This window comes from [Pseudopropionibacterium] massiliense (genome assembly GCF_900607225.1).
GTDB classification, from domain to species: domain Bacteria; phylum Actinomycetota; class Actinomycetes; order Propionibacteriales; family Propionibacteriaceae; genus Arachnia; species Arachnia massiliensis.
The window spans coordinates 2187453-2243523 of sequence record NZ_LR027842.1 but is presented as its reverse complement, the minus strand read 5'-3'; the positions used below and the strand labels follow the sequence as shown (position 1 = coordinate 2243523).

Genomic DNA, 56071 nt, shown 5'->3' with positions numbered 1-56071 from the left:
CGCTGTCCGTGACCCCCTGCTGGGCGTACGGAACCGAGACCATCGACATGGACCGCACCATCCCGCACGCCATCTGGGGATTCAACGGTTCCGAACGCCCGGGCGCTGTCTACCTGGCCGCCGCGCTGGCCGGACACACCCAACTGGGCATTCCCGCCTTCGGCATCTACGGCGAACACGTGCAGGACGCCGACGACGAGACCATCCCCGACGAGGTGCGTCAGCGGCTGCTCGACTACGCCGTCTGCGGCCTCGCCGTCGCCCAGATGAAGGGACGCTCCTACCTGTCCATGGGTGCGGTCTCGATGGGCATCGCGGGTTCCGTCGTCAAGGACGAGTTCTGGACCAAGTACCTGGGCATGCGCAACGAGTACATCGACATGAGCGAGTTCGCCCGCCGCGTGAACGAGGAGATCTACGACGTCGAGGAGTACCAGAAGGCCCTCGCCTGGGTGAGGGAGAACTTCCGCCAGGGTGAGGACTTCAACCCGCCGCACAACCAGAAACCCGAACGGCACGACGACTGGTGGGCCTACTCGGTCAAGATGACCCTCATCGCCCGCGACCTCATGGCCGGCAATCCCAGGCTCGCGGAGAAGGGCTGGGGTGAGGAGGCGCTCGGTCGAGGCGCCATCGCCGCAGGTTTCCAGGGGCAGCGGCAGTGGACCGACGGGTTCCCCAACGGCGACCTGATGGAGACCATCCTCAACACCACCTTCGACTGGAACGGCACCCGCGCACCCCACATCCTGGCCACCGAGAACGACTCCCTCAACGGAGCCTCGATGCTCTTCAACCACCTGCTGACCAACACCTCCCAGCTGTTCAGCGACGTGCGCACCTACTGGAGCGCCGAATCCGTGGAACGCGTCACCGGGCACAGGCTCGAGGGCCGGGCCGCCGGCGGCGTCATCGACCTGCGCAACTCCGGGTCCACCACCCTCGACGGCACCTTCGCCGCGGTGCGTGACGGCCAGCACGTCATCAAACCCTGGTGGGAGGTCACCGAGGAGGACCAGAAGGCCATGCTGGAGGGCACCACCTTCCACCCGGCCACCTACGAGTACTTCCCCGGCGGCGGCATGTCCACCCACTTCCGTTCCGCCGGCGACGTGCCCGTCACGATGTGCCGCATCAACCTCGTGGACGGGCTCGGGCCCGTCCTCCAGATCGCCGAGGGCTGGACCGTGGAACTACCCGACGAGGTCGCAACCGCCATCGAGAACCGCACCGACCGCACCTGGCCCACCACCTGGTTCGTGCCGAACCTGACCGGCGAGGGCCCGTTCACCTCCGTCTACGACGTGATGAACGCCTGGGGGGCCAACCACGGTGCGATCAGCTACGGCCACATCGGGGCCCGCCTCATCACGCTGGCCTCCATGCTGCGCATCCCCGTCAACATGCACAACGTGCCCGCCGAGCAGGTCTTCCGGCCGAAGAACTGGCTCGGCTTCGGAACCGCCGACCCGGAGGGCGCGGATTACCGCGCCTGCGCCCAGTTCGGCCCTCTGTACGGCTGAACCTCTTCTCGTGCGGGAATCGCCACGAGTTCCCGGACTCGCGGCGATTCCCGCACGAGGATGCCGGCACAACGGCCACAGTTGTGTTGGCAACGCTAACGTTTGTCCAGAACCAGCTTTCAGGAGTCTCCCGTGACCGCCACAGCCCTAGCCGTCGACCTTGGTTCCTCCTCCGGGCGGGTGATCGCGGGAGTGCTGGCCAATGACCGCATCACCGAGACCGAGGTGCACCGTTTCCCGCACACCGCCGCGATGCGTGACGGCTACCTGTGCTGGGACCTCGACCTGATCCGGCAGGAGATGATCACAGGACTGCGACTGGCCGTCGAACGGTTCCCCGACGCGACCAGCGTCAGCATCGACACATGGGGCGTCGACTGGGTTGCTCTCGGCGCGGACGGCGCGCCCCTCACCCCGGGACGCTGTTACCGCGACGGACGCACCAACCGCACCCTCGCCGCCTTCCGGGAGAGACTGCCCGACGAGAGGGCCTGGGAGCTGACCGGGACGGCGCCCGCCACCATCAACTCTGCGAACCAGCTGTTCGCCTACCTCAGCGAGGAACCCGAATCGGCGGCGCGCACCGAGCAGATCCTGTTCCTGCCCGACTGGTTCACCCACCTGCTGACGGGCGTCCGCGGCTGGTCGCGTTCCATCGCATCCACCTCCGGTCTGTGCGCCCCCGGCGTGAACGACTGGGCCGGTGAGGTCTTCGACGCCCTCGGGATCCCGCGTTCCTGGGTGGGGGATCTGACCCCTGAGTACGGCGTCGCGGGTCCCTGCACCATCCCCGGGCTGGAGCAGCTGACCGTGGCGCGGGCCGGCGCCCACGACTCCGCCTGCGCGGTCGCCGCCCTGCAACGCGACGAGGGTGTCACCTGTTTCCTGTCGGCCGGGTCGTGGTCGGTGCTGGGGGTGCTGCGGGACGAACCGCTGCTCGGCGAACAGGCCCGCGCCCTGGGATTGACCAACGAGGCCCGCGCCGACGGTGGGGTGCGTCCCCTGTTCAACATCACCGGGCTGTGGATCCTCCAGGAGTGCCAGCGCGACTGGCAGGCGGCGGGGCAGGTCCACGACATCGCCGCCCTGGTCGAGGCCGCCCGCCGGGCCGATTCCCTGGGCGTGGTGATCGACCCGGATGATCCTCGGTACGCCCAACCCGGATCCATGGTGGAACGCGTCACCGAGGCCCTGCGGGTGGGGGGAGCCCCGGCGGGGATCAGCCAGGGGCAGCTCGTGAGGGCGTTGTGCGAATCCTTCGCCGAACGCTACGCCTGGGGGGTGAGGGATCTCGCGGCGCTCACCGGCCGGGCCCCGACGCAGCTGAACCTCGTCGGCGGCGGATCCCGCAACGCCCTGCTGTGCGACCTGACCGCGCGCTCCCTCGGCGTTCCCGTGCTGGCGGGACCCGCGGAGGCCTCCACCCTCGGGTCGCTGCTGGCGCAGTTCGAGATCACCGGGGAACTCGACTCGGCCCGCAGGAACGAGGTCATCGCCGCCACCGCCGAGACCAGGATCCACCGGCCATGAGGTTCAGTGCCCGCCGTGCCCGGCTCTCCGACGTCGCAAAGCTCGCCGGGGTCTCCAGCCAGACCGTTTCCCGGGTGGTGCGCGGCGCCAGCGTCGTGGCGCCGGAAACCCGGGAACGGGTGCTGGCCGCCGTCGAGGAACTCGGCTACCGCCCCAACCTGGCAGCCCGGTCGCTGTCGAACCGCCGCACCGGTGTGATCCACGTCGTCAACGCCACCCCGCTGTTCGGCGGGCACGCCCGCACCTTCCTGTCGATCGTCTCGGAGCTCGGGAGACTCGGCTATCAGACCTCGGTGGCGGGCAGCCCCAGGGACCAGAACCCCACCCTGGACCAGCTCGTGCCGCTCGGGGTGGACGGGATCGTGGTGTTGGGCGGCCACGCCCAGTCCGCGGATCTCGTCTCGGTGGTGCACGGGCGGATACCGGCGGTGTTCGTCGGGCAGCGGTTCGACCTCCCGGACGATGTCGCCAGCGTCGCCATCGACCAGGACGCGGCGGCCCGGAAGGCGACGAACCACCTGGTGGAGCTGGGACGTCGGCGGCTGCTGCACATCTGCGGTCCCTCCGACTGGTTCGACGCCCACGAACGCCGCGACGGCTTCAACGCGGCCTGCCTGGAAGCCGGCATCGAACCCGCGAAGGTCTCGGCCGATTCCTGGGAGGCCCGCAGCGGCTACGCCCTCGGGGACCGGTTCCCCGGCGGCATCGACGGGCTGTTCGCCAGCAACGATCACCTGGCGCTTGGGGCGCTGCGCTGGCTGGCGGAACACGACCGGAACGTGCCCGAGGACGTGGCGGTGGTCGGGGTCGACGACGTCGATGGGGCGGACAGTTTCCTGCCGCCCCTGACCACCATCCGGCAGCCACACCAGGAGGTGGGGGCCTGCGCGGTGGGGCACCTGGCCGAGCTGATTGCCGGGGGACCGGCGCGGCACACGCTCCTGGCGCCCGAACTGATCATCCGAGAATCCACGAGAGGACACTGACATGCTGTACGGACCCATGACCCACCCCGGGCTGCTGGCTGCGCTGGGGCGCAGCGGGCACAGCGGCAGGATCCTGATCACCGACGGCAACTACCCGGTCGCCAGCGGAGCCCCCGCGGCGGCGGAACGCATCTTCCTGAACCTCGCGCCCGGGCTGCTCGGCGTCACCCAGATCCTCGACGTGCTGAAACGCACCGTCCCCATCGAAAGAGCCGGATTGATGGTGCCCGCCGCGGACGCGGTGGGCATCGAGGCCCCGGACGTGATCCCCGCCCACGACGAATACCGGGCCGCCCTGCCCGGCGTCGCCTTCGACGAGATTCCCCGCTGGGACTTCTACGACGCCGCGAAGGCCGAGGACGTCACCGTCGTCATCGTCTCGGCGGACCAGCGGCTCTACGCCAACCTGCTGCTCACCATCGGGGTGCGCGCCCCCGGCGAGTGACGACACCTCGGGAGGGCGCATCCCTCCCGGATCTGGTTGGGTCGGCCTGCGAGCGGCAGCGAGCCGGTCGTGCCGGAACCACGTGGCGCGCCGCCCCTAGGGCGTTCGCGGATGACGGCATGGACGGGCGGCCGGGGGAGGGGATCCCCGGCCGCCCGCTGTAGCCGTGTCAGGAATTTGTGACCGAACCGCTCACCTCCCCCTCCACCTTGCCACCGTTGGTGGATGCGATGGTGATCGCCGAGCTGCTTCCCGCCGTCGCACCGCCGGTGATGGTGGTGCCGTCCAGGACCAGGTGCAGCGTGGCTCCGTTGCTCCCGGACTTGCCCCAGCGGTCCTCGTCGGCCTTGACGCCGACCGAGGCGCTGGAGGTGATCTCCACGTTCGTGAGGGTCGCGGAGGTGGTGGTGTTGGTGGCGTAGAGCACCGCGTCCGTGCCGTTCGCGGTGAGTTTCGTGTTGGTCATCGTGAACGTGGACCGGGTGGCGGTGGCGTCCTTGTCGTGCGCGTCGCCGCTGAAGGACTGGTAGAGCATCACGGCCTTCTTGCCGCTGGATGTGACCGTGGAATCGGTCAGGGTGGCGGAGTTCTTGCCCTCCACCACGACCACCTCGGAGTCCTTCGCCTCCCCAGTGACCCCGCTGGCCGAGATCTGGCCGGTGGAATACAGCAGGGGAGAGCCGTCCCCCTCGGTGTTCAGCTCGTTGGTGCCGGTGACCGTGACGGTACCGTTGCCGCGGTCGGTGGCCAGGGTGGCGGAGTGCGCTCCGCGCGTGTGGATGGCCACGTTCTCGCCGGTGATGGTGCCCTTGTAGGTGGCGTGCAGGCCACGCGAGGAGTTCGCGTGGGTCTCGATGGTGGTCTGCCGCACGGTGGCGGTGGCGCCGCCGGTGGCCACGACGCCGTTCGAACCGGACGACTGGGTGGTGATGGTCGTGTTCTCCACGGTCGCGCTGGATCCCTCGCCGGCCACCAGCACCGCGGAGTTGAATCCGTAGAAGTTCGACTGTTCCTCGTTGGACGTGTCCCCGGACTTGGTGATCTCGGCGTTCCTGATGGTCAGGCTGCCGCCGTTGACCACCAGGAAGACGGCCTGGTCGGCGGTGGTGGAGGAGTAGGTTCCGCCGTCGATCACCGCGTCGACGCCGTCGACGACGTAGGCCCCGGACAGGGTCGCGGACTTGCCGTCGATGGTCACGCTCACCTGGCCGGAGGTCAACTCGGTGTTCGTGCCGGCTGCGGTGCTCGCCGCCGAGGTGGCTCCGGCGCTGGGTGTGGTCGAGGCGGTCCCGGCGGAGGCGGTCGAGACGTTCGTGGCCGACGCGGCGCTGCTCACCGAGGCGGGTTCCTCGGCCTTCACATCGCTCGCGTTCACGCATCCGACGAGGGTCCCGGCCGCCAGCAGGGCCGCTGCGGCGAGCCCCGCGAACCTGGCCGCGATCTTCCTGAATCCCATTGCTGTTCCGCCTTTCGGTTTCGTCCCCTGGGAAGAATCCTGAAGCCGGCAACGATGGGTTTGCCCTGAGAAACCAGTGCGTTTCCTGTGAGCCTCAGGGCTTCACGATCTCCACCCGGGCGGCCTCGGTGCGCCCGTATACCCACATCAGCAGCTCACCGGGTTCGCCCGTGATCTGTTTGGTGACGGGACCGCGCCCGATCTTCCCGTGCCCGCCCTGCGGGGTGCGGAACTCCCAGGAGGCGAACGGGTGCAGCTGCCGGGAGGCCGTCCTGAGGCGCTTCCACAGGGCCTCGGCCAGGCCGGGGGAGATCTCCTGTCTGGGCAGCCGATTCGGGCGGCGCACGTCCTCGGTGTGGATGAAGTACTCGCCGAGGGAGTGCCGGTGCTCCTCCCGGGGATCGGTCGGCATGCACGCGAAGGACGCGGGGGCGGCGCACGTCCTCGGTGTGGATGAAGTACTCGCCGAGGGAGTGCCGGTGCTCCTCCCGGGGATCGGTCGGCATGCACGCGAAGGACGCGGGGCCGGTGCGGATCTCCTCGACCAGCCCGGCATAGGAGAACCGTTCCTTCGTCCGCTGGATCTCCCGGTCCGTGAGCCACGAGAGCGGCGGCAGCAGCATGCCCGCCCAGGCGCGGGGCCCGTGGTTCAGGATCCAGATGTGTGCGGCGAGGTCGAAGGCGGTCCAACCCGAACACAGCGTCGGGGCGTCCGGGGCCACCATGGACAGCACGCGACAGAACTCGTCGCGTTGGGCGTTACGCAACTCTGCGGTCATGGAAAGAGCCTACCCGGGAGGCGGAACCGAATGTTTGAACCGGTGCTGCCGGAATACGGGCAGGTAGCCTTTGTGTTTCCTGTTTCGGCAGCCAGCAAACGACTTGGAGAAGCAATGGATCCTGCACGCATCGTCGCCGACCACCTGATCTGGGAGTCCATCCGTGCCGAGTGCGCCGAGGCCGCCGCCAACGAGCCGCTGCTGGCCGGGTTCCTGTCGCACGTGGTGCTCAGCCAGCCCGACCTGGAAACCGCGCTGGCCTACATCCTCGCCGCGAAACTCGACAACGCCACCCTCCCGGCCCTCAGCCTCCGCGACATCATCCTCGACGTGCTGCGTGATGAGAAGTGCATCCAGAACGCCATCCGAGCCGACCTGCAGGCCGTGGTCCACCGCGATCCCGCCGCCGCCGGGTACGCCAATCCACTGCTCTACTTCAAGGGATTCCACTCCATCCAGGCCTACCGGGTGGCGCATTCCTACTGGGAACGCGACCGCCACTCCCTGGCCCTGTACCTGCAGTCTCGGATCTCGGAGGTGTTCGCCGTCGACATCCACCCGGCCGCGCGGATCGGCAAGGGCATCATGTTCGACCACGCCACCAGCGTGGTGATCGGCGAGACCGCGGTGGTGGAGGACGACTTCTCCATGCTCCACGAGGTCACCCTCGGCGGCTCCGGCAAGGAGGGGGGCGATCGCCACCCCAAGATCGGGCGCGGCGTCATGATCGGAGCCGGAGCCAAGGTGCTCGGCAACATCCGGGTCGGGGAGGGCGCCAAGATAGGCGCGGGTTCCGTGGTGCTGAAGGACGTCTCCCCGCACACCACGGTCGCGGGAATCCCCGCGAAGGTCGTCAGTGTGCCCAGCGCCGCCCTGCCCGCCCTCGACATGGACCAGTTCCTGCCATCGGCGCAGTAGCGATCGGAGCTACTCCGGGTCGACGATCTCGCAGAGAACATCGCCCGCGTTGACGGGCTGTCCGGGGGCGATGGCTAGCCTCACCACCTGGCCGGGCCGGTGGGCGTGCAGCGGTTGTTCCATCTTCATGGCCTCGATGACCGCCACCACCTGGCCCTCCTCGATGACCTCGCCCTCCTGGACGGAGAGTTTCACCACGGTGCCCTGCATGGGGCAGATCAGCCCGTTTCCGTTCGGGGCGGAGACCTTGGCGCCACCCCGGTCGCGGCGGGTGGGGCGCTTCGGGGTCTTGCTGCGGGCCTCGGGACGGGTCCCGAAACCGGCGGGCAGTTTCACCTCCATGCGACGCCCGTTGACCTCCACCGCGATCACCTCGGGTTCGCCCAGGTCCTCGGGCTCACCCAGCACTCCCGTGTAGGCGGGAATCTCGTTGGTGAACTCGGTCTCGATCCAGCGGGTGTGGACCTTGAACCCGCCGCCGGCGGCCACGAAGTCGGGTTCCTCCAGCAGAACCTGGTGGAACGGGACGACCGTCGGCATCCCCTCGACCTGCAGCTCCCCCAGGGCGCGGCGCGCCCGGGCCAGGGCCTGGGTGCGGTTCGCGCCGGTGACGATGAGTTTCGCCACGAGCGAGTCGAAGGCTCCCGGCACGGTCATGCCCGCGTGATAGCCCTCGTCGATGCGGATCCCGGGGCCGGTGGGGGCGTGCCACTTGACCAGGGTGCCGGGGGCGGGCATGAAACCACGCCCGGCGTCCTCGGCGTTGATGCGGAACTCGATCGAGTGGCCGTGGACCTCGGGGTCGTCGTAGCCCAGCTCCTCGCCCTCGGCGATGCGGAACATCTCCCGCACCAGATCCAGCCCCGTGACCTCCTCGGAAACCGGGTGCTCCACCTGGAGGCGGGTGTTGACCTCCAGGAAGGAGATGGTTCCGTCGAGACCGACGAGAAACTCGCAGGTTCCCGCGCCGACGTACCCGGCCTCCTTCAGGATGGCCTTCGACGAGCTGCGCAGCAGCTCTTCCTGCTCCGGGCTGAGGAACGGCGCCGGTGCCTCCTCGACGAGCTTCTGGTGACGGCGCTGCAGCGAACAGTCGCGGGTGGAGACCACCACCACGTTGCCGTGTGCGTCGGCCAGGCACTGGGTCTCCACGTGCCGGGGTTTGTCCAGGTAGCGTTCCACGAAGCATTCGCCCCGCCCGAAGGCGGTGACGGCCTCCCGGGTGGCGGAGTCGAACAGCTCGGGGATCTCCTCGAGGGCGCGGGCCACCTTGAGCCCGCGACCGCCACCACCGAAGGCCGCCTTGATGGCCACCGGCAGGCCGTGCCGCTCCGCGAAACGCACCACCTCCGCGGCGTCGGCGACGGGATCGGGGGTGCCCGGCACCTGCGGGGCACCCACCTTCTGGGCGATGTGGCGGGCCCTGACCTTGTCACCCAGGCTCTCGATGGCCTCGGGGGGGGGGCCTATCCACGTCAGGCCCGAGTCCATGACGGCGCGGGCGAAACCGGCGTTCTCGGCCAGGAAACCGTAACCCGGGTGCACTGCATCGGCGCCGGAACGGCGTGCCACGTCGAGGAGTTTCTCCACGCTCAGGTAGGTGTCAGCGGGAGTCGCCCCGCCCAGGGCGAAGGCCTCGTCCGCGAGCGTCACGAACAGGGAGCCCGCGTCGGAGTCGGCATACACGGCGACCGAGGCGATGCCCGCGTCGCGCGCGGCCCGGATCACCCTGACGGCGATCTCCCCGCGGTTGGCGATCAGAACCTTCGAGATGGCCCCGCTGTTCACCTTCTGCCTCCTCCGCTAGACCCTCTTCGGCGGAGTCTAGTGGCAACCACGAACCTGCGCTTCGTCCGCCTGCCGCATCGTCTCCCGAGGATTTTCATCCGTTGCCCAGCGTGTAACAGGGCGGCCCTTCGTCGGGCCCCTAGGGTTGGAGCCATGCCGACACCTGGGTTCATCCTCGAGCTGCGCCGCCACATCGGGAACGAGACGCTGTGGTTGAGCGGGGCCACCCTCGTGGTGCTGCGGGAGGAAGCGACCGGGCCCGAGGTGCTGCTCGGCCGTCGCGCCGACGACGGCAACTGGGCCGCGATCTCCGGGATCGTGGAACCGGGGGAGAACCCTGCCGACACGGTTGTGCGGGAGGCCTTGGAGGAGGCCTGCGTCGAGGTTGAGGTGGAGCGGATGCTGTGGCTGGACGTCATGGACGAGGTCACCTTCCCCAACGGCGACCGCTGTCGGTTCCTGGATCATGGGTTCCGGGGTCGTCTGGTGGGCGGCCGGCCCGGAATCGGCGACGGCGAGATCAGCGACTTCGGCTGGTTCCCGGCGGGCCGGCTCCCGAGCCCGCGGCAGGAACGACTGGCTGAGCAGGTCCGCATCTGCCTGGAGGACCCCCGCGATGTCGTGCTCGGATTGAAACGCCGATGAGGAGAACTGCGGCAGGGCTGCTGGCGCTCCTGGCGCTCGCCGGCTGCACCACCCCGCCGCCACAGCCGGCCACCCCGGAGGTCACATGGACCGCCGATGCCCCCACCGATGGCGTCACCCTGACCCAACTCGGGTTCCGCAACGGTCCCGCCGAGTTCTGGCTTCCCTCCGGGCTGGTGATCCGTGACCGCATCGACCTGGAATCCAACATCACCGTGACCATCACATCCCCCGGCGGGGCGGAGCTCGCAGCCTGGCTGAGACGGAACCTGCCCGCCGCCGGATTCGAGATCACGGCTGACGGGCAGGATTCGTTGTTGTTCCGACGCGGTCAGTGGCAGGGAGCCTTCACCGTCACCGCTGAACTCTCGGCGCTTTCCCTGCGAACCGACCGCGAGCAGTGACGGAGCCCGGTCACCTGGCCTTGGCGCCCGTTCTGGGCGAGGCGTTCTTCTTCGTGGCAGCCTCCTCGGCGGCCACGTCACCCGGGCTGGTCGGGCTGGCGGCAGGTGCCAGGTTCATCGACAGCGCGCTACCTCCCAAGGTGGACAGCATCTGGCGGACATTCGCGAGCTGCTCGGTGATGGAGTCGCGACGGGCAGCCAGGGCACTCAACTCGCGCTCCGACTCTCGCTTGACCCTCTCGGCGGCGATCCGTGCGTTCTCCAGACGCGATTTCGCCTCGGATGCGGCACGCTCCCGTTCCTCCTCCGCGGAGGCATGAGCCTCTTCGAGGACGCGAGCCGCCTCGGTCTGTGCCTCCGTCAACTTGTCATTGGCCACGGCGAGGGCGCGTTCATGGTTGGCCATCTGGGTGGCGAACTCGGCGGTCGCGCGCTCCCGGCGTTCCGCGAGCGTCGCCTCGAACTCAGCTGCTGCTGCGCCAGCCGCCGCGCGTTGTTGCTCGAAGACGGCCTCGGCCTCGCGGCGACGCGCGGAGGCCTCGCGGTCGGCGTGATCCAACAGCTCATCGGCCTCACGGTTGGCCTGCTCGATGATCCGGGCGGCATCTGCCTCGGCCTTGGTACGGGTCTCGGAGGCATAACCATCCGCGGCGGCACGAGCATGCTCCACCTCGTGCGCCACCTGGATCTCCATCGCTTCCGCGTCCTCCTGGGCGCGCAATCGAATGTCATCCGCTTCTTCCTGCGCAAGGTTCAGCATCTGGACGATCCGCTCCCCGAGGGAGGAGAAGTCGGTGCCCTGGCCGCTCGAGCCGTGTGCCTGGGCCTGATTCACCTGCTCCTGGAGTTCGCTCACCTGCTGCTGCAGCCCGGTGACGCGGCCCTGGGAAGCCTCAAGCGCCTGATTGAGTTTGTTGATTTCAACCGTCTGGGTGGCTGCCTCCTGCAGAGCAGCGGCGTGTGTCTGGCGCATCCGGCGCAAAACGGAATCCACTTGGGTTGGATCGTAGCCTCGGCGCACCGTTGCGAATGTTTCGTCGGTCATCGGTCTCCTCATTCATTGTCGCCGGGTGCGGCCAAAGCCTCAATGACCCCGGACAGTTTACTCAACTGGGATGTGATCTCGTCGCGCTGTTTGGAGAGTGCCTTCACCTCTTCGCGTGCATCCCTCAGCCTGCGACGTGCGTCTGCGCGGGCGTGCTCCGCTTCTGCGCGGGCCTGCTCGACCTCGCGTTTGGCGGTTTCGCGATCGGTTCGTAGTTTCGTGTAGTGCTCCGAGTGGAGCTTCTCCAGCTCGGTCATCGTCTGCTCCCGCAACGTCTGGGCCTCGTCCTTGGCGACGGCGAGGATCCGGTTGGCCCTTTCGACCAGCTCTCGTGATTCCTCGGCTGCGGTGCGACGACGAGCGTCGGCTTCCTGCTCGGCGGTGCGACGAGTTCGTTCGGCTTCCTCCTGGGCCGCCGAGAGCAGACTCCCGACCCTTTCGTTCGCTTCCCGCACCGCAGCGATGGTGGCGGCCTCCGCAACCGCCAGTTCGTGGCGGCGGGAGACGATGAAGGCGTCGAGGTCGTCCTTCTGGGTCTGTTTCCAGAGCTCGAGCTCTTCCGCTGCCTCGGCCCGTTTCGCCTCCACCTCGGCCTCGACGCTGCTGCGCAGATCGGCCACGGTTTGTTTGGTCCAGCTCAGCTGTGACGATGCTTCCTTGAGCAGCTGCTGGGATTCTTTCTGGGCCGAGGCGAGCAGGTCATCACGCTGTTTCTCGGCGGTGACCACCGTTGCTTCCGCCGCGGCGACGTATTCCTCGCGCCACGCGGTGGTCGACCTCCTGATTCGCTCAGCTTCCGCGCGGGCCTTCTCCACGATCTCCCGGGCCTCCGTGCGGGCCGATGTCAGGGACTGCCTGATCTCCGTCTCGGCCTCCGCCCTGCGCGCGGCGATCTTCTTCTCGCACGCTCGTTCCCGCTCGCTCCAGGTGGCTTGCAGCTTTTCCTGTTCGGTGCGCTGTAGCGTTGCGACCTCTTCGGCTGCCTTCCTGGCCTCTGCCAGGATCCGCTCCGCCTCATCGCGGCTGCGCTGGACTATCTGTTTCGCCTCCGATGTGGCGTCGGCGCGCAGCTGGTCGCAGGTCTGTTCTGCCCCGGCCACCAGTCGGGCTGCTCTGGAGGAGGCCTCACGCATGGTGGAGCGCGCTTCCTCGTCGGCCTTGGCCATGCGCTGACGCGCCTGATCACGGGTGTCGGCCAGTTCCTGCCGGGCCTGTGTGTTTGCTGCCGCGAGGTCCTCGGCCGCGGTGCGCTCCGCCTCGTGGCGTCGCAGGATCTCCAGGACCTCCGCCCGGGTTTCGGCCCTCAACTGGTCGGCCATCGCCTGGGCCTGGTCCAGAATCCTGGCAGCCTTCGCCCCGACGTCTGTCAGGGGGGAACGGGCAGGCAGCGACATGCCCCAATTCTGCTGCTCGCCCAAGCCGTCCTTCAAGTCCCCGCTGGGACTGGTCAACCGGCGATAACACTTTGAGAAAATTGAAAATAAAATTACCTTGGTTCTGGAAGGGGTTGGTTTTCCCTCGAGCACTGGGCCGAAAATGTGGAAGCATTGCTTCATGGCCGTGACTCTCGCTGATGCCCTGACCGACTTCGCCCTGCTGGCCGTGGAGGGGCAGCAGGCCCTGCTCGACGAGGCCGGCTCCACCCAGTGGGAGGTCGATCTGGACCAGCGCAGGCTGTGGTTGGGGGAGCGGACCTATGACATAGCGATGGTCGGTACCTCCTCCGAGATCTCGAACACGTGGATGTGGTCCTGGGCGAACCCCGGGTACGGCGCCTCGCATCCCGTGGTGTCGGCAATCCTGCCGGGGTGCGCGAAGGGGCGCGAGGCGGGTATCCCGGAGTTCACCGTGGAATCGTTCTCCCTGGAAGGTGTGACGGACTACGGGATGAGACCGGGATCCGCCGTCGCCTTCCTCGCCGCACGGCTGTCGGGCGCGCCGGCCATCTATGCGGCCCCGTACGGCAGCGGCGTGGCCTATCTCGCCATTTTCAACCTCGAACTGCCCGTCCCCACGCCGGAAGCGCTGCCGCGAATGATGTCGGCCTGTCTCGAGTACTCGAGGAACCATCGCCAGACGATCGGTAACTTCGGTGCTCAACGAGGTCTCAGGCCGGTACGGACCAACGACGGTGGCATCGTCCTGACCTACCCGAACGGGACACGCGTGCACTGCGCGTTCGACGACTGGAGCCGGGTCACCCGGGTGAGGCTGGAGCAACGCCCTCAGGAGTGAGGTCAGGTCTGGACGTCACCACGCCACAGACTCGGCCAGGTGACGCCCAGATCGAGCAGGATCTGTCTCAGCAGGGGAAGGGACAGGCCGACCACGTTGTGGGGATCTCCCTCGACGCCCGTGACGAATGCGCCACCCAGTCCGTCGATGGTGAAGGCGCCTGCAACCCAGCGAGGTTCGCCGTGCGCGACGTAGGCGGCGATCTCCTCATCCGTGACATCGGCGAACTTCACCACGGTGCTCGCGGTGCGCAACGCCTGCCGGGCATCGCCGTTGCGGCGGACCAACACGAAATGTCCCGTGTGCAGCACTCCCTGGCGGCCTCGCATCCGCTGCCACTGCGTGGTTGCGGCTTCGACGGTGCGGGGTTTTCCGTGCGCGCGTCCCTCGAACTCCAGCACGGAATCACAGGCGACGAAGATCGCATCGCCTGCCACCCGCCCGGCCACCGATTCCCCCTTCGCAGCCGCGAGCCGCAGTGCGAGTCGTACGGGTTGGGGGTCGGTGACCAGTGATTCATCGACGTCGCTGGCGTGGACCTCGGGATCCAGACCGGCTCGACGCAACAGTTCCAATCGGGAGGGGGACTTGGAAGCAAGTATGAAACGCATCGTCAGAACCTGATGTAGGTGCGCCATGCGTCACGTCCGTAGACGAGCTGCTGGCGCACGGTACGGTAATAGGATTTCCAGCCGCCCGCGAGCGGCCGGTCGTCGGCCGCCTTGAGCCTGTCGTCCGCCATGTCGAGGGCCTGGAGGACCACCACCAGGGCGGCGACCTCCTCCTCCGTCGCCCCGGCCGCTCGAATGCCGTAGCGCCCGGTCACAGCGGAATGTTCCCGTGCTTCTTGGGCGGCAATTGCTCGCGTTTCGTGCGCAGCAGCCGCAGCACCCGGATGATCTGGGCGCGGGTCTCGTGCGGGTAGATCACCTGGTCGATGTAGCCCCGCTCCGCGGCGATGTAGGGGTTCGCGAGCTCCTGGTCGTACTCGTCGATCAACTCCTGGCGACGCCGGTCGGGTTCCTCGGCCTCCGCGAGGGTCCTGCGGTGCAGGATGTTGACCGCACCCTGCGCGCCCATCACCGCGATCTGCGCCGTCGGCCATGCGAAGTTCACATCGGCTCCCAGATGTTTCGAGCCCATCACGATGTACGCCCCGCCGTAGGCCTTGCGGGTGATGACCGTGATGGTGGGCACGGTCGCCTCGGCGTAGGCGAAGATGAGCTTTGCTCCGCGCCGAATGATGCCCTGGTGCTCCTGGTCTACGCCGGGGAGGAAACCTGGCACGTCGACGAAGGTCAGCACCGGGATGTTGAAGGCGTCGCAGGTGCGAACGAAACGTGCGGCCTTCTCGGAGGCGTCGATGTCGAGGCAGCCGGCGAACACGGTCGGTTGGCTGGCGACGATGCCGATGGGACGGCCCTCGATCCGCCCGAACCCCGTGATCACATTGCCTGCGAACAGCTCCATGACCTCGAGGAATTCTTCGTCGTCCAGTACGTTGTGGATGATCTCGCGCATGTCGTAGGGCTGATTCGCGGAATCCGGGATGAGCTGGTCGAGCTGCCTGTCGTGGTCGGTGATGGTCAGGTCCACCTCGGCGTCGTCGTAGACCGGGGGATCCTCGAGATTGTTCTGCGGCAGGTAGCTGATCAGGTCGCGAACGTATTCCAGGGCGTCGTTCTCGTCCGCCGCCAGATAGTGTGAATTCCCCGATCTGCTGGAGTGGGTACGACCACCGCCCAGATCCTCCATGGACACGTCCTCGCCCGTGACCGTCTTGATCACCTCCGGGCCGGTGATGAACATCTGCGAGGTCTTGTCCACCATCACCACGAAGTCCGTCAGGGCGGGGGAGTAGACGTGACCGCCCGCCGCCGCTCCCATGATCAGCGAGATCTGCGGGATCACCCCGGAGGCCCGGGTGTTTTGACGGAAGATCTCCCCGTACAGTGCCAGGGAGACCACGCCCTCCTGGATACGCGCACCGCCACCCTCGTTGATCCCGATCAAGGGGCATCCGGTCTTCAGGGCGAAGTCGATGATCTTGACGATCTTCTCTCCGTAGACCTCGCCCAGAGCCCCGCCGAAGATCGTCACATCCTGACTGAAGACACAGACGGGACGGCCGTGGATGGCGCCGGTCCCGGTGATCACGCCATCCCCGTAGGGGCGACGGACATCCATCCCGAAGTTCTTGGAGCGGTGCCGGGCGAACTCATCCAGCTCCGCGAAACTGCCCTCGTCCAGGAGAGCCAGCACCCTCTCGCGAGCTGTCATCTTGCCCTTGGCGTGCTGTTTCTCGACGGCTGTGGCGGAACCTGCATGGACGGCCGCGTCGATGCGACGCCCCAGATCCGCCAATTTGCCGGCAGTGGTGTGGATGTCTATGTCCATGCATGGAACCTTAGCGTCCGGACGAAGCAGGCGCGGCGGGACCGAGCGTGACCGCCTGCCGCGAATCCAACGAAGGTACTGGACCGGGAGATCGATATTCTGTTGTGTCATGGCAATCAGGCTGCAAGAGATTCCTTTGTCAACCCCAGTCGATCTGTTGCCGAAGAACATCCTGCTGCAGTTCGACAACGCCATGTGCCTGGCGGAGTGTGATCGGAGCCCCGGGAAGGTCGATGGAAGGATCGTGGTCCGGTTCTTTCATGAAAACGAATCGGGGCCGTCGGAATTTCTTGTGCTGAAAACCCGGGTGCTCAAGGATTTCGTGATGCAGACGGGGAGGGGGGCGCCGATTCGCGCTTTTTCATTACCTCGGGGGCAGGTGGGTGAGATCCGGGGAAAAAAGATTTCCGGTGCCATCAGGTTCGGGGGAGCGGCGCTTGCGGTTATTGTTTGGATCATGTTCTGGCGGCTCTGGCTCGATGGGGGCTGGGGAGCGGGCTTCACCGGGCGAATGGTCCTGTTGCTGGGGATTCTCGTGGTGCCCTCCCTGTTCCTGCTCCTCCTGGCCCCGGGAAAGCTGCTGACCATGGGAATCAGAAAAGTTGTGTACACAATGGATGGTCAGGCCCACTCCCTGAAGGACTTCGAGCTCCCGAGGGATCGTTCAACGGACGCCGACGAGCGGGTGAACGCGGTGAAGGAGGAATACGGTCGCCTGTTGAGTGACATCGCCTATCGCGTCGAGTTTCCGGCCCTGTTCGATGCTGGTGACCCCTGCGGTGAGAAACTGGCCTTGGTGTTGTTCGAGTGGGATTCCGCTTCGGCCCGCTTGGAGGCCGACGAAAAAATGGAGATGGCCGCCGCCATTGAGACGGCTTTCCGAGTCGCCAAGGAGCATGCCGAGCGCGTTGGGATGAAGCATTTCCCGCCGGAGGCCCGCGGGCGCGCAGAAAAAGTGCTGCGCGCCATTCGGATCGCTCGGGATACTGCCGCCACATCTGCCGAGCGGAGAGCTGCCATGAAAGTTGCCGTCGATATCTTGGAAGACCTGGCTCTTTACTATCTTCCCGGCCCCGACGAGGCTCGACTGTCGCTGGAGGGGCGCAGGGTCAAGCAGCTGTTGCCCGGCAGGAGGGAATCGTGAGTGGGGTCCACTGGCAGCTTGCCGGGGCGGATGTTCGGCTGGCGGACCATGAGCCCTGCGTGCTGCTGGTTTTCGACGACACCCGAAGCCGGATTCTGAAAATCGCCGGAAACGTGGGCGACCGGCAGTTGCGTGTAACCTCCCCCATGGCCCGACTACCTCTTGCCGAAACAGAATTCGCTGAGAATGATTTTCGACTTTCTTATTCCGCGACGATGGGAGAGCTGGCGAGGAGAGCTCTTGGTCCGAGGGCCCGAGTCATGTTCCTGCCTCCTCTGCTGCGATGTGGATCACTCAACTTCGTTGTGGGTGTCTGCCTGGGGGTCCTGCTCGTCCTGGTGACCGTCTTTCTTCTGAACAGCGGGAGAATCCTAGGGGTCGGCGGAATGGGCGTGTTGCTCCTTCCCCTGACTACGCTGCTCGAAATTTATGTGGTCGTTCCTGTCGTTGTGGATTCTTTCATCAAAAGATACCGCATTCTTGGTCAGGAGAGGCTTGGTGTTACTCCCGGGAATGTTCATGAGTATGCGTTGGCTGTTGAGCGTGGAGAGTTGTGGCGGGGTGCCCTGCCTGCGGGCGCTGCTGTTCCTCCGCGGCTTCAGGTGGAACGGATTCGGAGTGAGTACGGTGGGCTTCGTGGTGATGTGGTGTATAGGGTTGAATGTCCTGCTCTTTTTGATCCGGTGGTGCCGAGGACGGCGGCGTTCGAGAGGGCGTTGGTTGAGTTTGACGATGATCCTTCGCCGGAGCGGGCGGATCGGGTTGAACTTGCTTTTGCTCTTGCGAGGCAGCATGCGGAACGGGTGGGGATTCGTCATGCTGCGCCTGAGTTCCGGGATGGTTTGCGTCGTGCTGCCAAGGCTGCGAGGCTTGCCGTTGGTGCGGGGACGGTGGGGGAGCGTGATGCGGCTCTCGGTCAGGTGCAGAGGATTTTGGATTCGTTGGCTCTCTATTATCTGCCCGAGCGGGTGTTCCGGCGGGCTTTGACCGATGGCGTCAGCGACCCGGAAGAACGCTGAACGACTCGCATCCGGTGACGCCCTGCCATCGCTTCCCCGGCCTGGGGTTGGCAAGTTGGAAGCTGTCCACTTCAGCGGTTGTGGCGGCACGCTGAACGGCGTCGTTGTCTCCGGTGGAGCGCCGCTTACACCCCGGCCGGGAAGGCTCTAAGGTGGCGGTCATGTCCGTGAACATGTGGCGTGAGGTGCGTTGGCTGGATCACACCGGTTCCACCAATTCAGATGTGGCGGAGGAAGCCCGGCGGGGTGGGGCGGAGGGACTCGTGGTGGCGACCCTGGAACAGCGGGCCGGTCGTGGGCGCATGGATCGCACCTGGGTGGCTCCCCCGGGCACCTCGCTCGCCTTCTCCATGCTGCTGGAACCGAGAGCGGAACTGCCTCAGTGGGGGTGGCTGTCGCTGCTGGCGGGCATGGCCGTGCATGCGGCCGTCGAGGACCTGGCCGCCGAACCGGAACGGGTTCAGCTCAAGTGGCCCAACGACGTACTCATCGACGGACGCAAGGTGTGCGGGATCCTCAACCAACGCGTCGAGCACCCGACGGGGGCCCGCGCCGTGATCGGGATCGGTGTCAACCTTTCGATCGGTGAGGATCAGCTCCCGGTGCCCACCGCGACCTCCCTCAGGATCGCGGGGCTGCGCGAGGACCCGAGAGAACTCCTGACATCGATCCTGGGTCACTTTCAACCGTTCTACGAGCATTGGCAGGGCGCAGGAGAGACGGGAGAGATTCGGGACGAGTACCAACGGCGCTGCGCATCCGTCGGGACCTCGTTGCGGATCGTCGTCGATGAGCGACGAACCATCGAGGGAATCGGGTGCGGGGTGGACGAGCACGGGCGGCTCCGGGTGGCGACCGCATCCGGGACCGAAACCTTCGCGGTCGGCGACGTCATCCACGCCCGGCTTGCCCGGTGAACGTGAGAGACTTGTGTCATGGCGCTTAGGAAGGACATGCTGGCCCGCGACGAGCAGGTGGTTTTGCACCTGCGTACCCACCTCAAATCGTTCATGGGGGCGATCCTGGTTCTGTTCCTGGCCAGCGCGTTGCTGACCATCTCCCTGGTGTGGCTTCCCGAACAGGTCAAACCGTGGGGCAGCTGGGTTCTGGTAGTCATCTTCGTGGTCGTGATCGTGTGGCTGGTCATCAGGCCCTGGCTGCTGTGGCTGACCTCCACCTACACCGTCACGAACCGCAGGATCATCACCCGCAAGGGAATCCTCAACAAGACGGGCCACGACTTCCCGCTGCGCAGCATCAACAACGTCAACACCGAGAGCTCGTTGCTGGACCGGATGTTCGGTTGCGGCACCTTGATCCTGGAAACGGCCGCGGAGAAGCCGCTCACCCTGCCGGACGTCCCGAACGTGGAAAAGGTTCACGTTGTGATCGCCGATCTGATCTTCGACGGGGAACCCGAGGTCGAATAGTAGGCTGCTGCCCCGTGGATCGTCGTTATCGGGTCGGAATCGTCGGGGGTGGGCAGCTGGCCCGGATGATGCAGCAGGCATCCATCGGGCTGGGTATCGAGACCCACCTCTTGGCCGAGGGGGCCGATACATCTGCCGCTCAGGTGATTCCGCTGACCACCGTCGGAGACTACACGGATCTTGGGACACTCGCCGCTTTCGCGCGGGAATGTGACGTCATCACCTTCGACCACGAACACGTCCCCACCGGACACCTGCGTGCTCTCGAGAACCGGGTCGCCGTGAAACCCGGGCCGGATGCCCTCGAATACGCCCAGGACAAGGCCCGGATGCGGGAACGGCTGTCGGATCTGGGTGTGTCGTGCCCGCGTTTCGCGATCTGCCGGACGGTCCAGGAACTCGTTGGCTTCGGGCAGGAACAGGGATGGCCCATCATCGCCAAGACCTCCCGTGGAGGTTATGACGGGAAGGGCGTGTGGAAACTTCACGGGCCGTCGGAGGCCATGGGGCCCTTCGAGGAAAAGGCCGACGTCTCCGCTGGCGAGGAGGTTGTGATCGTCGCCGAGGAGTTCATCGACTTCGAACGCGAACTCTCCGTGATCGCTGTTCGCTCGAGCTGCCAGGCCGTGGTCTACCCCGTCTCCGAGACCACCCAGTGCGACGGGATCTGCGTGGAGACGATCACCCCGGCTCCGACGCTTCCAGAACCCGTGGCGACGGCGCTGCAGGAACTGGCGTTGCACATCGCGGGCGAGCTGGGGGTCATCGGTGTGCTCGCCGTTGAGCTCATGCAGGCCCGCGATGGCCGCACAGTCGTCAACGAACTGGCCATGCGGCCCCACAACACCGGTCACTGGAGCATCGACGGGGCCCGGACCAGCCAGTTCGCCAACCACATCCGCGCGGTCCTGGATCTTCCGCTCGGCAGTCCACGGATGACCAGCCCAGTTGTCGTGATGCGGAACGTGCTGGGAGGAGAAGAGGAGGACCTCACCGAGGCTCTCAGGCACGTGTTCGCAAGAGACCGGGAATTGGCCGTTCACCTGTACGGGAAGCAGGTGCGTCCCGGACGCAAGGTGGGCCATGTCACCGCCTGCGACACCGACCTCCAGGCGGCACTCCGACGTGCCCGGCATGCCGCCCGCTACCTGATGGGAGAAACCGATGAGTGATGTCGCGATCCTGATGGGTTCAGACTCGGACTGGCCGACGATGCGGGCCGCCGCCGAGGCCCTCGAGGAGTTCGGGGTCAGCCACCGGGCCGACGTGGTGAGCGCCCACCGGATGCCGGAGGAGATGGTGGCCTTCGGGCGTTCCGCCCACGAGCAGGGCTTCAAGGTGATCATTGCCGGGGCCGGGGGAGCGGCACACCTGCCCGGGATGTTGGCGGCACTGACACCGCTTCCGGTGATCGGGGTGCCCGTGCCGCTCAAGTACCTCGACGGTATGGATTCGCTGCTGTCGATCGTTCAGATGCCCACCGGCGTTCCCGTGGCCACGGTCGCCGTCGGCAACGCCCGCAACGCTGGTTTGCTGGCTGTCCGTATTCTCGCGGCCAGCGACGAGAAACTTCGGGCACAGCTGGTGCAATTCCAGACGAGCCTGCGCGACACCGCCCGTGCCAAGGGCGAGGTGGTGCGCAGAGGAGACTCGGGTGACCAGGACGAGAAATGAGGGTGTCCCGGTGGGAAGTCCACCGGGACACCCTCATCCCAGGTTCGGGCTACTTGGTGCCGACCCGAACCCATGAGTCGAAGTAGTGGTCATCGACCTGGCCGGAGACCATGCCGATGCCGCTGATCGGCTCGAGGTTCTCCTTCACCGACGTTGGCAGGCCACTGCCCCTGGCGTCCATGAATTTGACGACCTGCGGGATGTTCACCCATGCCGAGGACTGCGGATTGTCGATTCCTTTGGTCAGTTTCTCATGCTCGCTGTTTCCGCTGAGCCTGTCACCGGGGTTCGAGAACGAATCGCTGCTGGCGCCGAAAGTGGTGACGACGGTGTCGCCGTCAACAGTGGTCCTGGCATCCGGCAGGGTTCCGTTCCTGGTGATCTTCTCCATGATGCTCTTGTGCTTTTCCGGGTCCTTCGTGCGCACCTTGATGCCAACCTGAAGCTGTTGCGAATCGCCCGTGACGGCGAAGGAGAACTGCGTGCCGAAGAGCGCACGCAGATCATCCGCCGAGGAGATCCCGAAATCCTTCAGTTGACGTTGACTCGAGGACGGCAGGGAATCGAGATTCTCCCAGACCTTGTCCACAAGTTCCGATGGTGGGGAGAAGGTGAGCGAACCGAGCCAGTCGGCTGGCATGCTACCGGCAAGGTCCTTGACATTCTCGCCGCGGTCCTTGATCTCATCCTTCTGCCAGGTGATGGTGCGCAGGGCGATGGCTCCGTCCTGTACCTTGAGGCCTGCCGCGAAGCGTGATTCGAGGATAGCGGCGGCGCTGCTTTCTGAGGGGCTGACCTGTTTGATGAAGTCCGAGGAGACCCACGCAGTGGCGAGGAAACCGTCCCCCAGCTTGCCCATGTCCGCCTTGTAGGACTCGACGGAGGTGATGTTGTTCTTCAGGGAGGACTCGCTGATGTCGCCTTCCTCGTCATTGGTGACCACCATCAGGTCGTCGACGAAGACGATTTTCTGATCCTTGAAGTGCTTCTCGGCAAAAGACCTGGCGGAGTCCTTGTTGGTGACCTGGACCGAAAGGACATAGGGAACGGATCTGAAACCGCTTCTGGCTTCCTTCTTGGGCAGGGCCGCGATGGCGACGGAGTCACCGAGCCATGGTTTCACCTCGGAATCGTAGTCGGGGGCCTCCTTGCCGAGCTTGGCCGCCACCGACCAGACAGCCTTCTTGTAGTCATCCCCGGCGTTATCGGCCTGATCCTTCAGGAAGGGGAACTTCGCTGCGAGTTCCTTGACCGCCAACTTGTCACCCGCGGACGGGTTCAGGTTCACCTCGAACACGGCCAGGGCGTTGGACGGGATGCCCTTGGCCGCGGCGGGCGCAGCTCCCCGCAGCAGCGACCATGCGAGGAATCCCCCTCCGGCCAGCAGCGTGAGAGCGAGGATGCTGGCGATGACCATCGTCCTCTTCGGCCGTCGCGTGGTGGGAGCGACAACACCGCCCTGAGGCGGAAGAGGAGCTCCTGGGGGAGGGGCTCCCTGTTGCCAGCCCTGCGGTGGCGGTCCCTGTCGTTGGGGACCCTGCTGCCGAGGATCCAGCGGGTAATTCCCTTGCTGGGGAGGTCCCTGATGGTTCTGGCTCACTGTTCTGTTCCTCCGGGTCGGGAATGTCATTTCTTCAACCAGAGTAACCGTGTTCCGGGTCCACCCGGAACACGGGTGGGTGCGAAGGAACGATCGGGCCCGGGAAACCGAGGAGCTCGTCAGGTGGGGCGTGATGAGGAACGTCGTGATGGCGGGGGACAGCGCGAGGGGCATCGCGCCCGGGATACCGGGTCGGTCCCCTGCATGCCCGGACGGCTGCGGTGATCACATCCTGCTGACTGACGCGATCCCTCAGTGGGAGTACTTCGCCAGAGGCTCGGTGTTGCCCGCGATCACGGTGGCGAAAACCTCCTGGCTGGCTTCCTTGTCCCAGAGCATCACGCTCTGACCACCGCGGTTGGCGTTCGCGTCGGCGACCGGAACGCTGAGGGAGTACCCGGAACCCGTGGCGGAACTGAGGAACACCCCAACCCCGCCCAACACTTCACCGAAACCGGTTTCGGAGCCTCTACCCAGGGTGTGGGCCGCAGCCATGTTCAGTTTCCAGTAGGAGACGGGATTGAGCAGGGTCAACGGGTTCAGGGCCTTCTTGGCGACCTTCCCGATCACCTCGCGTTGGCGCATCATGCGGCCGATGTCACCGGTCTGGTCGGATTTGCGCATCCGGACATAACCGAGGGCGGTTTTTCCGTTGATGTTCTGGCAGCCCGCCGGCAGCTCCAGATGGGCGTCCCGGTCACTGATGGCCTTCTCCGGGCAGATCTCGATGCCACCCACCGCGTCCACGGCCTCGACCACACCCAGGAAACCAACCTCGAGATAGCCGTCGATCCGGATCCCGGTGTTGGATTCGATGGTGCGGATCAGCAGAGGCGCGCCACCCCAGGAATAAGCGGCGTTCAGCTTCGCCTTGCCCTGCCCGGGTACATCGACCCAGGAATCGCGGGGAAGCGAGATCATGGCCGACTTCCCGGAGGGGGGTTTGTACAGCAGCATCATGCTGTCCGTGCGTTGTCCTTCGGTGTCCCCGGTGCCGAGTTCGCGGCGCTGCTGTTCCGTCAGTTTTTCGCGTCCGTCCGAGCCCACCAGCAGCACGGCGGTGCCGGGCTGCTCGGCGGGTCGGTCGCCCCCGGGGGCGGTCTCCATCTTGGTGCCGATGGTCCAGGCGTAGATGGGGGTTCCGATCATGAAAACCACCCACGCGAGAAGCAGGACCAGAACCAGACGTCTGATCGGATGCCGGCGCCTCGGCCCACGTACCTTGGGTGGGCGGGCGTTCGGCGGGGACTGGGCGAACCCCGGCGACGGTTGCGGTGCCGCATACCCGGGAGGCACTGGATTTCCGGGGCCCTGGGTCGCTGCGGAGCGTGAGTAGGACGGCTCCTGCCAGGGTTGCGGTTGCTGGGGAGGGTAGGGCGGCGGCTCCTGCCCCTGCCGGGATGATGACCGGTAGGGAGGGTGGTACGGTTCCTGCTCGGGCTGCGGGTAGGGCGATGGTTCGGGTCGGGGCGACGACGGGTACACGCGGGTTCGATCCGGCTCCTGGTCGCGGCGGTACAACCAGTCGAGATCGGAATCGTGATTGTGGTCGCTCATGGTACGAAAGGTTACCCTTCGAGCGGATTTATCAGCTCGGCGGCGTGCCTGCCCGCGAGACGGTCACCAACGGTTCACCCTTGTACAAGGTCCCACGGACGGGGGGGCACTCACGGTGCGAATGTCCGGGGCACACCGGTTGCGTCATTCTCGCTCGTCGGATGCGTGATCCGGCTGCGTTCCTTGTCGTTCGCCCTGCCGGTTCGTTCCCGCAACGGCCACATTCGTTCGTGGTGCCCCTGGAAATCCTCGTCGTCTGCCCGTGGAGCCGCCATGACCGTTCCTGATGCCGCAGTGCGGAACAGACGCGCAATCGGGCTCATCCTGCTGACGGTTCTCCTTCCCGGAGCCGCCCAGTACGTGGCGGGAAACCGCAGGGTGGGTCGGGTGGCGCTGTCGGTCTGGGGAGTGCTCGCCGCGTGTGCCCTGCTCGTCGGACTGGGGTTGGCGTTCTGGCGGGGGCCCACCGTCGGGTTCCTGCTCAACGGAACGGTCACCGTGGTCATGAGGATCCTGGTGTGGTTGGTTTTCCTGGGTTGGCTGGTCTTGTTGTTCGACGCCTGGCGCCTGTCGCGGCCCCCGGACCTGAAACGCCGCGCCCGCCTGCTTCTGACCGGGGCCTGCGTCGTCCTGGCCGTGGCGGCCGGCCTGGGCGCCAGCCTGCTCGCCAGCGCCTTCACCGCCGCCGGGTACGTCTCCGATGTCTTCGCCGGCGGTGGGGACACCCAGGCCAAACGGGGCCGTTACAACATTCTGCTGCTCGGGGTCGATGCGGCCGCCGACAGGGAGGGGATCCGTCCCGACTCGATCAACGTTGCCTCCATAGACGCCGAGACGGGACGCACGGTCGTGTTCGGGCTGCCCCGGAACCTCGTCGGCGTCCCCTTCCCGCCATCGTCACCGCTGGCGAAGCTCTACCCCGACGGGTTCCGCTGCGGGGAGGAGTGCATGCTGAACGGCGTCTACACCCTGGGGCAGGAGCACGCCGACCTCTACCCGGGCAGGGATGCAGGCCTGGCCGCCATGAAGGAAGCGGTCTCGGAGACCCTCGGATTGGAACTCAACCATTACGCCATGGTTGATCTCGCCGGGTTCCAGAAGCTCGTCGACGCCATGGGGGGAATCACGCTCGACATTGGGAAACGAGTGCCCATCGGAGGCGTCGGGTCTGAGATCTACGGCTGGATCGAACCGGGGGCGAACATCCGCCTCGACGGCTATCACGCGCTGTGGTTCGCCCGTTCCCGGGCCGATTCCGACGACTACGAGCGCATGACGCGGCAGAAGTGTGTGATGGCTGCCATGGCCAAACAACTCGATCCCGGTACCGCCTCGGCCAGGTTCGTCGACCTCGCCGATGCGGGCAGCGACACAGTGCGTACCGATGTTGGAGCCGGACAACTGCCGGAGCTGGTGGACCTGGCGATCAGGGGCAAGGCCCTGCCGATCGAATCCGTCAACTTCGCCCCGCCCCTGATCCGCACGTCCTCCCCGGACTTCCCCCTGATCCGCAGGACCGTGACCGAGACCATCGCGGCCTCGGAGGCCAACGACACACCCGCTGCCCCCACGGGCAGCAGTGTTCCTTCCCCCCCGGGCGCATCCCCGGCCCCCACGGAGAGGACCACTTCCCGGGAATCGGGGACCAACAGCAGGACGACTAGCGGAACCAACCCGTCACCGGGCACGACGCCAAGTGCTGACACACCCGTTTGCCGGGTAAGTTGATCGCGTGATTCCCGAACCCGTGAGTGTCGTCATGCCCGTCCGCAACGAGGAACCGCACCTGGAGGCCGCCGTCGGGCGTGTCCTGGCCCAGGGATACGCGGGCGAACTGGAGGTGGTGATCGCGGTGGGGCCGAGCAGCGACCGCACCCGGGAGATCGCCGATTCCTTGGCGGCAACCGATGAGCGGATCGTCGTGGTGGACAACCCGACGGGCTTCACCCCGGCCGGCCTCAACCTGGCCATCGAGGCGGCCAGCCACGAGATCATCGTCCGCGTCGACGGCCACGCCGAGCTGTGCCCGGGATACATCACCACCGCGGTGGAAACCCTCCGGGCGACGGGGGCCGCGAACGTCGGCGGCCTGATGGACGCCCAGGGCCGCACGCCCTTCGAACAGGCCGTCGCGGCGGCATACAACTCACACCTGGGCCTCGGGGGTGGGGGATTCCACCTGGCCGCCACCCCGGCGGGGCCTGCGGACACCGTCTTCCTGGGCGTTTTCCGCCGAGACGCCCTGAAGGAGGTCGGTGGTTTCGACGAATCCCTGCACCGCGCCCAGGACTGGGAGCTCAACTACCGGCTCCGTCGCGCTGGCCACCTGGTGTGGTTCACCCCGGAGCTGAGGGTCGTCTACCGTCCCCGTTCCAGCCTGCGGGCCCTGGCGAAACAGTTCCACCTGACGGGACGGTGGCGACGGGAGGTCATCAGGCGACACCCCGAGACCGCGAGCCGCCGCTACCTCGCCCCACCCGCCGCCGCCCTGGGCACGGGCGTCGGTCTGGGAGCCGGAATGACCGGGGTGTGGCTGCGGCGGCCCTGGCTGGCCGCCATGCTCGCCTTCCCGATGCTGTACCTGGGTTTCCTCGTGTTCGCGACCCTGACCATGCGCGGCGTGCCGGCGGCGGCGCGGCTCCGGTTGCCCATGGTGCTGGCAACCATGCACCTGGCCTGGGGAATCGGGTTCCTCAGGGGGCTTCCCCGACGCGGGTGAGAAGGGCCTTCTCCTCGGAGGCGATCCGGGAGATGCGCTCGGGTGGGGCGCCTGTCACCACGACCGTCGAGCCGCCTCCCAGCACCGGGGAGACCAGCAACATCCGCACGCTCTCCCAGCCCGGGGGTGGATCAGTGAACAGGAGCCGCCGATCCGATCCCGGGAGCCGCTCCACCCCCGCGCAGGTGATGTCCGGCAGCCACGCCGGGGCATCCGGGGGAACGGGTTCCTCCCAGTGCGTGTCCGGTTCCGCCAGCACATCCGCGTAGTCCGTGCAGTCCGCGGGAAGATCCGGGAGATCCAGCCCGAGGGGATGCAGCGAGCACATCACGGTGACAGGACCCCTGATCCCGCTCGCCGGGCCGACCACCGCGAGTGCCGCGTCACAGTCGTCCCGTTCCGCCACGGGGCAACCGCGTTGCCAGATCGCGGCCACCCATACCGCGGTCACCCAGTGCCCCGGGTCGGTGTTCACCAGGTCCAGATGAACGGGTTCCCCGGCCTCCACCCCGAGATCGTCCAGCATGTTGACGGTCTTGTCCACCCAGTTCGCGAAGGTCGTCCCGGACAACTCCACCCGGGAACCGGATGTCTCGTCGTAATGGGTGAACAGCGGCGATGCCCCGGGGCGCCCGCGCAGTTTCTCGATGAACATGGTTCGATGCTAGAGGCGTACGTCGGGCGTGTCGCCGTGCGCCGGTGAAAACCACTCAGGATGGTCGCGCCGGTCAACGGGCACGAGACCCGAGCAGACCGTCCTCCACGTGGAACGACCTCATAGTTTTTCGTTTTCCCCATGGGGAGGCTGCATCCCACTAAAGTCCTGTCATGCGCTACGTGGTGATAATGGCGGGCGGTTCGGGTACGAGGTTGTGGCCTCTCTCGAGACAGGGAACGCCCAAGCAACTTCTGGAACTCTTCGACGGGCGGAGCCTGCTACGGCTTGCTTATGAGCGGGTGGCTGGCCTGTTGCCCGATGATCGGATTCTCGTGTGCACATCCCGCGCCTATGTGGATGTCGTCGCCCGGCAGCTTCCTGAGCTACCGGAGGAGAACCTGCTCGGGGAACCTGTCGGTCGTGATTCACTGAGTGCCGTCGCATGGTCCGCTGCGGTCCTCGAACGGCGTGACCCGGAAGCCGTCGTTGCCATGCTGAGCGCTGATCACATCATCACCCCGGTCGAAGGGTTTCGCACCACGCTGGAACGTGCCTTCGGTGTGGCGGAGACCAGGCCCGAGGCCCTCGTGACGATGGGGGTCGTTCCGACCGAGGCCCACACGGGATTCGGATACCTGCACCGTGGCAGGTGCATCGACGAGGAACTGGACGCCTGGCGGGTCTCGGAGTTCAAGGAGAAGCCGGAACCTCATGTGGCCGAGCGCTACCTGGCGTCGGGGGAGTACTGGTGGAACGCGGGGATGTTCGTATGGCGCGTCAAGACGTTGCTGGAGCAGCTGGAGGTCCTGGTACCGGACACCGCCGAGAAAGTGCGCAGAATCGCTGCGCACAATGAACTCCTGGACGAGCTGTTCCCCACCCTCCTCAAGACCTCCGTCGACTACGCGGTGATGCAGCCGGTCTCCCGCGGCAAGGGCAACGCAGAGGTGCTCGCAATCGGGCTGGACGTTTCCTGGAGGGACGTCGGCAGCTATCAGAATCTCGCCGAACAGTTCCTGCTGGACGAACACGGAAACCGGACCGACGGGCGCAGCATGAGCCTGGACTCGTCGGGGTGCGTGATCATCAACGCCGCTGGTGAGAAGCATGTCGTGGCGACCCTGGGACTCCGCGACATGCTCGTCGTCCACACCTCGGTGGCCACTCTCGTGGCTCCTCTGGCGGAGGTGGGGAGGATCCGTGAGCTGGTGGAGCTGGTGCGTGAAGGACACGGGGCCGAATACGCCTGATGAGTGGTTCCGGAACAAGCGGTGCACGGACAAGAATCGGGCATGAACATGCCGAAGGAGCGCAGGACGCGGGCACTTGGCCAAACGGAGGACAGGGGGGAGCCCGGATCTGGGTCTTTCGCCCATCTGGCGCGGGTAGGATTGGGTCATATCTTCAACCTTCAACTTAATCTGCCGTCGAGGGTTTTGGCTCCATGACGGTGATGGCCCATCAAAGCGGAGGATGTTTCGGCCGTGACGGCCCGTGATGATCTTGGCTGTGAGAACGGAGCAGGTGGTTCCTCCTTGGGGTTCCACCTCCGGCGGGTGGAGAACGGTTGGGGAGCTGAAGTGGATGTGTCCGCCCGGCCTTGGTGCAAACCGACTCGCCGGACGGGCTTGACGCGAAGGAACCGCACGTGTGTAATTTGGGCCAGAGAGGGGGCAAAATGGACGACATCTGGACGTTGGGGGTGAACGCTGAGGATGAATTCGCCTGGCACCAGCATGCATTGTGTGCACAGACGGATCCTGAGGCATTTTTCCCGGAGAAGGGGGGGTCAACCCGTGAGGCTAAGCGTGTGTGCTCAAGTTGCACAGTCCGCGCTGAATGCTTGGAGTACGCGTTGGCCAATGATGAACGTTTCGGGATTTGGGGTGGACTGTCGGAACGTGAGCGGCGAAAGCTGAAGCGCCAGGCCATCTGAACAGTTGCCTGACTCGTCAACCCGCCGGTTGGGCTATCGTCAGGGGTGTGCCCCTCGATGATCGGGGGCCTGCTGACAGGAGGAACCGGCTTGACGAGTCAGGCAATGGCAGACAATCCCTGGGCCTGGATCGACGAGGAGCCGGAGCCCGAGCCGATCGAGACGATAGATCCCCGCATGGTGGCCGCGGTGATGGTGGTGCACAACGCGGAGGAATGGTTGCCACGCCAGCTGCGGGCTCTTGCAGCACTGAATCCCCGTCCGGCGATGCTGATCGCGGTGGACAACGGATCAACTGATTCGTCACGGCAGCTGCTCGAACAGGCCCGCGCGGCGGGAGTCATAAGTGGCGTTCTGGGTGGCGGGCAGGGCCTCGGTTTCGGAGAGGCGGTTGCCGCTGCACTGCCCCCTGACGCGCCGTGGATCTGGCTTTTGCACGATGATTCGGCACCCCGACCCGACGCGCTGGGCCAGCTGCTGCAGGGCGCGGCCAGGACGGGAGCGGCCGTTCTGTACCCGAAGCTGCTCCAACCGCGCCGCCGCAACTATCCCGAGACCTTGGCCGAGATCGGGCAGTCGATCACCCCGACGGGGCGGCGTGTGGGCATCGTCGACAACGGAGACATCGATCAGGGGCAGGAGATCTCGGAACCGGTGCTTGGCGGGTCGACTGCAGGAATGCTGATCCGTGGTGACGTATGGCGCCAGCTCGGTGGCCTGGCGCCGGAACTACCGCTGCACCGTGACGGGGTGGACTTCGGGTGGCGCGCCAACGAGGCCGGACACAAGGTCGTGACCTGGCCGGATGCCGCCCTGACACATCGCCAGTCAGGCAGGACGGGGGAACGGCGCGGGGCGTTCGCCAAGGAATCGCACGAGATCGATCGTCTCGCCGCTCTCCGCGTGGTGGCCGCCCGCGGCACGAAACCGGTTTCGACCGCCCGGCTGGTGATCGGAAGCTGGTTCCGGGCCATCGGCTTCCTCCTGGCCAAATCTCCTCGGCTCGCGGGCGCCGAACTGCGGGCCATCCGTAGATTCACATCCACCCGCAACCAGGTGAAAAGCCTGGCTGCCAGGTCGGTGGGCAACATGGATGTCTCCCGGTTGCTGCCCAGACGTTACTGGTCCGTGCGCAATGCGCTCGACCGGTTGGGAGCGGATCTGGCCGAACGGTACCGGGACTTCACCAATCAGGAATCCGGGTTCAGCATCGACGAGATGACCGGGGACGACTTCGCAGGGGGGCCCTCCCAACGCCGGTTCATGGCTCCGCTGACGGTCCTGACGCTGCTGCTGCTCGTGGCAGGGGCGGTGTCACTGCGGAACCTGTTCGGGTTCGGGGACGTGTTCGGCGGTGGCCTGCTGCCGGTCCCCGACAACATCGGGAAGGCCTGGGAGGTCGCGCTGAGTCCGACCGTCGGCCTTGCGGGTTCCGATGCACCCTGGCTCCTGATCGGGGCCCTGCTGTCCACCCTGTCGTTCGGCAGCCCGCAGCTACTGATCTTCCTGGCTCTGGGGCTGGCGCCCCTGCTGGCAGGTCTTTCCGCGCACGCCTTCCTGCGTCGCTTCGAGGTGTCCCGCACCACGTCGGCGATCGCCGCCGGGACCTGGGCCGGGGCAGTGATCCTGCTCGGCCTGGTGACGGCAGGCGACGCGGCGGGAATGATGCTCGCCATCGTCCTGCCGCAGTTCGCCTCCGCCGTCCACCGGATGGCCATCGACGACAGCCTCGGGGCCGAACGGCTCCGGGCACCCGCCAGCGCCGCCGCGTGGCTGCTGATAGGGGCCGCGGCATGGCCGGTGTTCCTGGGTCTGGCGGCGATCGGCGGGATCATCTGGGTGATCCGGGACCGTTTCGTCTGGTTGCCGGTGCTGATCGCGATCGTTCTCCCTGCAGCCTTCCTGGCCCCGTGGGCACCGTCGCTGATTGCCCATCCGAGCCGCATCCTCACAGGGCCCGATCCGCTGGCCTGGCCCGCGTGGACACCGGCCTCGCTGGCCACCCTGTTCGGGCGGATCCTGCCATCCGGGTTGCCGCTGTGGGCGAACATAGCCTTCTTCGCGATCCTGGGAGTGACGGCGGGCTACGCCATCTGCACGATCCGGAGCACGCGCATCCGCCTGCTCTCCATCACGGGGATCGGGCTCCCGCTCATCGCAGGGGTGGTGCTCTCCCGGATCGCGTTGCCGGTGAACGGCGGAGAGGCGCGGGCCCTGCTCTCGGGCTGGGCCCTGTTGACGGTGGCCGGGCTGCTCGCCCCGATCGTCGCCATGAGGCTCCGGGACGAGAAGGCCGGAGCGGATCTGCGGGTCCTGCTCGCGTGCCTCTCCGTGGTCTCGCTGTTGGCGGCCGGGGTCTGGGCAGTTGTCGGTTTCGCAGGCCCTGTCTCCAACCATCCCTCCGAGCTCGGCTTCGCCCGCGGCGTGGTGGTCTCGGAGCGCCAGACCCGGGTCCTGATGATCGAGACCAAGCCCGACGGGGGACTGAGATGGAACGTGGTCGATTCCTCCCAGCCCGGCTGGGGCACGGCCGAACGCAACCCGGCGGGTGCCTTCCACGACGACTTCGCGGCCCTCGTGCAGCTGCTCGGCGGGGGGGACGCACCGGAGAACCTGGCCGATCGTCTGCAGGATCTCGGCGTCAGCCACGTGTGGATGAGAGGATTCGGCACCGAGCAACTGGCGGCCGTCGGGAACGCCGCAGGCCTGACGCGCTCCCCGATGGACGGGGATACCGTCATCTGGACGGTGGTGGAGCTTCCCTCCCGCGTGCACATCGTCGACCAGAACGGCAGCAGGGCCGTCCTGGACGGGAACGTCACGGCCGCCGACACCGAACGCCGCCTGGTGCTCGCCGAACCCCCGGACGAGCGGTGGCGGGTCCGCATCGACGGACAGGAACTCGCCCCACTCTCCGAGGGCGGGAAGGCGACCTTCACCGTTCCCGCCGGGCTCGGGGGGAAAGTGACCTGGGCGATGTCCCCGGCGTGGTGGATGTTCGGCCTGCAGGTCGGTGTGGTCGTGCTGATCATCGGACTGGCCGCTCCCACGATCGGAGGCTCCTCGGGGGCCCGGCGCGGACTGGAGGACTGAAGATGCGACGCGTGCTCGAGACACTACTGGGTTTTGCGGTTCTGACCGGCGTGGTCGTCGGGATAACCACCCTGACACCGGCCGAGCTGCCGAGGGTCACCACGGTCGAGGCGATTCGCTCCACGAAGGTGGTGTGTGTACCCGCGGCCCCGGGGGCGACGGTGATGGTGGACAACGCCACGACGGTCACCCCGCTGGGTGGGTCCGCGACCGAGACGAAACGCGCGGTGCTCACGGGACAGGAAACCTCCGTGGTCGCAGAGGGCACGGAGGGTCCGATGGGCGGGGCGATCTCCGGATCCGGTGCCGTGCGGACCCTCACCCAGTGCGTCAAACCCGTCTCCCAGGGGGTGATCGCGCTTCCGGCAACGGCGGACACGCAACTCAAAATCGTCAACCCGGATGCATCCGAGGCCGCGATCGATCTGACTCTCTACGGAGCGGAGGGGGAGATCCAGTCGCTGGGGGCACGAGGAATCACGCTCGCAGCCCATCAGGAGCGCACCATTGCCCTGTCCGTCCTGACCGAGAAGGCGACCCCGGTGGGGGTTTCCTTCCAGGCCAGTCGGGGCCGCGCCGCGGTGATGGCGATCACCCAGACCCAGAACAGTGGGACGGCGGCCGGGCCTTCCCAGTTGGGCACATCCCACCTGCTTCCTGGGATCCCGGCCGGGGCGACCAGCTCCGTCGTCGTGCTCGCCAACCCCAGCGAGACGCGGATCACCGCCAATCTGACGGCCTACGGGACCACACCCGCCTACCATCCCCAAGGAGGCGAGAACATCAGCATCCCGCCGCACGCGAGCGTCTCGGTGTCCCTCGAGAATGCGCTGCTGGGCGAGGCATCGGCCCTTCAGGTCAGCTCTGACGCGCCAGTGATGGCCGGTATGGCGTTCACCCTGGGGGATTCCGCGCAGGTGGCCCCGGTCAGTGCGGGAACATCCCTGGGTACCTTCACCTCGCCCGGCGGGACACTGCAGTTGACGAACCCGGGAGATGGCGACGCGCAGGCCACGGTCACGGTCACCGGCAGCGGGGCAACCGAGGAGACGACAACGATTACGGTGGGTTCCGGACAAACCGTCGTCCACACACTCCCAGCGACCACGGAGCAGGGGCAGCGAGTCGTGGTCGGTTCCGATCGACCCTTGTTCGGGGCCGTCGTCTCCTCCGGAGAAGCGGGGTCCTGGGCGGCCCCCCTGGAATCGATGACCGAAGGAGAAACCCCGCCGTTGGCGGCCGAACTCGATCCCGAGCTGCACTGAGAAGGTTCCCTGACCCTCAATCGTCCCAGTCGGTGGGTTCGTACCCCAGCAGGTCACTGACAGGACGGCCCGTCAGGGCGCTCAGCTGTTCCACGATCGTGCGGTGGACCAAGGAACGCAGAGCCGCGCGATTGTTGGCGCGATGCTCCAGCGGTCGCTCATAAATCACGATCTGGGCGGGGCGGCCCTTCGATGGTTCCAGCGCGGCCGACATCGGAACCCGGTCACCGGACCAAGCCGTTTTGAGCAGGGGAACGTCCTCGACCCCCACGACCATGCCGTCGAGGACGTGCGGGTCGACCTCGGCGATGGTGGCAAGCGCCTGCTTGACGCACTGGTTGAAGTACTCGACCCGTGTCAGGGCGTGCAATGGCACGGTTTTGCGATTGCTGGAATCCGGCAGGGCGACAGGTCCATGCATTCCTCGGTCATGACGGTCGCGGTTGCGTGGCATGCGGCAACTCTAGCCGCGGAAAGCGGTAGGCTTCGATGGTGCGTCGTTGTTCCCGGACCGCCTGTGGTCTACCCGCCGTGGCCACGCTCACGTATGTGTACGCGGACTCGATGGCAGTACTGGGGCCACTTTCCGATGTCGTGGTCCCCGGAGCTTTTGATCTGTGCGCCGAGCACGCCTCACGCATGTCTGTCCCGATGGGGTGGGAGGTGATCCGACTCCCGTTGGACCGCAGACGCAACGAACCAGAAGCCGACGACGAGCTTGTGGCCCTCGCCAATGCCGTTCGGGAGATCGGACTGCGCGATGAGGAGGACGTCCCGACCACTCCGGTGGACCGTACCCCGGCCCCGAGACCGAAACCTCACACCACCGGTCGGCGAAAAGGCGGGCATCTACGCCTGCTCCCCACCGTGGAATGACCCACGGGCCGGGCGACGAACGGTAAGCTCGGGGTGTGCTTAAGGAGCAGATCTTCAAGGCCAATGACATTCGCGGTGTCGTGACGGGGGCGGATCCGGAACTGGATCTTGACGGAGCTCGTCGACTGGGTGCCGCTTTCGTGGAGTTGCTCGGCCTTTCCGGCGAGACCTTCGTGGTGGGTCGTGACATGCGACAGCTCGGGGAGGAGCTGGCCATGGCCTTCACGGATGGTGCGCGTAGAGCAGGAGCATCGATCATCAACCTTGGTCTCACGTCCACGGATCAGCTCTGGTTCGGCTCCGGACATCTCGGGCTGCCCGGGGTGCAGTTCACCGCGAGCCACAACCCGGCACGGTACAACGGCATGAAATTCTGTCTGGCCGGTGCCGCTCCCGTGCGTTCCGGTTTCACCGCTGAACTGCGGGAACTGGCTGCAACGGTGAACATCGGGGAAGACGTCGTGGGTGGCTATCAGGAACGTGACCTGACCGCGGATTTCGTGGCACACCTCGACCGGCTGGTGCCGGTTTCCGGGGAACGACGGCTCAAGGTTGTCGTGGATGCCGGGAACGGGATGGGTGGGCTCATCGTTCCTGCGGTCCTGGCCGATCGTGATGTGGAACTGATCGGTCTGTACATGGAACCGGACGGCACTTTCCCGAACCACCCTGCGAACCCGCTGGAACCGGAAAATCTGGTGGATGCGTGCTCCGCGGTGCGCGAGCACTCCGCTGATCTCGGCCTGGTCTTCGACGGCGACGCCGACCGGTGTTTCCTGATCGATGAGCGCGGTGATGTGGTCGATCCATCGGTGATCACCGCGATGATCGCGGTTGCTGAGCTCTCCAAGGAAACCGACGGCGTGGTCGTTGTCAACGCGATCACGTCACAGGCGGTGGCCGACGCGGTGACCGGGCATGGGCGTGTCGAGGTCTCGCGTGTGGGACACACCTTCGTCAAGGCGCTCATGGCCAGCGAGAACGCCGTTTTCGGCGGTGAGCACTCCGCACACTATTACTTCCGCGACTTCTGGGGTGCTGACACGGGTGTGCTCGCCGCCCTTCACGTCCTGGAACAACTGCGGTCCTCGACTGAACCCCTGTCGGTGCTCGCCGCCCGGTTCGACGGCTACCAACGCTCTGGTGAGATCAATTCCACCGTCACCGATCATCGAGTCGCGATGGAACGTGTCGCCGAGGCGTTCGAAGGACGAGGTGGTGTCGAGTACTGGGACGGCCTGACGATCCGCGATGAGCAGGCCGGATGGTGGATCAATCTTCGCCCTTCCAACACGGAGCCACTGCTTCGACTCAACGTCGAGGCCCGGGACGCCGACACCATGACCCGGTTGCGCGATGAGGTGTTGGCGCTCGTCCGTACGGATGAAGGAGAAGCCGATGAATGAAACCGCCACGGAACTGTCCACGGAATTCTTGTCCATCGCGGCATGCCCTGCGTGTCACGCCAAGTTTGCCGTTGACTACGAGCGCTCGGAGCTGGTCTGTACGTCCGCGACCTGCGGGTTGGCCTACCCCGTGGAGGATCGTATCCCGGTCCTGCTGATCGACCAGGCGCGGAACACCCAGTGAGGTTCTCGGATGTCCCGCACGTGGTTTGATGATTCCCGCTTGGAAGCCGATGATCTGGCCGACGACGAGTCACTGTGGTGGCTCGCATCTGCCGGTGCCCGGATCAGGCGTGCCGCACTGAGCCGACCCGCCGGCCGGCTTGCACGAGCGGATCGGCCTCGCGGGGTGCTCGTGCTGGGTGCGGAGGCGAGACTGGTGCGGGCCGTCCTGGAACCTGCCTGCCCCGTGCCCTTCATGGCGTGGCCCGGCCCGGGTCTGCCCGCGTGGGTCGGGCCGCTCGACCTGGTGGTAGCGCTCGGTTCCCACGACGCCCCGGCCTGGGAGGTCCGCTGCCTGACCGAGGCCGTTCGCAGAGGAGCCACCGCCATAGTTGCCGCCCCGGAGGGATCTGCGTTGGCCGTGGCGGGTGCAGGTCCGCTGACCACTCACCTCCCCACGCCACACGACGATCCCATGGCCGCGGCCATCGCGGTGCTCGCGTTGCTGGGGCAACTGGAACTGGGGCCCACGGTGGATGTGGAACTCGCCGCGTCCGCCGCGGACACGGTCGCGGTTCGCTGCTCACCTGCGCGTCCCCTCGGCGACAACCCGGGCAAGGACCTGGCCGTCGGTCTGGCCGACTCGTTCCCGTTGGTGTGGGGAGGGACGACGTTGGCGGGGCGCGCATCCCGGCGGATCGCTGAGACGCTTCGACGAGCCAGTGGCCGGCTCGCCTTGGCAGCGGATGCCGAGGAACTGGAGGCGGTACTGCTCGGTACGCCTCAGCGAGACGTGTTCACCGATCCCTTCGAACAGGACGCCGAGATCGGCCCCGCGTTGTTGTTGCTCGATGCGGATCAGGTGCCGGAGCCGATGACGGAGACGCCCCGGAGGCTGACGCGCCTGGCCGATGACATCGGGGTGCGGGTGTGTCACATCAGCTCCGGCATGGCAGAACTGGGAGCCTCTGACGTGGAACGCTACGTCACCCTGCTGCTTCAAGGGCGCTACGCCGCCACCTACCTGGGGATAGGCCTGGGCGCGGATCAGGACTGAAGGAGAAACGGATGCGCAGGGTTTTCGTCTTGAACGGTCCGAATCTCGGAAGGCTGGGAAAACGTCAACCCGAGATCTATGGCCGTCTCACCCACGTTGATCTGGTGACCCGGCTCGTTGAGCATGGTCGTGGGCTCGGGTTGGATGTGGATGTACGGCAGACCGACTACGAAGGCCGCTACATCGAGTGGCTCCATGAGGCGGCTGACGACGGGATTCCCTGCGTTCTCAATGCGGGGGCATGGACCCACTACAGCCATGCCGTGGCGGATGCTGCGGCGCTGGTCACCTACGTCGAGGTCCACATCTCCAATGTCCACGCCCGTGAGGAGTTCCGCCGTCACAGTGTCCTGTCGGCGAAGGCGGCCGGCATCATCATCGGCTGCGGCCCGGCGGGCTATGACCTGGCTTTGTCGTACCTCGCAGGGACCGAAGCCATGGGCGTAAACTCCGGGGCGTGACATTCGACTTCCGTGTAGCAGATCTGTCCCTGGCCGATTTCGGCCGTGAGGAGATCACCCTCGCTGAACACGAGATGCCCGGTCTGATGGCCATGCGTGAACGACACGCGGCCTCGAAGCCACTGGCGGGCGCTCGCATCGCGGGATCCATCCACATGACCGTCCAGACCGCGGTGCTGATCGAGACCCTCGTGGCGCTCGGCGCGGAGGTGAGGTGGGCGTCCTGCAACATCTTCTCCACCCAGGACCACGCGGCGGCCGCCGTCGTCGTCGGCCCGGACGGCACCCCCGAGGACCCGAGGGGCGTGCCCGTTTTCGCGTGGAAGGGTGAAACGCTCCAGGAGTACTGGTGGTGCACCCGCCAGATCCTCGACTGGCCCGGCGGGACGAGCCCCAATCTGATCCTCGACGACGGCGGCGACGCCACCCTGTTCGTCCACGAGGGCGTCGCGGCCCAGCGCGCAGGGGCCGTGCCCGCCGACGACCCGGCTGATCCGGAGGAGGCCCTCGTCGTCAAGGCCGCTCTGCGGGAGGCGTTGGGGCAGTTGGACTTCGAGGCCCTCGCGGCGGGCATCCTCGGGGTCACCGAGGAAACCACCACCGGTGTCCATCGCCTCTACGAGATGCACCGCAACGGCACCCTGCTGTTCGGGGCCATCAACGTCAACGACTCGGTCACCAAGTCCAAGTTCGACAACAGGTACGGCTGCCGCCACTCCCTGGTCGACGGCATCAACCGCGCCACCGACGTCCTGATCGGCGGCAAGGTTGCCGTGGTCTGCGGCTACGGCGACGTGGGCAAGGGGTGCGCCGAGTCGCTGCGCGGCCAGGGCGCACGGGTCATCGTCACCGAGGTGGACCCGATCTGCGCCCTGCAGGCGGCCATGGACGGTTTCCAGGTGTCGAGGCTCGAATCGGTGGTGGAGGTCGGCGACATCTTCGTCACCGCCACCGGGTGCCGCGACGTCATCCTCGAGGAACACATGGCCCGGATGAAACACCAGGCCATCGTCGGAAACATCGGGCACTTCGACAACGAGATCGACATGGCCGGACTCGCCGCCCGGAAGGATGTGACGAAGGTCGAGATCAAACCGCAGGTTGCCAAGTGGGTCTACCCGGACGGCCACGCGGTGATCGTGCTGAGCGAGGGCCGGTTGCTGAACCTCGGCAACGCGACCGGACATCCGTCGTTCGTGATGAGCAACTCGTTCACCAACCAGGTGCTGGCCCAGATGGAGCTGTTCCTCAGGCCCGAGGCCTACCCGCCCGGGGTGTACCTGCTCCCGAAACACCTGGACGAGGAGGTCGCACGCCTTCACCTGCCATCACTGGGGGTGGAGCTGAGCACCCTGACCCAGGCCCAGGCCGACTACCTCGGGGTTCCTGTGGCAGGCCCGTTCAAGTCCGAACACTACCGTTACTGATCCATCGGTTGCGGCCCGGATCGCCGGGCCGCAACCGATGGACGCGGTCACTTCCCGGGATCGCCGGGCTTCATGGACTGCCAGATCTCCTTGCACTCCGGGCACACCGGGTACTTGTCCGGGTTCCGGGAGGGCACCCAGACCTTTCCGCACAGAGCCACGACGGGTGTGCCGGTCAACCTGGCCTTCTCCAGTTTCTTCGCCGGCACGTAGTGGCTGAATCGTTCGTGGTCGTCGGAGTCCCGCAGTTCGGTGCGTTCGTCCAGAACCGTCTGGGAACCGGGGGCAAGCTCACTCATGGATCAATCCTAGACGTTGGAGAACATCGTGAACACCGGATATCGTCGAGGGGGTACCGCGGGTCTGCTGGTGGGGCTGCTGCTGGCGGTGTTCGCGGTCGCCTTCCAGATGATCGGGGTTGCGGCGGCCCTGCCCGAGGCGATGCGTTCCCTCGACGCCGCCGCCCTCTATCCCTGGGCCTTCTCCATGCCCGTGATGGGGATGCTGGCATCGATCCTGGTGGCCGGCAGGCACTGCGACCGGCACGGTCCGTTGGTCTCCATGGGTCTGGGTTTCGGCGTGATGTTCCTCGGCCTGATCGCCGGCTCGTTCGCCACGGATGTCTGGTTGCTGCTGGCGGCACGTCTCGTGCAGGGCCTGGGTGCCGGTGCCCTCAACCTCAGCCTGTTCGTGGTCATCGCGCTCGCCTTCCCCGCCGGGCGGCGCCCGGCGGTGCTCGCGATGCTCAGTTTCTGCTGGGTGCTTCCCGCCTTCCTGGGGCCGCCGGTCTCGGCCGCCCTGGTGGCGGTGAACTGGCGCCTCAACTTCGCAGCGACGATGCCCCTGCTGCTGGTCGCCGCCGCCCTGACCTGGCCGCATCTGAAAGCCCTTCAGGAGCGCAGCGAACCGGATCCTGATGCACCCGGGATCGCCCCGTGGGCGGTGGCCGCGGTGGCCGGCGCCCCGGCCCTGCTGCAGCTCGCAGGGCAGGGATTCGGGCAGTGGAGCCTGCTGGCGGGATTCGCAGGGGTGTCCGCCCTGGGTCTGGGGCTGCCGAAGGTGCTGCCGCCCCGCGTCAGGAGTCTGAGTGCCGGGCTCGGTCCCATAGTCGCCAGCCGTGCGCTTCAGGCCGGTGCTTTCTTCGCGGGAGAGGCCTTCCTGCTGCTCGGCCTGCAGAACCTGAAAGGCCTCGACACCTTCCAGGCGGGCCTGGCCCTGACCATAGGAAGCCTCGGATGGAGTCTCGGTTCCTGGCTCCAATCCCGGATGAGACTGCGCCGCGACCGCATCATCACGTTCGGCACCTGCCTCGTCGCATCCGGAACGGCGGGGATCGCGATGTTCCTGACCTGGGTGGAGGTGCCCCTGTGGGTCGGCGTGACGGCCTGGACACTGGCCGGGTGCGGGATGGGCCTGACGATGTCCAGTACCGCCGTGGCGACCATGGCGCTGTCAGGTCCGCAGGAACAGGGCCGCAATTCCAGTGCCCTGCAGGTGGCTGAATCCCTCGGGAACTCGGTCATGACCGCGCTCACGGGGGCCTGTTACGCGATGCTGCTCGCGGAGGGAGTGCCTGCTTTCGGATGGATCTTCCTCATGCTGTTGGCGGCATCGGTGCTTGCCATCGCCGCTTCGCTGCTGATCGGGCCGGTTCATGACGTTGCGGGGTGAGGACACGGCCGCCGGCCTCGGTGGTTTCCGGCGGTTCGGGATGGCATCCTTGTGGCCATGCACTACTCCGCCCCGCAACCATCCGCTGGGTGGTACCCCGACCCGGCCGGCTCCGGAGATGAGCGTTACTGGGACGGCACCAGCTGGTCCGACGTCACCCGGCCCGACAGCCGGTCGGCGAACCCCGTCGGCCACGGCGGTGGCGGGCTCTACAGCACGATCACGCGATCATGGGCAGGAGCCAGATATGCGAGCTGGGGGTCGCGGGTGGCTGCCCGTGTCCTCGACGGGCTGATCCTGGTCATTCCCTCCTACCTGCTCATCGAGCTGCTGGTCCCGGGACTCTACGAACGCTTCGAGGCCTGGATGAACGGGCTGGTCAGGGCCGCTCAGGCCGGGGAGCGTTACCCGGGCGAGGTGCCCACGGAACTCGTCAGCTCCCTGACGACCGCGGGGATTGCCGTCACGGTGCTGGGTATTCTTTACCGGGTTCTTCTGATCGCCGGTTTCGGAGCCACCCTGGGCAAAATGGCCATGCGCATCCGCGTGGCCCGCGCCGATGAACCCTCCGCGCGAACCCCCGGGTTCGTGAGGGCCCTGAGACGGACCCTGGTGGAGGAACTCATTGGCTACTTCGGTGCCGCCTTGGTTTTCCTGCCGGTGCTCGTCAATTATCTGATGCCGTTGTTCACCGAGAAAAAGCAAACCTTTCATGACATGATGGCCGGCACCATCGTTGTGAAGAACTGATCCTTGCCCAGCCAGGAGGAATGAAGCCTTGTCACACCTGACTGCCGAGTTGGACGAACTCGCGGAACGCTTGGGAATAGCCCGGGAGTTCTGGGACTGGAAAGGAAACCACACCCTCATATCGGAGGCCACGGTTATGGCGGTGCTCCGGGCCATGGGGGTGGAGGCCGACACTCCGGAGGAGCGCAGGGATGCGCTGGCCCGGCTCGACGAGCAGCACTGGCAGCGGGTTCTGCCGCCCTGCACCGTCGTCGAGGAGGGGGAAACGCTACGGATCGACGTGCACGTTGCGGCCGGATCCCCGGTGTCCCTCGAGGTAGTCCTGGAGAACGGGGAAAGACGATCGGCGACACAGACCGACAACTGGACCCCGGACCGCGAGGTGGCAGGGTGTCTTCGCGGTGAGGCCAGCTTCGAGGTGACGGACCTGCCGCTCGGATACCACCGTGTGGAAGCCACTTCCAGCGAGGGAACCGCTTCCGCCGCTCTGATCGTCACCCCCGGTTTCGTGGGTTTCCCACCGGGCATGCGCGGAAACCGCACGTGGGGATACGCTCTCCAGCTCTACAGCGTCACCTCGAAACGTTCGTGGGGAATCGGCGATTTCACCGACTTGGCCGATCTCGCCACATGGGCGGGAAACGAACAGCATGCCGGTTTCGTACTGGTCAATCCGCTGCACGCGTCCCAGGCAGTGGCTCCGATCGATTCATCGCCATACCTGCCCTCGAGCCGACGCTTCCTGAGTCCGTTGTACATCAGGCCCGAGGCGGTGCCCGAATATGCCAGCCTCGCTCAGCCGACGCGACGGAGGATACGCAAGCTGCGCAAGTCGGTGCGGAAACGCAGAGAGATCATTGACCGTGACACGGTGTGGGAGGGCAAGCGAGAAGCGCTGTGGGAGCTGTTCCAAACTGGTCGACGCCCCGCTCGCCAAGTGTCCTTCGACGGTTTCCGTCGCCGTGAAGGCCGCGCGTTGCGCGATTTCGCGGTCTGGAGTGTCCTCAGCGAGGTTCACGGCAACGACTGGCGGTTGTGGCCCGAGGAGCTGCGTGATCCGCGTTCCGCCGCGACGGAGGAGTTCGCTGCTGCCCGGGTAGAGCGGGTGGAGTTCTTCGAATGGCTTCAGTGGACCGCGCAGCAGCAGCTGTCAGTGGCGCAGACCGCCGCGGAGGAGGCCGGCATGGGGGTCGGTGTGCTGGCCGATCTGGCGGTCGGGGTCGGCAAGGCCAGCGCGGAAACCTGGCTGATGGGCGACGTCTACGCCCCAGGGATCACCGTCGGTGCTCCACCGGATCAGTACAACCAGGGCGGCCAGGACTGGGGACAGCCGCCGTGGAATCCCTTGAAACTGGAAGAGCTGGAGTACGAGCCGTTCCGCGCCATGGTGCGGGCTGCTCTCAACCGTGTGGGTGGGCTCAGGATCGACCACATCATCGGCTTGTTCCGACTGTGGTGGGTGCCCGAGGGACTTGAACCCAGTGCCGGCACCTACGTTCGCTACAACCATGAGGCGCTGATCGGGATCCTGGCGCTGGAGGCGCATCGCGCACAGGCCCTGGTGGTGGGGGAGGACCTCGGCACCGTCGAGCCGTGGGTACGCGAATATCTCTCGCGACGTGGCCTGCTGGGCACCGCGATCCTGTGGTGGGAGTATGGAACCGACGGGCAGGTACTGCCTCCGGAGAAGTGGCGTGAGTACTGCATGGCCTCGGTCACCACCCACGACCTGCCCCCGACCCTCGGATACCTCGAGAGCGGGCACGTCAAGCTTCGCGAACAGCTCGGTTTGCTGCTCGAACCGGTCGAACAGGAGCTTGCCTTCGCCGAGCGAGAGCGCGGCATGTGGGTGGAGAGGTTGATCGCCTTCGGGGTCCTCGATGAGGCCCGGGCAGGAGATCACGTCGAGGTGATGCTGGCCATGCATCGCTATCTGCGGTTGACCAACTCCAAGGTGCTGGTGGTCTCCCTGGCTGATGCCGCGGGGGAGAAACGGGCTCAGAATCAGCCGGGAACGATGGATGAGTACCCCAACTGGCGGGTGCCGCTCGCCGACTCCGAGGGAAAGCGCTTGACGCTGGAGGACCTCTTCACCGCTGATCTGCCCCGTCGGCTCGGGGAAGTGATGAACGGGGAGTAGCCGAGTAGGAGGACGGTCGTGGCGGCGGAGAGCGATCCGGGGATGAGGAGCCCCGTCACAGATTTGTCGGTCGGGGACTCGCCTGATACGGGTTGGTGGTCTGGACCCCGGCGCCGTCGAGGATGATCGTCTCGATGGCGGGCTCGCCCCTGCTGATGCGCAATGCTGCCAGGGGAAGTTCCGTCAGCGATTCGCGGTGCCGGGTGCGTGCGTCCTCCAGGGTTCCCGGGAACACCCGCTGCCCGTCCTTGACAATATCCACCAGCAGATGGCGATCGTTGCCGTCACCGACCGGCGCCGCACCCAGCCCGATGATCTCGGCCTCCGCGCGACCGTTCTCGCCCAGCCTGCGCATCGCGAACTTGCGGCCCCCCAGGGTGTTCTTGCCCTTCGATCTCTTCCCGACCGGGGTCATCGGCGCCTCGCGATCCGTGGAACCGGAACGGGCCACAAGCTTGTAGACGAACCCGCAGGTGGGATGCCCGGAACCGGTGACCAGGGAGGTTCCCACCCCGAACCCGTCGACGGGGGCGCCGCGAAGCGCGGCGATCTGCCATTCGTCGAGGTCGGAGGTGACGGTGATCCGGGTGTTCGTGGCGCCCAGGTCGTCGAGGAGATCGCGGGCCTGACGGGCCATCATCGGCAGGTCACCGGAATCGAGCCGGATGGCCCCCAACCGACCCTCGGTGAGCTCCACTCCCTTGCGGATGGCGGCCTCGACATCGTAGGTGTCCACCAGCAGCGTCGTCTCCACACCCAGGGCGCTGAGCTGCGCCCGGAAGGCGTCCTCCTCCGAGTCGTGGAGAAGCGTGAAGGAGTGCGCTGCGGTGCCCATGGTCGGGATTCCGTAGACGCGTCCGGCCTCCAGGTTCGAGGTCGCGGAGAACCCGGCGATGTAGGCCGCGCGGGCGGCGCCGACCGCCGCCCACTCGTGGGTTCGGCGCGATCCCATCTCCGCGCAGGGCCTTCCCTCGGCCATGGCGGTCATGCGGGAGGCGGCCGCGGCTATGGCGGAATCGAAGTTGTAAATGCTGAGCAGCACCGTCTCCAGGATGCAGGCCTCCGCGAAGCTGCCCTCCACGGACAGCACCGGCGACCCCGGGAAATAGGTCTCACCCTCCGGGTATCCCCAGATGTCACCGCTGAAACGGTAGTCGGCCAGCCATTCCGCCAGGTTGTCGCGGATGATTCCTCGATCCAGCAGGAACTGCAGGGTGGCGGGATCGAAACGGAACTCGTCGATGGCGTCCAAGGCCCGCCCCAGGCCTGCGAGTACCCCGTAGCGGCGGCCCTCCGGCAGACGACGGGTGAACATGTCGAACAGGGAACGCCTGCCCGCGGTGCCCGCGTCCATGGCGGCCTGAACCATCGTCAACTCGTAGTGGTCGGTCAGCAGCGCTGTCGTCATGGGCCAAGCATAGTGGGACAACGGCATCGGCCCACGAACGGTGCGGAAGCGCATGGGAGGCAGGCGTCGTGTGTCGGTACGATGGCAGGCATGTGTCCTCGACCTGTTCCACCGTCTCCCCGCGTCGTCGAGGAGCAGACCGACGGCCAGGTGGCGGTGCTGGATTCCCCGCTGGAAACCCCGGCGGAGTCATGGGTGACGATCGTCTGGGACGATCCCGTGAACCTGATGGACTACGTCACCCACGTGTTCTGCGAGTACTTCGGTTATCCGAAGGCGAAGTCGGAGGAGCTGATGCTGAAGGTGCACACGGAGGGACGTGCCGTGGTGTCGATGGGCAATCGTGAGGCCATGGAACGCGATGTCCTGGCAATGCAGAACTACACTCTCTGGGCGACCATGGAGCGACAGTGAACGAGGTCGCTTGGATCTTCCACGCGGGTGACGGGCGTGGCAGGGTGCTGCGTTTCCTGGTTGAACGCTACGCACACGACCTGGAACCACTGCTTCCCCGGGTTGAATCCGACGATCCCCTGGCGAGGCTTGACGCGGAACTCAGGGCCGAGTCGGTCTGCGCCGAAACCCTCGCCGAGGAACCCGGGCTCGGGCGTTTCTTCCCGCCTGCGCTTGCCGATGAGGGCGAGGCCGGCCAGTTCCGGCGTCACGCCGTCGCGGGTCAGGTTCAGAACCGGCTGGAGGCCGCCCGGAAGGTGCTGGTCGCCCTGGAGGACGACGACCGGGCCCGGGTGGTGGTCCCGAGCCAAGACATCGACTCCTGGGTATCGGTTCTGGCGGCGCTCAGGGCCCAGTGGTACGTGGAACTGACCGGATCCTCGGAACGGTTGGCGGAACCGACGAGGGAGGACGTGGACAACGACCCGGAAACCGCCGCGATCCTCGACTGGCTCGCGTTGCTGATCGAGGATGCACTCCACGCCAAGTGGCGGGGGGAGGGGCGGTGAACGGACGTGAGGCCCCGATCGGGGTCTTCGATTCCGGTTTCGGCGGGCTCACCGTGATGCGTTCCCTCGTGGACCAGCTTCCCAACGAGGATTTCGTCTATCTCGGTGACACGGCCCGGGCCCCCTACGGTCCTCGGCCGATCGCGCAGGTCCGGGAGTTCGCCATCCAGGGCCTCGACCACCTGGCCAAGCGGGGGGTCAAGGCGCTGGTGATCGCCTGCAACTCCGCCAGCTCCGCGGTGCTGAGGGATGCCCGGGAACGCTACGACGTGCCGATCCTCGAGGTGATCCTGCCCGCCGCCCGCCGTGCCCTGGCCGCCTCCGGCAGCGGCCGGGTCGGGGTGGTGTGCACCGAGGCCACGGCCATGTCCCGTTCCTACGACGACGCGTTCGCGGTGGCCGGTGACGTGCGGCTCACCACCCAGGCGTGCCCGAGGTTCGTGGAGTTCGTGGAGGCCGGCATCACCGGGGGCGAGGAACTGCTCGGGGTGGCCCGCGAATACCTGGCCCCCCTCCAGGCGGCGCACATCGACACCCTGATCCTCGGCTGCACCCACTATCCGCTGCTCACCGGCGTCATCAACTACGTGCTCGGTGACGACGTGGTGCTGGTCTCCTCCTCGGACGCCTGTGCCCAGGACACCTACGCGCGGCTCACCCGCAAGGGCCTGCTGCACGACACCCCGCGGCACGCCAGCCGCCGGTTCCTGACCACTGGCGACGCCGACTCCTTCCAGGGCATCGGGGAGAGGCTCCTCGGGCGTTTCGTCCACGATGTCGAGCAGGTGGAGCTGTACTGAACGGCGGCCCAACCGAACTCCGGTAGGTTGGGCCCATGATTCTGCGCATCGACGGCCGCCGGGCCGACCAGCTCCGTGAAGTCCGTATCACCCGCGGGTGGCTCGACCACGCCGAGGGATCCGTGCTCGTGGAGTTCGGGAAGACCCGGGTGCTTGTTGCCGCATCCGTCACCGTCGGGGTCCCCCGCTGGCGGCGGGACACCGGCCTCGGGTGGGTGACCGCCGAGTACTCGATGCTTCCCAGGGCCACCCACTCCCGCAGCGACCGCGAGTCCGTGCGGGGCCGGATCGGCGGCCGCACCCACGAGATCTCACGCCTGGTCGGGCGTTCGCTGCGTGCCGTCGTCGACTACTCGGCCCTGGGGGAGAACACCATCGTCCTGGACTGCGACGTGCTGCAGGCCGACGGCGGTACCCGTACCGCGGCCATCACCGGCGCCTATGTGGCCCTCGCCGACGCGGTGACCCACCTGCGTGAACTGGACGTGCTCAAGGGTGAACCGTTGAAGGATTCCGTCGCAGCCGTGTCCGTCGGTTTCATCGAGGGGGTGCCGCTGCTCGACCTGGCCTACGAGGAGGATTCGCAGGCCGGGACGGACATGAACATCGTCATGACCGGGTCGGGGGATTTCATCGAGGTGCAGGGCACCGCGGAGAGAGCACCCTTCAACCGTGCCGACCTGGACCGGCTGCTCGACCTCGGCGCGGCAGGGTGTGCGGAACTGACCCGGTTGCAACGCGAGGCCCTGGCGTGACGGGCCGCGTCGAGAAGGTCGAGAAGGTGGTGCTGGCCACCAACAACCCCAGGAAACTGATCGAACTGCGCCGCGTCATCCGGGACGCGGGGCTGGCGGTGGATGTGCTGGGACTGGGTGATTTCGATCCCTGCCCCGAGCCCGCCGAAACCGAGAGGACCTTCGAGGGCAACGCCTTCATCAAGGCCGAGGCGGCGGCCCGTCACACCGGGCTGGCCGCCCTGGCCGACGACTCGGGGCTCGAGGTGGATGAGCTCAATTCCATGCCGGGGGTTCGTTCTGCCCGCTGGGCCGGGCCGGAGTGCGACGATGCCGCCAACAACGCGCTGCTCCTGGCGCAGCTGGCCGGGGTGCCCGCCGAGCGGCGCGGCGCACGTTTCGTGTGCGCCCTGGCCCTGGTGCTGCCCGGTGGTGGCCGGCAGCTCTGGCGCGGTGAGATGCCGGGACGGATCGCCGAGGAGGAACGCGGCGACGGTGGTTTCGGATATGATCCGCTGTTCCTGCCCGAGGGGTGGACCTGCACGTCCGCGGAGCTGACGGCCGCGCAGAAGGACGCGATCAGCCACCGCGGCAAGGCCGTGCGCGCCTTCGTGGCCTGGTTGAAGGAGCAGTGATGGAGATCTACCTGGACCTGCTACGCCGCGTCATGGCTGACGGAATCGACCGTGGCGACCGCACCGGAACCGGCACCCGCAGCCTCTTCGGGCACCAGATGAGATTCGACCTGACCGCGGGGTTTCCACTGCTGACCACCAAGAAGGTGCACACCCGGTCCGTTTTCGGCGAACTGCTGTGGTTCCTGCGGGGCGACACCAACATCGCCTGGCTGCACGAGAACCGCATCACCATCTGGGACGAATGGGCCGACGAGAACGGGAACCTCGGGCCCATCTACGGCTACCAGTGGCGTTCCTGGCCCACTCCGGACGGGCGGCACGTGGATCAGCTCGCCGGGGTGATCGAATCCCTGCGCCGCAATCCGGAGTCCAGGCGGCACGTCGTCTCCGCCTGGAACGTCGCCGATGTGGACTCCATGGCCCTGCCCCCCTGCCACACCCTGTTCCAGTTCTACGTGGCCGGGGGCAGGCTGAGCTGTCAGCTCTACCAGCGTTCCGCGGACGTGTTCCTGGGGGTGCCGTTCAACATCGCCTCCTACGCGCTGCTGACCCACCTCGTCGCGCAGGTGACGGGGCTGGAAGTGGGGGAGTTCATCCACACCCTCGGCGACGCGCACATCTACCACAACCACTTCGATCAGGTGACCGAACAGCTGACCCGCCGGCCGCGCGCCCTCCCGCGGCTCGCCCTGAACCCCGGGGTGCGGGAGATCGACCGGTTCGAGCTGCCCGACATCACCGTTGAGAACTACGACCCCCACCCCGCCATAAAAGCACCCATAGCGGTGTAGGAAACGCTGTTTCGTGGGGCGGGTCGGAAGGTGTGGAGCTGGTTGAGCCGGGCTGCGACGAAGGAGCAGCTCGCGTTGAAACCACTCCCGGTGGCCAGGGAAGTGCCACGGTCACAGGCCTTGGAGACTGCCCGGCTGCCTGTGAACCCCGCCGGACAGACAGGACAACCCGTGGTCAGGGCAGGTGTTTGTACAGCTCCTGCCAGATACCGGAGCGTTTCTTGACGTGCCGTTCACGGTAGGCGCGCAGCTTGGAGACGTCCTCCGGTTCGTCCTTCAGCGCCGAGGCGACGATGGCCTCCGCCAGTTCCCTGCCGCCCGGGGCGTCGTTGCCGAACCAGGCCGCGTGGACGGCGGCCGCCATGCCGGTGGAGACCGCCTCCGCCGTGGACATGGCGCTGCTCAGGCGCTCCACACCCTGCTCGGACGCCTTCCCGGAACGCAGCTCGCGGAACACCGTGACCAGCACCTCGGTGGCGTCGCGGCCCAGCCGGGCCGGGATCTCGGCGGCCCGCAGCATCGCATCGGCCTCGCGCTCCACCAGCGCCATCTCCACCTCGAGGTTCTCGATGGCGCCGATGGTCTCGAAGTTGAACCGGCGCTTCAACGCGGCCGACATCTCGTTGACGCCACGGTCACGGGTGTTGGCGGTGCCGATCACGTTGAATCCCCGTTTCGCGTACAGGGTCCGGTGGGCCGCATCCAGTTCGGGAATGGACAAGGTGCGGTCCGAGAGCACCGACAGCATCGAGTCCTGCACCTCGGGGGCGCATCGGGTGATCTCCTCGAAACGCACCACCTTGCCCTCCGACATGCCCCGGTGGACGGGGGCGGGCACGAGGGATTTCAGGGTCGGTCCCTCGGCCAGCAGCATCGCGTAGTTCCAGGAGTACTTGATGGCGTCCTCGGTGGTGGCGGCCGAACCCTGGATGGTCAGGGTGGTGTCCCCGGAGATCGCTGCTGCCAGGAGCTCGCTCAGCAGCGACTTTGCCGTGCCGGGTTCGCCGATCAGCATCAAACCCCGGTTCGTGGCCAGCGACACCACGCAGCGTTCAATCAGGGAACGCCGTCCCACGTACTTGCCCGTGATCTGTTTCCCGTCGCCCAGCACGAACTCCACCACCGACTGCGCCGAAAGCTGCCAGCCGGGAGCGACGGGGCGTTTCTGTTTCCTGTCGCGTTGTTTCAGGAGTTCCAGCTCGTCGGCGTGGCGAAGTTCGGCCGGTGGGCGTTGTATGTCGGTCATGCGTTCGACATCTCCTTCAAAACGGCCAAGATCTCGGAGGTGATCTTGGGTGGAACCTGGTTCCAGGGGACGCGTTCAAGGCTCTTCGTGCGCCAACCGTCTCCCCACCCGAGGTTCTTCGGGTCGTGGCATCCCTTGAGGATGAAAACCTCCTCGATTTCCTGGTCTTCTTGTTCCGTCATGGGTCCCATCCACATGCCTGTGTAGCGGATCACCGCGGTCAGGTCGGCTGTTGGGATCTCCATGGCGTGGATGCAGTAGCTGCCTGCGTCGAGGGCTTCGCCGCGTTCCCAGCCGTACCTGGTGAAGGCCCCGATGAGCTTGCCCGCGGGGATTTTGCCCTCGGGCAGGTCGTGGAGTTTCACGTCATCGCCCTGGCCGGCGGGGAGGTGGAAGACGGGGCGGTCGAGCTGCTTGAACGGCTGGGCGAGTTCGTAGTCGGCCAGCACCTCGCCCCAGGCGGCCTTGGTGGCGTCGCCCAGTTCCAGGGGATGAACGATGCCGATGGAGCAGCCAGTGGTATCGACGGCTTCATCTTCGGGGTCGACGAGCCGGCCGTCCTCGTCGATCCTCGCAGTACCCACCAGAGCAGCGTCGTCATAGAAACCCCAGATGATTCCGGACAGGAGGCGTCTCAGGACCGGGTGGGGAGCGATGAGACGGGCGTGGTCCTCCGGGCTCCAGCGGCGGTCCTGGATCATGGCGCGTTCGAAACGCGCCAGCTGAACCTTCGCCAGCGTTGTGACGGCTTTCTTCACCGCGTTGTACTCGGCTTTTGCGGCTTTCGCCCGCTCGGTGTCGTCGCTCTTGTTGGGTGCCGGGAGGGTGCTCAGCACCCTCCCGGTGGGGTGGTCTTCGGCGTCCAGGAGGCGTGCGGCCAGTTTGTCCTCCGGGGTCACATAGGCCAGGAAACGCCGGGGCCCGTAGTCGAAGACGCGGGTGCCGCGTTCATCGAGACCCCCGTCGGGGATGACACGGTCCTCCAGTTCGTCGCGGGTCAGGCCGCGTTGGGCGGCGATCTCGTCCATCGCCTGGCCGGCGCGTTTCTTCAGGCCGGCGAACTTCACCTTCGCCGCGATCCCGGAGATCTGCTGCAACGCCTCATCCGTGGCGACGTTGCGCAGCGCGGTGAGGCCCTTCACGGCCCGCTGGTGCTGACTGACTCCCGGCCATTCCCGGATCAACGGGGTCAGGGCGTTGACGAATTCACTGTCTCCCAGCCAGCCGGCGCCGGTCATCAGCCACGACAGCTTCGCGGGAGCACCAGCAGCCAACCAGAGGTTCAACAACGCCAGGGCAAAGCGATCCCGACTGAGGCGATCGGCCCGGTCATGAACCGCTGCGGTCAGAGGGTGCCGCTCAGTGGTGCTCAACGCCCGCAGCAGTTCCTCCACCTGACCGATGCCCAGCCGGTGACGCTCGTCGATCAGGATCGGTGGCAGGCCATCAGCGTTGAACGGAAACTTTTGTGTCCTCGGTGGATTCGTGGATCCACTGAGCTCCGCCCACCAAGCGGTGTCAGCGGGCAGTTCAGGGGTTGCGGCCTCGGCCAGGATCTCTTCGATGACGGCTCGGGTGCTGCCCTGCGTCCGCTTGAGAACGCCTCGGAGTTGTTCGGCAGGCAGTTCCCGCAGCAGGGGAGCCAGGGCACCGGCCTGGGTGCGCGTCAGGTCGGCGGCCAAAGCCTGGGGAAGGTGGTCGCGGAGCCACTCCGTCGCAACTTCGGCCGCCTTGGTTTTCAGGGCATCCAAGAAGAATCCGGCCATGCCCGGGCCGTGTCCCACCTCAGCGGCGGAACGCAGCATTGCGTGGGAGGTTTCACGGGCCTGCTGGTCAATCCAGCTCAGCAACAGACCGAAGCCATCCCGCCCGGTGGCCACCAGCCACGGCACCACGCCACTCCACTCGACCACCCGCGCTCCCGTGCGACGGGCGAACGCGACCCGCTCGGCGGGGGTGGGAAGTACCAACCCGACCAGGGCGAAGTTGTCGAAGTCGTTGTGCTGCAAAAAGTTCTTCGGCACGGCCTCCAGCAGACCCCGTACCTCATCCTGATCGAGGGAATCCAACCCAGCGGCCGTGAAGACCGAATGGTCGGTTATCCCGTAACCGTAGTACTGCTGACTGCTGAGCGGCGCGGGCAGCGGAGACGGCAGTTCCGCTCGGGCCGAGACGACATCGGCCTCCGGGAACAAGAACAGAAGAGAGCGGAGAATCAACGCCCCCTCGACCAGCTTGCCGAGCTCGGCCGCGCGCACCGCGAGCGGGCTGCGCCATTTGGTGCGCAACACCACCTCCAACCACGTGGGCCAGGCGATGTCGTGGTTGGGGGAGGACGAGGACTTCTCCCGGCTGGCGTTCAGGTCGTTCAGGTGGTTCACCCACCACGCGATTCGTTCCGGGCCGGGCATCCTGTCGAACAGCAGCTCGCTGAATTGCAGGCGTTCGGATCTGCGGCGATAGTAATTTTTGTCGGTCGCCACCACCGAGACGATGCGCTCGGCCCGGTCCCGCTCCTCCTCGGGATCGAATGGCAAATCATCCATCTCGATGCGCACGTCGGCACCGATGTCATAGGCCCGCTCAAAAGGAGTGATCCTCAACCCCAGATCAGCGGCGTCGACGTCCGGCACGTCCAGTGGGGTGAGCGACCCGGGAACCGGCGGGGCGGTCCTCTCACCGGCTGTGGATCCGGTGCCATTTCCCTTGCCGGGCTGGGTGAGCTCCACCTGCGCCAGGGCATCAGGGGAAACGGACGCCTCGTCGGTGTAGCCCTTCTTGGTCTTCGCGGCCACCTGTTTCTCCGCCTCGGCGAGGGCCTTGTCCGCGGATTCGTACTGCTTCGTCCGCGTCGTGCCCGCGGTGCCGCTGCGTCCGTAGCGGACCGTCACCCGGTCCTCGACCGCATCGATGTACCAGAACTTGTCAGAGCTACCTTCGGTCAGGTGCAGGCGCCGTTTCATGTCATGAAAGCCTAGATCAGGGGACTGACAATTCTTCGTGGTCCTCACCCGCAGGGTTTCTCAGGCCAGAGGGCCACCGAAGGCCGAGATCAGCAGCAGCGTCTCCACCCGGGCCGGGTCCCGGTGGTCGAGGAAGGCCCGGGTGTGGTCCGCAATCAGCTGGCTTCCCGCCCCGCGGGCCTTCCGGATGAACCTGCGCCAGTCCTGGTCGCGGAGACGGATGCGGTCGGCGCCCGCCAGCAGGAGCTCACCCAGCAGGGAGTCGAGCCCCCGCAGCAGGGCCCCCGGGCTGGTCAGTGGCACATCCCCGGTCCCGGTCCGCCATTCCACGTCCGCCGCGACGGGTTCGGCCACGTGCGGCTGGAGCGGGATGCCGTCCCCGACCAGCAGCAGCGGATCCACCACGACGTTCCTGGCACCCCAGCGCCACCGTCCCGAGACGAAGGCCTCCCCGGGGAAATCCTTTTCCCAGCTCCGTAGACGAACCAGGGTGGCGCGCACGCTTCCGTCGCGGCGGGCGGTGTGGTGGAGGGCCAGCCGGAACGGTTGCCCGTCGGCGTCCCGCAGGTCGGCCACGAGACTGGAGATGCCGGGGTCGAAGTGGATGTTCCCGACGCCGGTCACCCGGCAGGCGGCCAGGTCCGTGCCCGCGGAACGATCATCCAGCACGGCGGGCAGCCGCGTCTGTTGGGTGGCCAGATCGGCGATGGTCTCCACCCGGAACGGCGCCTCCAACTGGTCCATCGCCCCCGCGGGAAGACCCACCGCCGACCTGTTGGTGTGGGAGAAATCCCCGTGCCCGAACATCCGGCCACCCAGCGACATCACCTGCCCGCCACCCCAGCTGCCGATGGTGATCCCGGATACCAGGCCACCCGCGAGCCGCGAGGACGGCCTGCGATCCTCGTCGGTGATCCGTTTCGTGACCCGCATCGGGGCCCCGCTGCGGGCATCCACCAGGTGCGCGATCAACCGGCACTCGTCGTCCAGCTCGACGAGCTCGGTGCCCAGGCCGATCAACCGGGCCTTCGACACCCGAGTCTGTTGGGCGGGGGAACCGGCGACGAGCCGATCCGGGATCCGGTCCGGTTCCGGATTGCTCAAAGACATCACCCGAGCCAACAGCTCGGCGGACAACCCGACCAGCCGCGACGGGGTGAACTCCTGGCTGCGGGCCTCGTAACGGGCCAGCTCGTCCAACAACTCGTCCAGGACGTCGGCGACGTGATGCAGCTCGGCCTCGCGTGCCCTGACCGCAAGGCGACGCCAGACCCCGCGCAGATTCCGGTGCCCGGACTCCGCCCCGACCCTCACCAGCTCACCGACGGCCCCGCGGATCTCGGAGAGCAGGGAGGCATCCGGCCGCCAGTGGTCCCCCGCCACGGACACCAGGCCGGTGTCCCCGAACCGCCTGCCCGCCGTGGCAACGACCGCCACCGCGACGTGAAGACACGGATCGGGGTCGTGGCAGGTGCAACGCACGTAGTTGAGATCGGCCCCTGCCAGGAAACGCACCGACACGGGGGTCGGGTGGTGGATCCGCACCACGCAGATTCCCCTGATGCTCCCGACATGGGCCAGCAGACCCTGCCCGACCAGCTGATCGGCCCGCCTCAGCGCAGCGGGGGAGAGGCTGGCCCTCAGGTGTTCGCGGGTGATGCCGGCCGGATTGAAGACGGCCTCCGGTTCCCTCGTCCCGGGGGACACGGCACCGGGGGTCTCCTGTCCGGGCAGGTCCGTCGAATCCGGTTTCTCGTCCTCGGCGGTTCCCGGTCCGGGGCAGACGGCCTGGTAGTGAAGGATCGCACGGACGATGTGTCGGCAGTTGTTCGCGGCCAGGCAGGAACAGGTCCACTCCGCGAAGGGCCGGTTCGCGTACAGGACGCAGGTGGTCCCGTCGTCGGAGACCGTCACTGTTCCGTCGTCGGCCTCGGTGACGCTGAGGGATGCGGCGCCGAGCTCCTTCCGGGCCCGCCGCAGGGTGCCCTTGTTGGTCAGGTCCTCCAGCACTGCGTCGCTCAAACGGAGCAGGTCCGGGCGGCTCACCGGATCACCCCCGCCACCCAGTCGGCCAGCTCGTACGGGGTCATGACCCCCACCCGTGCGCCCTGTGCGGCCAGCCGCCGCCCCAGCTCCTCGTCGAAGGAGGCCGCCCCGCCAGTGGTCAGCGCACCCAGGATCAGCACCTTGCTGCCGCCCTGGACCATCCGGGTGACGCACTGGATCAGGTCGTGCACCGATCCACCCTCGTACAGGTCCGTGATGAGCACCACCATGGCCCTTCTCGGTTCGGTGATGAGCGATTCCGCGTAGCGCATGGCCCGGGCGATGTC

54 protein-coding genes (2 of these 54 only partly in view) are annotated in these 56071 nt (G+C 66.6%); 35 read left to right on the top strand and 19 right to left on the bottom strand.

Going from position 1 to position 56071, the window contains the following annotated elements:
- The 4 genes from E0E39_RS10080 to E0E39_RS10065 all read left to right on the top strand — a co-directional run.
- On the top strand, positions 1-1523 hold the 3' portion of the coding sequence (locus E0E39_RS10080; RefSeq protein WP_130874620.1) for an L-fucose isomerase. It extends 241 nt beyond the left edge of the window; only the last 1523 of its 1764 coding nucleotides appear in the window; its start codon lies off the left edge, out of view; it ends in the stop codon at positions 1521-1523.
- A 132-nt stretch (positions 1524-1655) separates the two neighbouring features.
- Complete coding sequence (locus E0E39_RS10075) at positions 1656-3053, top strand: rhamnulokinase (RefSeq protein WP_130874619.1); 1398 nt, start codon at positions 1656-1658, stop codon at positions 3051-3053.
- Complete coding sequence (locus E0E39_RS10070; RefSeq protein WP_130874618.1) at positions 3050-4039, top strand: LacI family DNA-binding transcriptional regulator; 990 nt, start codon at positions 3050-3052, stop codon at positions 4037-4039. The genes E0E39_RS10075 and E0E39_RS10070 overlap by 4 nt, the downstream gene beginning before the upstream one ends.
- A 1-nt stretch (position 4040) precedes the next feature.
- Positions 4041-4484: an RbsD/FucU family protein gene (locus tag E0E39_RS10065; RefSeq protein ID WP_130874617.1), complete on the top strand. Its 444-nt coding sequence runs from the start codon at positions 4041-4043 to the stop codon at positions 4482-4484.
- A gap of 169 nt (positions 4485-4653) precedes the next feature.
- On the opposite strand, the gene E0E39_RS10060 is transcribed toward E0E39_RS10065, so the two are convergent.
- Both E0E39_RS10060 and E0E39_RS16790 read right to left on the bottom strand, forming a co-directional pair.
- The gene (locus E0E39_RS10060; RefSeq protein WP_245988273.1) at positions 4654-5940 is read right to left on the bottom strand and encodes a right-handed parallel beta-helix repeat-containing protein; all 1287 of its coding nucleotides are present in this window, start codon (positions 5938-5940) and stop codon (positions 4654-4656) included.
- A 155-nt stretch (positions 5941-6095) separates the two neighbouring features.
- Entirely contained in the window at positions 6096-6719 is a 624-nt protein-coding gene (locus tag E0E39_RS16790) for a maleylpyruvate isomerase family mycothiol-dependent enzyme (protein ID WP_130874616.1), read from the bottom strand.
- A gap of 114 nt (positions 6720-6833) precedes the next feature.
- Here E0E39_RS16790 and cysE point away from each other — a divergent pair, with 114 nt between their 5' ends.
- Entirely contained in the window at positions 6834-7637 is an 804-nt protein-coding gene (gene cysE / locus E0E39_RS10050) for a serine O-acetyltransferase (RefSeq protein WP_130874615.1), read from the top strand.
- Positions 7638-7646: 9 nt separating this feature from the next.
- Here cysE and E0E39_RS10045 read toward each other — a convergent pair whose 3' ends face one another.
- Complete coding sequence (locus E0E39_RS10045) at positions 7647-9425, bottom strand: acetyl/propionyl/methylcrotonyl-CoA carboxylase subunit alpha (RefSeq protein WP_130874614.1); 1779 nt, start codon at positions 9423-9425, stop codon at positions 7647-7649.
- 153 nt (positions 9426-9578) lie between these two features.
- On the opposite strand from E0E39_RS10045, the gene E0E39_RS10040 reads away from it, so the two are divergent.
- Positions 9579-10070, top strand: coding sequence for an NUDIX hydrolase (locus tag E0E39_RS10040; RefSeq protein ID WP_130874613.1), 492 nt, complete (start codon positions 9579-9581; stop codon positions 10068-10070).
- On the top strand, positions 10067-10474 hold the full coding sequence (locus tag E0E39_RS10035) for a hypothetical protein (protein WP_130874612.1): 408 nt from the start codon (positions 10067-10069) through the stop codon (positions 10472-10474). The genes E0E39_RS10040 and E0E39_RS10035 overlap by 4 nt, the downstream gene beginning before the upstream one ends.
- A gap of 10 nt (positions 10475-10484) precedes the next feature.
- Here E0E39_RS10035 and E0E39_RS10030 read toward each other — a convergent pair whose 3' ends face one another.
- Together E0E39_RS10030 and E0E39_RS10025 are read right to left on the bottom strand one after the other, a co-directional pair.
- Positions 10485-11519: a coiled-coil domain-containing protein gene (locus E0E39_RS10030; RefSeq protein ID WP_165444730.1), complete on the bottom strand. Its 1035-nt coding sequence runs from the start codon at positions 11517-11519 to the stop codon at positions 10485-10487.
- An 8-nt stretch (positions 11520-11527) separates the two neighbouring features.
- Positions 11528-12913, bottom strand: a complete 1386-nt coding sequence (locus E0E39_RS10025; protein WP_130874610.1) for a coiled-coil domain-containing protein — start codon at positions 12911-12913, stop codon at positions 11528-11530.
- Positions 12914-13073: 160 nt separating this feature from the next.
- On the opposite strand from E0E39_RS10025, the gene E0E39_RS10020 reads away from it, so the two are divergent.
- On the top strand, positions 13074-13754 hold the full coding sequence (locus E0E39_RS10020) for a DUF6882 domain-containing protein (protein ID WP_130874609.1): 681 nt from the start codon (positions 13074-13076) through the stop codon (positions 13752-13754).
- A 2-nt stretch (positions 13755-13756) separates the two neighbouring features.
- On the opposite strand, the gene E0E39_RS10015 is transcribed toward E0E39_RS10020, so the two are convergent.
- From E0E39_RS10015 to E0E39_RS10005, 3 genes are read right to left on the bottom strand one after another with little or no spacing between them, the layout of a single operon-like run.
- A complete protein-coding gene (locus E0E39_RS10015; protein WP_130874608.1) occupies positions 13757-14365 on the bottom strand; it encodes a Maf family protein in 609 nt (202 codons plus the stop codon).
- A 2-nt stretch (positions 14366-14367) separates the two neighbouring features.
- A complete protein-coding gene (locus E0E39_RS10010; RefSeq protein WP_130874607.1) occupies positions 14368-14580 on the bottom strand; it encodes an acyl-CoA carboxylase subunit epsilon in 213 nt (70 codons plus the stop codon).
- Positions 14577-16151: an acyl-CoA carboxylase subunit beta gene (locus tag E0E39_RS10005; RefSeq protein WP_130874606.1), complete on the bottom strand. Its 1575-nt coding sequence runs from the start codon at positions 16149-16151 to the stop codon at positions 14577-14579. Before E0E39_RS10005 ends, E0E39_RS10010 begins: the two co-directional genes overlap by 4 nt.
- Before the next feature lie 109 nt (positions 16152-16260).
- Here E0E39_RS10005 and E0E39_RS10000 point away from each other — a divergent pair, with 109 nt between their 5' ends.
- The 6 genes from E0E39_RS10000 to purE all read left to right on the top strand — a co-directional run bounded on the left by E0E39_RS10000 (position 16261) and on the right by purE (position 21418).
- Positions 16261-17295 (top strand): hypothetical protein, encoded by a 1035-nt coding sequence (locus tag E0E39_RS10000; RefSeq protein ID WP_130874605.1) that lies wholly within the window; start codon positions 16261-16263, stop codon positions 17293-17295.
- Positions 17292-18314: a hypothetical protein gene (locus tag E0E39_RS09995; RefSeq protein WP_130874604.1), complete on the top strand. Its 1023-nt coding sequence runs from the start codon at positions 17292-17294 to the stop codon at positions 18312-18314. The genes E0E39_RS10000 and E0E39_RS09995 overlap by 4 nt, the downstream gene beginning before the upstream one ends.
- 161 nt (positions 18315-18475) lie before the next feature.
- Complete coding sequence (locus E0E39_RS09990; protein ID WP_130874603.1) at positions 18476-19231, top strand: biotin--[acetyl-CoA-carboxylase] ligase; 756 nt, start codon at positions 18476-18478, stop codon at positions 19229-19231.
- An 18-nt stretch (positions 19232-19249) separates the two neighbouring features.
- On the top strand, positions 19250-19744 hold the full coding sequence (locus E0E39_RS09985) for a PH domain-containing protein (RefSeq protein ID WP_130874602.1): 495 nt from the start codon (positions 19250-19252) through the stop codon (positions 19742-19744).
- Between the two features lie 14 nt (positions 19745-19758).
- The gene (locus tag E0E39_RS09980; RefSeq protein ID WP_130874601.1) at positions 19759-20916 is read left to right on the top strand and encodes a 5-(carboxyamino)imidazole ribonucleotide synthase; all 1158 of its coding nucleotides are present in this window, start codon (positions 19759-19761) and stop codon (positions 20914-20916) included.
- Positions 20909-21418, top strand: coding sequence for a 5-(carboxyamino)imidazole ribonucleotide mutase (gene purE / locus E0E39_RS09975; RefSeq protein ID WP_130874600.1), 510 nt, complete (start codon positions 20909-20911; stop codon positions 21416-21418). Before E0E39_RS09980 ends, purE begins: the two co-directional genes overlap by 8 nt.
- 49 nt (positions 21419-21467) lie before the next feature.
- Here purE and E0E39_RS09970 read toward each other — a convergent pair whose 3' ends face one another.
- The 3 genes from E0E39_RS09970 to E0E39_RS15790 form a co-directional block, all read right to left on the bottom strand.
- Positions 21468-22835 carry a DUF3352 domain-containing protein gene (locus tag E0E39_RS09970; RefSeq protein ID WP_165444729.1) on the bottom strand — a complete coding sequence of 456 codons (1368 nt, stop codon included), beginning with the start codon at positions 22833-22835 and terminating at the stop codon, positions 21468-21470.
- A gap of 435 nt (positions 22836-23270) precedes the next feature.
- Positions 23271-24575: an LCP family protein gene (locus tag E0E39_RS09965; protein ID WP_130874598.1), complete on the bottom strand. Its 1305-nt coding sequence runs from the start codon at positions 24573-24575 to the stop codon at positions 23271-23273.
- Positions 24576-24685: 110 nt separating this feature from the next.
- Positions 24686-24850, bottom strand: a complete 165-nt coding sequence (locus E0E39_RS15790) for a hypothetical protein (RefSeq protein ID WP_165444728.1) — start codon at positions 24848-24850, stop codon at positions 24686-24688.
- On the opposite strand from E0E39_RS15790, the gene E0E39_RS09960 reads away from it, so the two are divergent.
- Positions 24849-26303, top strand: a complete 1455-nt coding sequence (locus tag E0E39_RS09960) for an LCP family protein (RefSeq protein ID WP_130874597.1) — start codon at positions 24849-24851, stop codon at positions 26301-26303. The two genes, E0E39_RS15790 and E0E39_RS09960, sit on opposite strands and share 2 nt — an antisense overlap.
- A 31-nt stretch (positions 26304-26334) precedes the next feature.
- The gene (locus E0E39_RS09955; protein WP_165444863.1) at positions 26335-27294 is read left to right on the top strand and encodes a glycosyltransferase family 2 protein; all 960 of its coding nucleotides are present in this window, start codon (positions 26335-26337) and stop codon (positions 27292-27294) included.
- Here the strand turns inward: E0E39_RS09955 and E0E39_RS09950 are convergent.
- The gene (locus tag E0E39_RS09950) at positions 27269-27949 is read right to left on the bottom strand and encodes a TIGR03089 family protein (RefSeq protein WP_130874595.1); all 681 of its coding nucleotides are present in this window, start codon (positions 27947-27949) and stop codon (positions 27269-27271) included. The genes E0E39_RS09955 and E0E39_RS09950 overlap by 26 nt on opposite strands.
- A gap of 173 nt (positions 27950-28122) precedes the next feature.
- Here E0E39_RS09950 and E0E39_RS09945 point away from each other — a divergent pair, with 173 nt between their 5' ends.
- The 4 genes from E0E39_RS09945 (at position 28123) to E0E39_RS09930 (ending at position 34246) form a co-directional block, all read left to right on the top strand.
- Positions 28123-29202, top strand: a complete 1080-nt coding sequence (locus E0E39_RS09945) for a mannose-1-phosphate guanylyltransferase (protein WP_130874594.1) — start codon at positions 28123-28125, stop codon at positions 29200-29202.
- 428 nt (positions 29203-29630) lie between these two features.
- The gene (locus E0E39_RS09940; protein WP_041697249.1) at positions 29631-29888 is read left to right on the top strand and encodes a WhiB family transcriptional regulator; all 258 of its coding nucleotides are present in this window, start codon (positions 29631-29633) and stop codon (positions 29886-29888) included.
- A gap of 105 nt (positions 29889-29993) precedes the next feature.
- Complete coding sequence (locus E0E39_RS09935) at positions 29994-32981, top strand: glycosyltransferase family 2 protein (RefSeq protein ID WP_165444727.1); 2988 nt, start codon at positions 29994-29996, stop codon at positions 32979-32981.
- A 2-nt stretch (positions 32982-32983) separates the two neighbouring features.
- A complete protein-coding gene (locus E0E39_RS09930; RefSeq protein ID WP_130874592.1) occupies positions 32984-34246 on the top strand; it encodes a DUF5719 family protein in 1263 nt (420 codons plus the stop codon).
- A gap of 16 nt (positions 34247-34262) precedes the next feature.
- Here E0E39_RS09930 and E0E39_RS09925 read toward each other — a convergent pair whose 3' ends face one another.
- Positions 34263-34700, bottom strand: coding sequence for a metallopeptidase family protein (locus E0E39_RS09925; protein WP_130874591.1), 438 nt, complete (start codon positions 34698-34700; stop codon positions 34263-34265).
- A gap of 35 nt (positions 34701-34735) precedes the next feature.
- Between E0E39_RS09925 and E0E39_RS09920 the strand changes: the two genes are divergently transcribed.
- From E0E39_RS09920 to ahcY, 6 genes are read left to right on the top strand one after another with little or no spacing between them, the layout of a single operon-like run.
- Positions 34736-35122 (top strand): DUF3499 domain-containing protein, encoded by a 387-nt coding sequence (locus tag E0E39_RS09920; protein ID WP_130874590.1) that lies wholly within the window; start codon positions 34736-34738, stop codon positions 35120-35122.
- Between the two features lie 35 nt (positions 35123-35157).
- The gene (locus E0E39_RS09915) at positions 35158-36528 is read left to right on the top strand and encodes a phosphohexomutase domain-containing protein (protein WP_130874589.1); all 1371 of its coding nucleotides are present in this window, start codon (positions 35158-35160) and stop codon (positions 36526-36528) included.
- Positions 36521-36712, top strand: coding sequence for a Trm112 family protein (locus tag E0E39_RS09910; RefSeq protein WP_130874588.1), 192 nt, complete (start codon positions 36521-36523; stop codon positions 36710-36712). The genes E0E39_RS09915 and E0E39_RS09910 overlap by 8 nt, the downstream gene beginning before the upstream one ends.
- 9 nt (positions 36713-36721) lie before the next feature.
- Positions 36722-37747 (top strand): SIS domain-containing protein, encoded by a 1026-nt coding sequence (locus E0E39_RS09905; protein ID WP_130874587.1) that lies wholly within the window; start codon positions 36722-36724, stop codon positions 37745-37747.
- Between the two features lie 11 nt (positions 37748-37758).
- Positions 37759-38208, top strand: coding sequence for a type II 3-dehydroquinate dehydratase (locus E0E39_RS09900; protein ID WP_130874586.1), 450 nt, complete (start codon positions 37759-37761; stop codon positions 38206-38208).
- Positions 38205-39635: an adenosylhomocysteinase gene (gene ahcY / locus E0E39_RS09895; RefSeq protein WP_130874585.1), complete on the top strand. Its 1431-nt coding sequence runs from the start codon at positions 38205-38207 to the stop codon at positions 39633-39635. The genes E0E39_RS09900 and ahcY overlap by 4 nt, the downstream gene beginning before the upstream one ends.
- Positions 39636-39682: 47 nt before the next feature.
- Here the strand turns inward: ahcY and E0E39_RS09890 are convergent, their stop codons facing one another.
- Entirely contained in the window at positions 39683-39934 is a 252-nt protein-coding gene (locus tag E0E39_RS09890) for a DUF3039 domain-containing protein (RefSeq protein ID WP_130874584.1), read from the bottom strand.
- 28 nt (positions 39935-39962) lie between these two features.
- Between E0E39_RS09890 and E0E39_RS09885 the strand changes: the two genes are divergently transcribed.
- Genes E0E39_RS09885 through malQ form a run of 3 tightly spaced genes read left to right on the top strand, consistent with a single transcriptional unit; the run spans position 39963 to position 44196 of the window.
- Positions 39963-41306 carry an MFS transporter gene (locus tag E0E39_RS09885; RefSeq protein ID WP_130874583.1) on the top strand — a complete coding sequence of 448 codons (1344 nt, stop codon included), beginning with the start codon at positions 39963-39965 and terminating at the stop codon, positions 41304-41306.
- A gap of 57 nt (positions 41307-41363) precedes the next feature.
- A complete protein-coding gene (locus tag E0E39_RS09880) occupies positions 41364-42056 on the top strand; it encodes an RDD family protein (protein WP_130874582.1) in 693 nt (230 codons plus the stop codon).
- A 28-nt stretch (positions 42057-42084) separates the two neighbouring features.
- Positions 42085-44196, top strand: a complete 2112-nt coding sequence (malQ, locus tag E0E39_RS09875) for a 4-alpha-glucanotransferase (RefSeq protein ID WP_130874581.1) — start codon at positions 42085-42087, stop codon at positions 44194-44196.
- A 55-nt stretch (positions 44197-44251) separates the two neighbouring features.
- Here malQ and E0E39_RS09870 read toward each other — a convergent pair whose 3' ends face one another.
- Positions 44252-45604 carry a nicotinate phosphoribosyltransferase gene (locus tag E0E39_RS09870; protein WP_130874580.1) on the bottom strand — a complete coding sequence of 451 codons (1353 nt, stop codon included), beginning with the start codon at positions 45602-45604 and terminating at the stop codon, positions 44252-44254.
- A gap of 90 nt (positions 45605-45694) precedes the next feature.
- Here E0E39_RS09870 and clpS point away from each other — a divergent pair, with 90 nt between their 5' ends.
- Genes clpS through E0E39_RS09840 form a run of 6 tightly spaced genes read left to right on the top strand, consistent with a single transcriptional unit; the run spans position 45695 to position 49529 of the window.
- Entirely contained in the window at positions 45695-46018 is a 324-nt protein-coding gene (gene clpS, locus E0E39_RS09865; protein WP_130874579.1) for an ATP-dependent Clp protease adapter ClpS, read from the top strand.
- The gene (locus tag E0E39_RS09860) at positions 46015-46566 is read left to right on the top strand and encodes a DUF2017 family protein (RefSeq protein ID WP_165444726.1); all 552 of its coding nucleotides are present in this window, start codon (positions 46015-46017) and stop codon (positions 46564-46566) included. The genes clpS and E0E39_RS09860 overlap by 4 nt, the downstream gene beginning before the upstream one ends.
- Entirely contained in the window at positions 46563-47366 is an 804-nt protein-coding gene (gene murI / locus E0E39_RS09855; RefSeq protein WP_130874577.1) for a glutamate racemase, read from the top strand. The genes E0E39_RS09860 and murI overlap by 4 nt, the downstream gene beginning before the upstream one ends.
- A gap of 35 nt (positions 47367-47401) precedes the next feature.
- The gene (rph, locus tag E0E39_RS09850) at positions 47402-48121 is read left to right on the top strand and encodes a ribonuclease PH (protein WP_130874576.1); all 720 of its coding nucleotides are present in this window, start codon (positions 47402-47404) and stop codon (positions 48119-48121) included.
- On the top strand, positions 48118-48735 hold the full coding sequence (gene rdgB / locus E0E39_RS09845; RefSeq protein ID WP_130874575.1) for an RdgB/HAM1 family non-canonical purine NTP pyrophosphatase: 618 nt from the start codon (positions 48118-48120) through the stop codon (positions 48733-48735). Before rph ends, rdgB begins: the two co-directional genes overlap by 4 nt.
- Entirely contained in the window at positions 48735-49529 is a 795-nt protein-coding gene (locus E0E39_RS09840; protein ID WP_130874574.1) for a thymidylate synthase, read from the top strand. The genes rdgB and E0E39_RS09840 overlap by 1 nt, the downstream gene beginning before the upstream one ends.
- Before the next feature lie 175 nt (positions 49530-49704).
- Here the strand turns inward: E0E39_RS09840 and E0E39_RS09835 are convergent, their stop codons facing one another.
- The 4 genes in view from E0E39_RS09835 to E0E39_RS09820 are tightly spaced (at most 60 nt apart) and all read right to left on the bottom strand, a layout consistent with a single transcriptional unit that may run on beyond the window.
- Positions 49705-50775, bottom strand: coding sequence for an ATP-binding protein (locus E0E39_RS09835; protein WP_130874573.1), 1071 nt, complete (start codon positions 50773-50775; stop codon positions 49705-49707).
- Complete coding sequence (locus tag E0E39_RS09830) at positions 50772-53738, bottom strand: WGR and DUF4132 domain-containing protein (protein ID WP_130874572.1); 2967 nt, start codon at positions 53736-53738, stop codon at positions 50772-50774. Before E0E39_RS09830 ends, E0E39_RS09835 begins: the two co-directional genes overlap by 4 nt.
- Before the next feature lie 60 nt (positions 53739-53798).
- Positions 53799-55784 (bottom strand): SWIM zinc finger family protein, encoded by a 1986-nt coding sequence (locus E0E39_RS09825; protein ID WP_165444725.1) that lies wholly within the window; start codon positions 55782-55784, stop codon positions 53799-53801.
- Positions 55781-56071 carry the final stretch of a VWA domain-containing protein gene (locus tag E0E39_RS09820; RefSeq protein ID WP_130874570.1) on the bottom strand. The gene runs 807 nt beyond the window's last position, so only the last 291 of its 1098 coding nucleotides appear in the window; its start codon lies beyond the right edge, outside the window; it ends in the stop codon at positions 55781-55783. The genes E0E39_RS09825 and E0E39_RS09820 overlap by 4 nt, the downstream gene beginning before the upstream one ends.

What these genes read in the sequence shown, in the direction of transcription:
- E0E39_RS10015 (WP_130874608.1), bottom strand. Translation starts at nt 14,365, where the DNA reads ATGCGTTTCATACTTGCTTCCAAGTCCCCCTCCCGATTGGAACTGTTG.
- E0E39_RS15790 (WP_165444728.1), bottom strand. Translation starts at nt 24,850, where the DNA reads ATGGCGGCTCCACGGGCAGACGACGAGGATTTCCAGGGGCACCACGAA.
- E0E39_RS09870 (WP_130874580.1), bottom strand. Translation starts at nt 45,604, where the DNA reads ATGACGACAGCGCTGCTGACCGACCACTACGAGTTGACGATGGTTCAG.
- E0E39_RS10005 (WP_130874606.1), bottom strand. Translation starts at nt 16,151, where the DNA reads ATGGACATAGACATCCACACCACTGCCGGCAAATTGGCGGATCTGGGG.
- E0E39_RS09890 (WP_130874584.1), bottom strand. Translation starts at nt 39,934, where the DNA reads ATGAGTGAGCTTGCCCCCGGTTCCCAGACGGTTCTGGACGAACGCACC.
- E0E39_RS09900 (WP_130874586.1), top strand. Translation starts at nt 37,759, where the DNA reads ATGCGCAGGGTTTTCGTCTTGAACGGTCCGAATCTCGGAAGGCTGGGA.
- E0E39_RS09950 (WP_130874595.1), bottom strand. Translation starts at nt 27,949, where the DNA reads ATGTTCATCGAGAAACTGCGCGGGCGCCCCGGGGCATCGCCGCTGTTC.
- E0E39_RS09930 (WP_130874592.1), top strand. Translation starts at nt 32,984, where the DNA reads ATGCGACGCGTGCTCGAGACACTACTGGGTTTTGCGGTTCTGACCGGC.
- E0E39_RS09940 (WP_041697249.1), top strand. Translation starts at nt 29,631, where the DNA reads ATGGACGACATCTGGACGTTGGGGGTGAACGCTGAGGATGAATTCGCC.
- E0E39_RS09970 (WP_165444729.1), bottom strand. Translation starts at nt 22,835, where the DNA reads ATGGTCATCGCCAGCATCCTCGCTCTCACGCTGCTGGCCGGAGGGGGA.
- purE (WP_130874600.1), top strand. Translation starts at nt 20,909, where the DNA reads ATGAGTGATGTCGCGATCCTGATGGGTTCAGACTCGGACTGGCCGACG.
- E0E39_RS09990 (WP_130874603.1), top strand. Translation starts at nt 18,476, where the DNA reads ATGTCCGTGAACATGTGGCGTGAGGTGCGTTGGCTGGATCACACCGGT.
- E0E39_RS09905 (WP_130874587.1), top strand. Translation starts at nt 36,722, where the DNA reads ATGTCCCGCACGTGGTTTGATGATTCCCGCTTGGAAGCCGATGATCTG.
- E0E39_RS16790 (WP_130874616.1), bottom strand. Translation starts at nt 6,719, where the DNA reads ATGACCGCAGAGTTGCGTAACGCCCAACGCGACGAGTTCTGTCGCGTG.
- E0E39_RS09910 (WP_130874588.1), top strand. Translation starts at nt 36,521, where the DNA reads ATGAATGAAACCGCCACGGAACTGTCCACGGAATTCTTGTCCATCGCG.
- E0E39_RS09840 (WP_130874574.1), top strand. Translation starts at nt 48,735, where the DNA reads ATGGAGATCTACCTGGACCTGCTACGCCGCGTCATGGCTGACGGAATC.
- E0E39_RS10060 (WP_245988273.1), bottom strand. Translation starts at nt 5,940, where the DNA reads ATGGGATTCAGGAAGATCGCGGCCAGGTTCGCGGGGCTCGCCGCAGCG.
- E0E39_RS09925 (WP_130874591.1), bottom strand. Translation starts at nt 34,700, where the DNA reads ATGCCACGCAACCGCGACCGTCATGACCGAGGAATGCATGGACCTGTC.
- E0E39_RS10070 (WP_130874618.1), top strand. Translation starts at nt 3,050, where the DNA reads ATGAGGTTCAGTGCCCGCCGTGCCCGGCTCTCCGACGTCGCAAAGCTC.
- E0E39_RS10020 (WP_130874609.1), top strand. Translation starts at nt 13,074, where the DNA reads ATGGCCGTGACTCTCGCTGATGCCCTGACCGACTTCGCCCTGCTGGCC.
- E0E39_RS10035 (WP_130874612.1), top strand. Translation starts at nt 10,067, where the DNA reads ATGAGGAGAACTGCGGCAGGGCTGCTGGCGCTCCTGGCGCTCGCCGGC.
- E0E39_RS09935 (WP_165444727.1), top strand. Translation starts at nt 29,994, where the DNA reads ATGGCAGACAATCCCTGGGCCTGGATCGACGAGGAGCCGGAGCCCGAG.
- E0E39_RS09985 (WP_130874602.1), top strand. Translation starts at nt 19,250, where the DNA reads ATGGCGCTTAGGAAGGACATGCTGGCCCGCGACGAGCAGGTGGTTTTG.
- E0E39_RS10065 (WP_130874617.1), top strand. Translation starts at nt 4,041, where the DNA reads ATGCTGTACGGACCCATGACCCACCCCGGGCTGCTGGCTGCGCTGGGG.
- E0E39_RS10000 (WP_130874605.1), top strand. Translation starts at nt 16,261, where the DNA reads ATGGCAATCAGGCTGCAAGAGATTCCTTTGTCAACCCCAGTCGATCTG.
- E0E39_RS10025 (WP_130874610.1), bottom strand. Translation starts at nt 12,913, where the DNA reads ATGTCGCTGCCTGCCCGTTCCCCCCTGACAGACGTCGGGGCGAAGGCT.
- E0E39_RS09955 (WP_165444863.1), top strand. Translation starts at nt 26,335, where the DNA reads ATGCCCGTCCGCAACGAGGAACCGCACCTGGAGGCCGCCGTCGGGCGT.
- rph (WP_130874576.1), top strand. Translation starts at nt 47,402, where the DNA reads ATGATTCTGCGCATCGACGGCCGCCGGGCCGACCAGCTCCGTGAAGTC.
- clpS (WP_130874579.1), top strand. Translation starts at nt 45,695, where the DNA reads ATGTGTCCTCGACCTGTTCCACCGTCTCCCCGCGTCGTCGAGGAGCAG.
- E0E39_RS09880 (WP_130874582.1), top strand. Translation starts at nt 41,364, where the DNA reads ATGCACTACTCCGCCCCGCAACCATCCGCTGGGTGGTACCCCGACCCG.
- E0E39_RS09920 (WP_130874590.1), top strand. Translation starts at nt 34,736, where the DNA reads ATGGTGCGTCGTTGTTCCCGGACCGCCTGTGGTCTACCCGCCGTGGCC.
- E0E39_RS09965 (WP_130874598.1), bottom strand. Translation starts at nt 24,575, where the DNA reads ATGAGCGACCACAATCACGATTCCGATCTCGACTGGTTGTACCGCCGC.
- E0E39_RS10040 (WP_130874613.1), top strand. Translation starts at nt 9,579, where the DNA reads ATGCCGACACCTGGGTTCATCCTCGAGCTGCGCCGCCACATCGGGAAC.
- cysE (WP_130874615.1), top strand. Translation starts at nt 6,834, where the DNA reads ATGGATCCTGCACGCATCGTCGCCGACCACCTGATCTGGGAGTCCATC.
- E0E39_RS10030 (WP_165444730.1), bottom strand. Translation starts at nt 11,519, where the DNA reads ATGACCGACGAAACATTCGCAACGGTGCGCCGAGGCTACGATCCAACC.
- E0E39_RS09960 (WP_130874597.1), top strand. Translation starts at nt 24,849, where the DNA reads ATGACCGTTCCTGATGCCGCAGTGCGGAACAGACGCGCAATCGGGCTC.
- E0E39_RS09835 (WP_130874573.1), bottom strand. Translation starts at nt 50,775, where the DNA reads ATGACCGACATACAACGCCCACCGGCCGAACTTCGCCACGCCGACGAG.
- E0E39_RS09830 (WP_130874572.1), bottom strand. Translation starts at nt 53,738, where the DNA reads ATGAAACGGCGCCTGCACCTGACCGAAGGTAGCTCTGACAAGTTCTGG.
- E0E39_RS09945 (WP_130874594.1), top strand. Translation starts at nt 28,123, where the DNA reads ATGCGCTACGTGGTGATAATGGCGGGCGGTTCGGGTACGAGGTTGTGG.